The organism is Nocardia lasii, from assembly GCF_042658545.1.
Lineage (GTDB): Bacteria > Actinomycetota > Actinomycetes > Mycobacteriales > Mycobacteriaceae > Nocardia > Nocardia lasii.
Genome location: NZ_JBHSQN010000001.1, coordinates 112184 through 167619 on the forward strand (window position 1 = coordinate 112184; position 55436 = coordinate 167619).

A 55436-nucleotide genomic window follows, 5' to 3' on the forward strand; every position below is an offset into this window, starting at 1 on the left:
CGTTCCAGGCCCAGGTTCTCGGTGTTGGGGGTGGAGCCGACGGTCATCAACGCGTGCGAACCGGTGACGGTGCGGCCGTCGGACAGCTTCACCACGATGCCGTCGGCGGTGCGCTCCACGGCGTCGGCGCGGGCGTGCTTGACCAGCTCGACACCGCGTTCGGCCAGCGCTTCCTCTAGCACGAGGGCCGCGTCGGCGTCCTCGCCGGGCAGCACGCGGTCGCGGCTGGACACGAGCTTCACCGGCACACCCATCTCGGTGTAGGCGGAGACGAATTCGGCGCCGGTGACACCGGATCCGACCACGACCAGCGTCTCGGGCAGCTCCGGCAGGTCGTAGAGCTGCCGCCAGTTCAGGATGCGCTCGCCGTCGGGCTCGGCGCCGGGCAACACGCGCGGGCTCGCGCCGGTCGCGATCAGCACGACCTCGGCCTCGAACTCCTCGCTGCTGCCGTTGGGCAGATTCGCGCGCACACGATGCGCCAGACCCGGTGCGGGACCGACCAATTCGCCGTACCCGGGCAGCAGCTGTACGCCCGCGGCCTGCAACTTGGCGCGAATATCGGAGGACTGCGCCAGGGCGAGCGCCTTGACGCGCGCGTTCACCTCGGGCAGATGCACCTTGGCCTGGTCGGCGTCGAGGGTGATGCCCAGATCGCGCGCGCGGCGCAGATCGGTGCGCAGACCCGTCGAGGCGATGAAGGTCTTGGAGGGCACGCAATCCCACAGCACGCAGGCGCCACCGATGCCGTCGGCGTCGACCAGGGTCACCGAGGCCCCGTGCTGGGCGGCTACCAGTGCCGCCTCGTATCCGGCCGGTCCACCGCCGATGATCGCAATCCGTGCCACCAGTCACGCTCCTTGTGTTCGCCTGATCGGATCGGTCCCTCGTGAGGCCCGTCCCGTGCTTGTCGACCCATCCTTTCAGGTGTTGTGTGACGTGCCCGGGTCGGATCGGTGAACAACGATGCGCGTGTTTCGCGGGCCTCGCGAGTGTGACGGTGAGCCGATCTGGGTGGGAGAGGGGAATTCCGCCCCGGTTATTGGCTACAGTTCGATGGTGCCGATCTATGCCGCCTACGGGTCCAACATGGACTCGACGCAGATGCTGGAACGCTGCCCGCATTCGCCCATGTCCGGGACCGGGTGGCTGGAGGGTTGGCGCCTGACCTTCGCCGGTGACGACATCGGCTGGGAAGGGCCGTTGGCCACCGTCGTCGAGGATCCCGGCTCCCGGGTATTCGTCGTGCTCTACGACGTCTCCCCCGAGGACGAGGACAGCCTCGACCGCTGGGAGGGCTCCGACTTCGGAATCCACAAGAAGATCAGGATCCGGGTCACCGGAACCCAGGGCGAGTCCCGCCTGGCCTGGCTCTACGTCCTGGACGCCTACGAGGGCGGCCTCCCCTCGGCCCGCTACATCGGCGTCATCGCCGACGCGGCCGAAAAAGCGGGCGCCCCAGAGGACTACGTCCACGCCCTGCGCACGAGAAACAGCAAAAACGTAGGCCCCGGCGCTTGACCGCCTCCCCGCGATTTTTGGCCTGACCTAGGTGGGGGGTTGCGCTCCGGACGCGGCAAACTCTCCGGGGGTGGGCAGTTAGCCCGTCCCCGGCGAGTTACCCATGTTCTTCTGTGCTGCTACCCCTGCAACACGATGTTCGCCAGCGTCCGCACACCCACCGCCAACGCCCGCTCATCGATATCGAACGTCGGCTGATGCAGGTCCAACTGCTCCCCCACGCCCGACCACACACCCAGTCGCGCCATCGCCCCCGGTACCTCCTCGAGGTACCAGGAGAAGTCCTCGCCGCCGCCCGACTGCGGGGTATCGGCCAGAGCTTCCTCGCCCATCGACAGGACGGCGTTCTCGAACATCAGCGCCGAGGTGGGGTCGTTGACCACCGGCGGCACCCCGCGCTTGTAGTTGAGCTGGTAGCGCACCCCGGTCGGCGCGAGCAGCCCCTCGACGATCTCGCGGACCAGCGGTTCCAGCAGCAACCAGGTCGCGTGATCCCCGGTGCGGACCGTGCCGGTGAGCATCCCCGTCTGCGGAATCGCGTTGGGCGCCTTGCCCGCGCTCACCGCGCCCCAGACCATCACCGTGCTGGTACGCGGGTCGACCCGGCGGCTCAGCAGGCCGGGCAGGCCGGTGATGACGGTGCCGATCGCGTAGACGAGATCGCTGGTCAGGTGCGGTCGCGAGGTGTGTCCGCCCGGTGAGTCGAGCACCAGTTCGACCGTGTCGGCCGCGGAGGTGATGGCCCCGGTCCGCACGCCGACCTTGCCGACCTCGAGGCGCGGGTCGCAGTGCAGCGCGAAGATCCGATCGACCCCGACCATGCCGCCGGCCGCGACCACGTCGAGCGCCCCACCGGGCATCACTTCCTCGGCGGGCTGGAACACCAACCGCACGCCGACGGGCAGCTTGTCGGCGGCTTCGGCGAGCGCGAGGCCCGCGCCGAGCAGCACGGTGGTGTGCGCGTCGTGCCCGCAGGCGTGCGACACGCCCGGCACGCCGGAGGCGAAACTCAGGCCGGTGAACTCCTGCATCGGCAGCGCGTCCATATCGGCGCGCAGGGCGATGCGGGGGCGGTCGGTGGGCCCGAAATCGCAGATCAACCCGGTGCCGCCGGGCAGCACCTCCCAGCTCAGTCCGGCTTTGGTCAGCCAGCCCGAGACGAACTCGGTGGTGGCGAACTCCGCGCGCGACAGTTCCGGGTTGGCGTGGATGTGGCGACGCCACGCCACCAGGTCGCCGGTGTGTTCGGCCAGCCACGCGTCGACGATCTCGGTTCCCGACATGAGTGTGGTTTCGGTGTCCCGCACGGTCGGACACGCCGCGGTCTCGCGCGTCATCGCTCGGGCACCGATGCCCATCGATAGCGCGTCGGAGCCTGCGCGTGCGGTGCCCGGATGGCCGGAAATGCTCACCGAATGTCCTCCTGTCGTTCGATCAGCCGTTGCAACAACCTGTCTCTGTGTACTTCATCGCCCGCCACGGCGACAGCGGTACGGGCCAGCGCCAACGCGCCGTCGAGCACCGCCCGATCCGCCGAGGCGTTGACCGCGGCGGCGGCGAACGCGGGCTGGTGGGTCGCGGCGCCACCGGCATCGATGCCGATCACCGGGTGGATTCCGGGGATGACGTTGGTGACATTGCCCATGTCGGTGCTGCCGAGCGGCCGCAGCACCTCGAGCTCGGATGCGATCGGCACCCGTCCCAGTCCGGTGATCTGCGCGCGGTAGGCAGCGGAAAGAATCGGATCGGGGGTGAGCTCGGTATAGGTGGGCGCGAGCGTCCGTATGTCGTGGGTGCAGCCGGTTGCCAGGGCGCCCGCTTCGAAACAGGCCTTCGCTCGGCGCATCAGGTCGTCGAGGGAGCCGGAGTCGGCGGCGCGGAGGTAATAGAGCAGTTCCGCGCGGCCGGGCACGATGTTGGGGGCTACGCCACCGTCGGAGACTATACCGTGCAGCTGCTGGCCGGGGTGTAAATGCTGTCGCAGCAAGCCGAGGGCAACCTGGGAAACGGTCACCGCGTCGCCGGCGTTGCGGCCGAGTTCGGGGGCGGCGCTGGCGTGCGCCTCGCGGCCGTGGAAGGTGATGGCCAGATCGGCCAGCGCCAGCGACCGCGCGCCGACGATGTCGGCGGGGCCGGGATGCACCATCATCGCCATCGCGATGTCGTCGAACACGCCCGCTTCCAGCATGAGCACCTTGCCGCCGCCGCTCTCCTCGGCGGGCGTGCCGAGTACGACCACGGTCAGGCCGAGCGCGTCGGCGACCGCGGCAAGGCCGAGCGCGGCGCCGACGGCGGAGGCGGCGATGATGTTGTGCCCGCAGGCGTGCCCGATCTCGGGCAGCGCGTCGTATTCGGCGCAGATGCCGACGGTGAGCGGGCCGCTGCCGTAGACGGCGCGAAAGGCCGTCGACAGCCCGGCCACGCCGGTGGTGACCTCGAAACCGCGCTCGACCAGCGGCGCGAGCACCTTGGCGACGCTGCGCGTCTCGGCGAAGGCCAGTTCGGGCTCGGCGTGGATCGCGTGCGAGAGCGCGATCAGTTCAGCCGAGGCAGCACCGATCGCGGCGTCGGAGGCGGTGGCTGAGCGTTCGCCGGTGCGCGAGGGTGCCATACCTCCAGTCTTGCATCAGTGCCCGACAGCGGCGCACCGGCGAGCAGCTCAGTTGCCGAAGGGCAGGTTCTCCGGGGTGACCGGGACGGCCAGTGCGGCGAGGGATTCGGCGTGCAGCGCGGTCTTGATGATGGGGGTGATCGGCTTGCGCAGGCTGGTCAGCGCGGCGGCGCGGGCGATCGCGGTGGGCAGCACCTGCTCGGCGTCGGCCTTGGCGTCGGCGATGCCCGCGGCGATGGCCTCGTCGGCGCCGAAGCGGTAGCCGGTGGTCATGGCCTGCACGCACACCTGGTTGCTCAGGCGACCCTTCAGCAAACCGTTCATGCCGATGGTGAACGGCATGCCAAGGTGCACCTCGGGCAGCGACCAGAAGCCGCGGTCGCCGCGCATCACCCGGAAGTCGTGGGCGGTGGCCAGCATGGCGCCTGCGCCGAAGGCGTGGCCGTTGACCGCGGCGATGGTCGGCATCGGGAAGGTCAGCAGGCGGGTGTAGAGGGTGTGCACGCTGTCGAGGTAGCCGTGGATCTTGTCCAGGTTGCCGAAGACGTAGTCGGTGTCGAGGCCGTTGCTGTAGAACTTGCCGGTCGCGACGGTGACCAGCGCGGCGGCACCCTCGGACGCCTCGACCTCGTCGAGTGCGGTGTGGAAGGCGTTGATCCAGTCCGGCGAGAAACGGTTCTCGTTGTCGGTCTCGCCCTCGTTGCCGAGGTACAGGACGAAAACATCACCAGAGCGCTCCAAATACGGCATGCAGCGAGAATAAGGCAACCACGAGCCGGTGCTTACCCGTGGGTAGCGAGCGCGCGGGCGGCACGTGTCGGCGCCCGGCAATACACTCCTCACATGACTGCCGAACAGGCCGCGGCCGCGATCGCCGAACGTACGGGAGTGCCACGCCATCGCGTGGCCGTGGTGCTCGGATCGGGGTGGCAGGAGGCCGCCGCCGAGATCGGGGCGCCACACGCCTCCCTGCCCATGGTCGAGTTGCCCGGCTTCGGCAAGCCGAGCGCCCAGGGCCACGGCGGCATGGTCCATTCGCTCACCGTGAACGACAACGACGTGCTGTTGCTGATGGGCCGCCAGCACCTCTACGAGGGCTACACGCCCCAGCAGGTGGTGCACCCGGTGGCCGCCGCGATCGCGGCGGGCGCGGAGATCGTGCTGCTCACCAATGCCGCGGGCGGGCTGCGCGCCGGGCTGCGCGTGGGTGATCCGGTACTGATCGCCGACCATCTCAATCTCACCGCGCGCACCCCGCTCGAAGGCGCTCGGTTCGTCGATCTCGTCGATGCCTGGGACCCCGAATTGCGGGCGCTGACCAGGGAGATCGACCCCAGCCTCACCGAGGGCGTGTACGCCGGGCTCACCGGTCCGCAGTACGAGACGCCCGCCGAGATCCGCATGCTCGCCACCCTCGGCGCCGATCTGGTCGGCATGTCCACCGTGCTCGAGGCGATCGAGGCGCGCTCGCGGGGGGCGCGGGTGCTCGGGATCTCGCTGGTCACCAACATGGCCGCCGGCGTCACCGGTGAGCACCTGTCGCACGCGGAGGTGCTGGCCGAGGGACAGGCCGCCGCGCCGCGACTCGGCAAGCTGCTGCGCGGAATTCTGGAGCGCGTGTAGATGCTGCGCTTCGGGACCGCGGGCCTGCGTGGACCGTTGCGCGAGGGCCCCGACGGGATGAACGTGACCACGGTGTCGCGGGCCACGGCCGGGTTGGCCGCGTGGTTGCGGGATCGGTGCCTGGGCGGCGGGGTCGTGGTGGTCGGGCGCGACGCGCGGCACGGGTCGGCGGAGTTCGCCACGGCCACGGCCGAGATCTTCACGGCGGCCGGATTCCCGGTGACGGTGCTGCCCGATCCGGTGCCGACGCCGGTGGTGGCGTTCGCGGTGCGGGAGCTGGGCGCGGTGGCGGGCGTGCAGATCACCGCCTCGCACAATCCGCCCGCCGACAACGGGTACAAGGTGTATCTCGACGGCGGTTCGCAGTTGATCGCGCCCGCCGACAGCGAGATCGAGAAGTCGATCGAGGCTGTCGTGGAACCTGTTGCGCGGCAAGCTGTTCCGACATCCGGGGCGGATCTGGTCGATCGTTATCTCGCGCGGATCGCGCAACTGCCCGAGCTGCTCGGCGGTCCGGGTGAGCGCGCGCCGGTGCGGATCGCGTTGACCGCGCTGCACGGAGTGGGCGGTGAGCTCGCGGTGCGGGCGCTGGCCGCGGCGGGGTTCACCGATGTACACATGGTCGCCGAGCAATTCGCGCCCGATCCCGATTTCCCGACCGTCGCCTTCCCCAATCCGGAGGAGCCGGGGGCGGCCGATCTGGTGCTGGCGCTGGCCGAACGCATCGACGCGGACGTGGCGATCGCGCTCGATCCCGACGCCGATCGCTGTGCTGTCGGCGTGCCGGGCCCGAGTGGCTGGCACATGCTGCGCGGGGACGAGACGGGCGTGCTGCTGGCCGATTACGTGCTGCGCACCCGCCCGGCCGATCCGCTGGTGGCCACGACCATCGTGTCCTCGCGGCTGCTGTCGAAACTGGCCGCCGCGCGCTCGGCCCGCTACGCCGAGACCCTCACCGGCTTCAAATGGCTGGCCAGGGCCGGTGAGGGGCTCGTGTACGCCTACGAGGAGGCGATCGGGCACTGCGTCGATCCGAGCAAGGTCCGCGACAAGGACGGCATCTCCGCCGCCGTCGCCACCGCCGACCTCGTGGCCCTGCTGAAGGCGCGGGGGCGGACGTTGCAGGACGAACTCGACTCCTACGCGGTCGAATTCGGCCTGCACGCGGGTGACCAGGTGTCGTTGCGGCTGGCCGACCAGGCCGCCGCGAGCGCGCTGGTGGCGAAACTGCGCGCGGATCCACCGGCCGAGATCGCCGGTACCCCGGTGACTTTCACCGATCAGGCGCTGGTGCGCGGTCGCTTGCGCACCGACGCGCTGATCTTCGACGCCGCGGATTTCCGCATCGTCGTTCGGCCGTCGGGGACCGAACCCAAACTCAAGTGCTACCTGGAGGTGTTCGCGCCGGTCGCCGATCGGGCCGACCTGGACGACGCGCGAGCGCGCGCCGCCCACCGGCTTTCCCAGCTGGCCGCCTACTGCCGAGGCTTGGCGGACGACTAAGGGCCGTCACGCGCTGCTCGGGGCGGTGGCGACTATCCGGCGTTGTTCGTCCGGCGACGCCGCTGCCCGCGGCGTGGCACGTACGACCACCCCGACCTTGTTCGCCCGGCGGCGGACAGGTCAGCGGGGACCGAATTGGCGGTCGCCCGCGTCGCCGAGGCCGGGGACGATGTAGGCGTTCTCGTTGAGTTTCTCGTCGACGGCGGCGGTGACCAGGCGCACCGGCAGACCCGAATCGGCCAGGGCGGCAACGCCTTCGGGGGCCGACACGACGCAGACCGCGGTGATGTCGGTGGCGCCGCGGGCGACGAGCAGTTCGATGGTGTGTCGCATCGAGCCGCCGGTGGCCAGCATCGGGTCGAGCACGAAGACGGGCAGGCCGCTCAGGTCGGCGGGCAGCGATTCCAGGTAGGGCACCGGCTCGTGGGTCTGTTCGTCGCGGGCGATGCCGACGAAGCCGACGCGGGCCTCGGGAACGAGCTCGGCGGCGGCGTAGACCATGCCGAGTCCGGCCCGCAGCACCGGAACCAGCAGCGGCGGCGAGGCCAGCCGGACGCCGTCGGTGACTGCGACCGGCGTGTCGATCGGGGTTCGCACCACGGGCGCGTCGCGCAGCGCCTCGTACATCAGGATGCCGGTGAGGTCGGCCAGAGCATTGCGGAAGGTGGCGTTGTCGGTGCGCGCGTCGCGCATGGTGCTGAGCAGGGTCGCGGCGAGCGGATGGTCCACGGTGTCGGTGCGCATGAAAAGACGATAGGGTCGCCAGGCACTTCGCGCCTACGACCGCAGGGGAAAATTTCGCGGTGGGAGGGAACCGAATGCGGAGTCGGTGCGTCCAAGATAGTGAGTGACGTACTCTGCCCGGTGAACTGACGAGGATTGGGGGAAGTTCGATGCGGAAAATGTCGGCCGATGCCGAGGGCATCATGGCCTACAGCGGGGCTGCCGAGGTGATGGCCACGGACCTGGCGACGGCGGCGGCCGGTTCCATCGCCTCCGATCCGACGCTGCTCGGCCCGGTGATGGGCCTGATCGGCGGCGATTTCACCACCGCCTACGCGGCCGCGCACGCGGGCCACGTGGCCGCGATCGGCCAGCTCTCGGCGGTCATGGGCAGCATGGGCCTGGCCACCGCCAGCGCCGCGACCACCCTGGTCGAGACCGACCTGAACAACGCGGCCCCGCTCATCGCGGCCGCCGGCGACATCGGCACCGACGCATGATCGACCTCAGCGGCCTGGCTCAACCCCTGCTCGATCTGCTGTCGAGCTTCGGCTCCGGCGTGCTCGGCACCGGCGGCCCCTCCGACGGATTGCGTTCCACCGCAACCAATCTCGATCAGATCATCGCGCTGAGCAAGTCCAGCATCAACAACGTCAACACCGTGTGGGACGGTCAGGCCGTCGACGCTGTCACCGCCAAGGCCCTGCGCGTGCAGACCTCCTCGGCCACCCTGTCCGACACCGGCACCGAGATGGCGACCGTGGTCGACCAGGCCGCGGCCTACGTGCAGACCGGGCAGAAGGAGCTCGACGGGATCGTCAACTCGTTCCTGGCGCAGGTGTCGGCACTGGGCCCCGCGCTCGGCACGCCCGCGGGGCTGACCACCGTGGTGGCCTCGGCCATCGACCACATCGGCCAGGGCATGGGCGTGGTGGGTCGGGTGCAGGACGAACTCGGCACCCAGACCGCCGCCATCCAGGACCTCACCCCCGCGCCGTCGAGCACGTCACTGGCCAGCGTGGCCTCGGGCGCGTCGAATCTGCTGTCCTCGGTGTCGAGTTCGGGCCTGTCGACCGCGGCGAGCACCGGCAGTTCCCTGCTCGGCACCGTGGCCTCGGGACTGTCCTCGGCCCTGAGCAGCAGCAGTTCGGGCAGCAACGGGTCGAAGACGAGCACCGGCGGCAACGGCACCAACGGCACCGGCAACGGCGCGTCCGCCGGCTCCTCGGCGGGTTCGTCGACCGACGGCACCGGCGTGAAGATCACCCTGCCCGACGGCAGCGTGGTCGAGGCCCCCAACGAGAAGGCCGCCACGGCGGTGCGCTCGGCCATCGGCGCCGTCGGCACCCCGTACGTGTGGGGCGGCAACTCCCCCGGCTCCGGCATCGACTGCAGCGGGCTCACCAAGTACGCCTACGGCGAGGCCGGGGTCGAACTGCCCCGCCTGGCCCAGGAACAGCACATCGGCAACCCCCAGGTATCCCCCGGTGACCTGATGCCGGGCGATCTGGCCGTGTGGGACGGCCATGTCGCCATGGTGGTCGGCAACGGGCAGCTCGTCGAGGCAGGCGATCCGGTCTCGATCAGTTCCATTCGAACGGAGAACAGTGGCATGGAGTTCTACGGCTTCTACAGGCCCACCTCATGACCGGCACCCCGATCCCCGAGGTGCCCAATGTGGAGTCCGCGGTCAGCAGTAACCGCTCGGGCACCATCTCGGTCCGCGCCACCAGCATGGGTCTGCCGATCGCGATCAAGTTCGAACGTAGCGAATACCAGTACGGCGCCCAGGCACTCGCCGACGAGATCCTGCGCCTGACCCGGCGTTCGACCATCGCCGCCGCCGCGCGCCTGCGCGAGGTCTACGCCGAACAGGCGCAGATCCCCGACGAACTGCTCGACAAGATGAACCTGCCCACCCGGCGCCAGGCGGTCGACGAGCTCGACCGCATCGACGACGCCGACACCGGTCAGACGAGTTGGATGAGGCCACTGTGAGCGCGGAAATGGATGCCCTGGTCGCGGGCGTCACCGGAAAACTCGAGGCGCTCGAGGCGGCGCTGTACGGGTTGAAGCAGGTCAACGGGCGTTTCACCACCGAGGACGGACTGGTCACCGCCGAGGTGAACTCCGACGGCGCCCTGGTCGCGTTGCGACTGGACGAGGCCATCACCGCACTCGCCCCGCCCGAGGCCGCGCAGCTCATCCTGACCGCCTGCAAACAGGCCACCGAGACCGCCGGTGCGCAACGTTCCAACATCATTGCGACGCTGAACGAATCGCTCGCCGGACCCGGTGCACAGCCCTCCGGGCACTTCGCACCCGGGCCGGATAGTGCCCGGCGCTCGAGCTAGCTAGGCTTCGCGTCATGGCTTCTGGAGACATCGTCCCGATCGAGCTCGGTCTGACCGATGGCGATCTCGTCACCCTGTGGGCTCCGCGCTGGCGCGACGGCGACGACGAGTGGGAGGCGTTCCTCGGACACGAGGACGACCTCTACGGTTTCGAGTCCGTCGCGGAACTGGCGGCGTTCATTCGCACCAACTCCGACAACGACCTCGTCGACCACCCGTCGTGGGCGCTCATCGCCGGTCTGTCGGCCGCCGAGCTGGAGCCGGAGGAGAATTTCAGCTTCGATCTGGTCTCCGTGCCGGAGCTGGCCGCGGGCGAGCCCGACGGCGAGGTCGTCGGCGAGCTGGAGGACACCCTGGCGATGGTGCGCAATATCGCCGAGGTGTGCGAGCTCGACGTGGTGACCAAGTTCTTCGGCAACAACCCGGTGCTCGGCGCGCTGGCCAGCGGTGCTTCGACCTTCGTCGGCCGGGACGGCGAGGAGCTGTGGGATCAGGTCGGCGCCGCGATCGTCAAGGGCTGGGACGACGTGCTCGACGCGATCGACAGCGTCGTGTCCACCCCCGAGGTCGACGCGGCGGCGGTCGCGGTCGCCGAGGCCGAGCTGCTGGCGGCCGAGGAGAACGTGGTCGACGCCGACGATGTCGCCGAGGAGGAAGAGGAGTTCGAGAGCGTCGATCTCAGCGCCACCGACGACGAGGACGAGGACGAGTCGTTCTGGGACGGTGTCGGCATCGACCCCGTCAAGATCGTCACCTCCGACGGCGAGCACTTCACCCTGCGCTGCTACCTCGACGACGAGCCGATCTTCCTCGGCAACGGCCGCACCATCACCGTGTTCGGCTCCGAGCGCGCGCTGGCCCGCTACCTGGCCGACGATCACGAGCACGAGCTGGCCCGGGTCTCGACCTTCGCCGAGGTGCAGACCGCGGCCGTGGACGGTTCGCTCGAGGTCGCGGTGACCGACGAGAACGTCTACGTGCTCACCGGACTGGTCGAGGACCTGGCCGAAGGGCCCGAAGCGGTCGACATCGAACAGCTCGATCTGGCGGTGGAGCTGTTCAGCGACGCCGCCGACTACGCCGATGACGACAGCGTGGAAACCGCTCTCGCACCGTCGAATCCGCTGGGCTGGTACGTGTCGTACCTGCTCAACCCGGACCCCAACCGGATGGCGCCCAACCCGCCGTTCGCGCCGGAAGCCCAGCAGTTCCGCGAACTGCAGCGCGTGTTCGAGGCCCGGCTCGTCAGCGAATGAGTGGATCAGGGGTGGCACCGATCGCGGTGCCACCCCTGATCTCGCCCGCTACCCCAGCAGGACCGCGTAACCCGGCTTGATCACCTCGTCGATGATCTTCAGCCGGTCCGGGAACGGGATGAAGGCCGACTTCATGGCGTTGATGGTGAAACGCTCGAGGTCGCTCCACCCGTAGCCGAAGGTCTCGACCAGCTTGTACATCTCCTCGCTCATCGAGGTGTCGCTCATCAGGCGGTTGTCGGTGTTGACGGTGACCCGGAAGCGCAGCCGGGCGAGCAGGTCGAACGGGTGCTTGTCCAACGACGGGACCGCGCCGGTCTGCACATTCGACGACGGACACAACTCCAGCGGAACCCGCATATCGCGCACATAGTTCGCGACCAAGCCCAGCTGCGCGTCCTCGATGTCACCCGGCACGCTGATGTCGTCGGTGATCCGCACCCCGTGACCCAGCCGATCACACCCGCAGAACGCGAGCGCCTCGTGGATCGACGGCAACCCGAACGCCTCGCCGGCGTGAATCGTGAAGTGCGCGTGGTTGGCTCGCAAGTACTCGAACGCGTCCAGATGCCGGGTGGGAGGGAACCCCGCCTCCGCGCCCGCGATGTCGAACCCGCCGACCCCGGCGTCACGGAACCGCACGGTCAACTCCGCGATCTCGCGCGAACGGGCGGCGTGGCGCATGGCGGTGAGCAGACAGGTCACCCGGATGGTGTGGCCCTGCTCGGCCGCGATCGCCTCACCCTCCCGGAACCCCGCGAGCGTGTGCTCGACGACCTCGTCGAGCGTGAGGCCCTTCTCGAGGTGCTGCTCGGGCGCGAACCGCACCTCCGCGTACACGACACCGTCGGCGGCGAGGTCGATCGCGCACTCGCGCGCCACCCGCCGCAACCCCTCCGGGGTCTGCATCACGGCCACGGTGTGGGCGAAGGTCTCCAGATACCGCTCGAGCGAACCGCTGTCGGCGGCGTCACGGAACCACGCCCCCAAACTCTCGGCATCGCCGGCGGGTAACTCGTCATAGCCGCAGTCCGCGGCCAGTTCCAGCACCGTCGCAGGCCGCAGACCACCGTCGAGGTGATCGTGCAGCAGGGCTTTCGGTGCGCGTCGGATCGAAGCAAGGTCAAGAGGCGCCGGACCAGTCATCCCCAAACGTTAGCTCCCCCGCCTCTCCGCGTCTTCTGGCCAGACTTAAGTGCCGCGTTTGTCCCGTTGGCGGGCGGCGGTGGGTGGGGTGGTCGGGTTAGCTGTTGGTTGGGGAGTTACCCATGTGCTTGCGAGATACCGGGGTGGGATCGCGCTTTTCGGGGTCAGCTGATCCGGCCCAAGATCAGTTCGCCCGGCTTCCACTCCGAGGTGGTCTCGACGGTTATCGCGTCGGCCAGGGCGGCCAAGGCTCCCTCGAATGCCTCCGGGGTGTCGGTGTGCAGGGTCAGCAGGGGCTGGCCCGCGACTACCGTGTCGCCGGGCTTGGCGTGCATTTCGATGCCTGCGCCTGCCTGGACTTTCTCGCCCTGGCGGGCGCGGCCCGCGCCGAGGCGCCAGGCGGCGATGCCGACGCCCATGGCCTCGAGGCGGGTGAGTACGCCGCTGGATTCGGCGCGGACGACCTCGGTGTGGCGGGCCACGGGCAGGGGCGCGTCGGGGTCGCCGCCCTGGGCCTGGATCATCGCGCGCCACTGGTCCATCGCGCGGCCGTCGGCGAGGACCTCGGCGGGGTCGACGTGCAGGCCGGCCTGGGCGACCATTTCGCGAGCCAGGGTCAGGGTCAGTTCGACGACATCGGCGGGGCCGCCGCCGGCCAGGACCTCGACCGACTCGGCCACTTCCATCGCGTTGCCCGCGGTGCGGCCCAGCGGGGTGTCCATGGCGGTGAGCAGGGCGACGGTGTGCACGCCCGCGTCGCGGCCGAGTTCGACCATCGCGGTGGCGAGTTCGCGGGCGCCGTCGAGGGTCTTCATGAAGGCGCCGGAGCCGACCTTCACGTCCAGGACCAGCGCGGCGGTGCCCTCGGCGATCTTCTTGCTCATGATCGAGCTGGCGATCAGCGGGATCGACTCGACCGTGCCGGTCACATCGCGCAGGGCGTAGAGGCGCTTGTCGGCGGGGGCCAGATCGGCCCCGGCGGCGCAGATGACCGCGCCGATCGCGGGGTCGGCGAGGATCTCGCGCATACGCGGGACCGTCACGTCGGCCTGCCAGCCACGGATCGACTCGAGCTTGTCCAGGGTGCCGCCGGTGTGCCCGAGGCCGCGCCCGGACAGCTGCGGCACGGCCGCGCCGCACGCGGCCACCAGCGGGGCCAGCGGCAGGGTGATCTTGTCGCCGACGCCGCCGGTGGAATGCTTGTCGACGGTGGGGTGGGGCAGGTCGGTGAAGTCCATCCGGCTGCCGGAGGCGATCATCGCCGCGGTCCAGCGGGCGGTCTCGCGCCGGGTCATGCCGCGCAGCAGGATCGCCATCGCCAGCGCCGACATCTGCTCGTCGGCCACGGTCGCCCGGGTGAATCCGTCGATCACCCAGTCGATCTGCGCGTCGGAGAGTTCGCCACCGTCGCGTTTGCGGCTGATCACCGACACCGCGTCCAGGCCGGACGCACCGGGCGGACTGCCCTGCGACAGGTGGTTGGAACGTTCGTTGGACTCCGACGAGTTACCCATCAGCCAACTAAATCAGTGGTTACCCACCTTCGCCAGTCCGACCGGCCGCGAGATCGTCGGGGCCGAAGGCGTAGGGCAGCAGCTCGGCCAGTCGCTTGGGCCCCTCGGGGTGATCGATGAGCAACTCGGCGCCGCCGTGCTCGAACAGCAGCTGTCGACAGCGCCCGCACGGCATCAGAATCTCGCCCCGGGAATCGCTCACCGACAGCGCGATGAGACGCCCGCCACCACCGATGAATAAGTTACCGACGAGTACGCATTCGGCACACAGGGTAAGCCCATATGAGACATTTTCCACATTGCATCCGCTCACAATTCGGCCGTCGGCACTGAGAGCTGCCGCGCCGACCGGGAACCGCGAGTACGGGACATATGCCGCACCCATCGCGTGAATTGCCTTGTCACGCAACGTATTCCACTCGATTTCGGGCATCTTGAACCTCCAGCCGATCCCGTCGAACACCGGGAAAATGAGGCCGGAACACCAGTATCCGGCATCGAGAAAGGTAAACCTAACTCGCCTGTTTCGCACGCAACGCGCGGCACGCCGAATTAGTTCCGCGAAACAGAGGGGATTAGAGTTCACCGAAGATCGGTTCAGGTTCCCGGCGGCGGGCCAGCGCTCGAGAATACAGCGCAGCCACCTGGGCATTTGCCTCTCCACGCATGCCGGCGTCGGATCTGTGACCGGGTCCATCAACGACGTTGGAGGCACCGCACTCTATGACCACGATAGAAGCTCCGGCTCCGGCCCAGCCGAAGCGGAAGACGCTGTACCGCGGCGACCCCGGCATGTGGTCCTGGGCGCTGCACCGGATCACCGGTGTCACGCTGTTCTTCTTCCTCTTCGCCCACGTGCTGGACACGGCACTGGTCCGGGTCAACCCGGAAACCTACGACGCGGCGATCGAGCTCTACAAGAACCCCGTCGTGGCGTTGATGGAGATGGGTCTGGTTGTCGCAGTCCTGTTCCACGCACTCAACGGCGTCCGGGTCATTCTGGTCGACTTCTGGTCACAGGGTCCGCGTTACCAGAAGCAGATGCTGTGGATCGTTCTCGCCATCTGGGTTCTGGTCTCCGCCGCAGGCGTCGGCCGCCAGTTCTTCTACCTGCTGACGGAGCACTGATATGTCCGCACCCATCATCGGCAAGTCCTACGATCGCCCGGCCAGCCTCGACCTGCCCCGCTCGCCGCGCGGCAAGTCCAACGGCAACTTCGAGAAGTGGGCATGGCTGTTCATGCGCATCTCGGGCCTGTTCCTGATCGTGCTGGTCCTCGGTCACATGTTCATCATGTTGATGATCGACGGTGGCGTTAACCGCCTGAACTTCGCGTTCGTGGCCGGTCGCTGGTCCAGCCCGTTCTGGCAGTTCTGGGACCTGTCGATGCTGTGGCTGGCCCAGCTGCACGGCGGCAACGGCCTGCGCGTGATCATCGACGACTACTCCCGCAAGGACTCCACCCGGTTCTGGCTCAAGGTGATCCTCGTGCTGTCGATGATCCTCGTCGTCGCGGTCGGTACCTACGTCATCTTCACCTTCGACCCCAACATCACAGGTTAGGACAGGCCACCTCGCATGAGTGAGCGAAGCGAACTGATCAATGCCACGGGTGGACGATCCATCCAGGAGCATCGCTACGACGTGGTCATCGTCGGCGCCGGCGGCGCGGGCATGCGCGCGGCGATCGAGGCCGGGCCGCGCGCCCGGACCGCGGTCCTGACCAAGCTGTACCCCACCCGTAGCCACACCGGCGCGGCCCAGGGCGGCATGTGTGCCGCGCTGGCCAACGTCGAAGAGGACAACTGGGAGTGGCACACCTTCGACACCGTCAAGGGTGGTGACTACCTGGTCGACCAGGACGCCGCGGAGATCATGGCCAAAGAGGCCATCGACGCGGTCATGGACCTGGAGAAGATGGGCCTGCCGTTCAACCGCACGCCCGAGGGCAAGATCGACCAGCGTCGCTTCGGCGGCCACACCCGCGACCACGGCAAGGCGCCCGTCCGTCGCGCGTGTTACGCCGCCGACCGCACCGGTCACATGATCCTGCAGACGCTCTACCAGAACTGCGTCAAGCACGACGTCGAGTTCTACAACGAGTTCTACGTGCTCGACCTGGTGCTGACCGAGTCCGATCGCGGACCCGTCGCCACCGGCGTCGTCGCCTACGAGCTGTCCACCGGCCAGATCCACGTCTTCCACGCGAAGTCGATCGTGTTCGCCACCGGTGGCTCGGGCCGCATGTACAAGACCACCTCGAACGCGCACACGCTGACCGGCGACGGCATGGCGATCGTGTTCCGCAAGGGCCTGCCGCTCGAGGACATGGAGTTCCACCAGTTCCATCCGACAGGCCTCGCCGGCCTCGGCATCCTCATCTCCGAGGCTGTTCGCGGTGAGGGCGGCATCCTGCGCAACGTCTCCGGCGAGCGCTTCATGGAGCGCTACGCCCCCACCATCAAGGACCTCGCGCCGCGTGACATCGTCGCCCGCTCGATGGTGCTCGAGGTGGCCGAGGGCCGTGGCGCCGGGCCGAACAAGGACTACGTCTACATCGACGTGACCCACCTCGGCGAGGACGTGCTCGAGGAGAAGCTGCCCGACATCACCGAGTTCGCGCGCACCTACCTGGGCGTCGACCCGGTCAAGGAGCTCGTGCCGGTCATGCCGACCTGCCACTACGTGATGGGCGGCATCCCCACCCGCATCCGTGGCGAGGTGCTGCGCAACAACACCGACGTGGTCCCCGGCCTCTACGCCGCCGGTGAGTGCGCGTGCGTGTCGGTGCACGGCGCCAACCGCCTGGGCACCAACTCGCTGCTCGACATCAACGTGTTCGGCCGTCGCGCCGGCATCGCGGCCGCCGAGTACGCCAACCGCACCGAGTTCGTCGAGATGCCGGCCGATCCGGCGCAGATGGTGCTGGACTGGCTCACGCTGATCCTGTCCGACCACGGCAACGAGCGCGTGGCCGACATCCGCACCGAGCTGCAGGCCACCATGGATGCGAACGCGGGCGTGTTCCGCACCGAGGAAACCCTCAAGAAGGTCCTCACCGACATCCACACGCTCAAGGAGCGCTACACCCGGATCACGGTGCAGGACAAGGGCCGCCGCTACAACAGCGACCTGCTCGAGGCCGTCGAGCTGGGCTTCCTGCTCGAGCTGGCCGAGGTCACCGTGGTCGGCGCGCTCAACCGCAAGGAATCGCGTGGCGGTCACGCGCGCGAGGACTACCCGGATCGCGACGATGTGAACTTCATGCGGCACACGATGGCATACAAGGAGGGCCCGGAGCTCATCTCCGAGATCCGCCTCGACTTCAAGCCGGTGGTGCAGACCCGCTACGAGCCGATGGAGCGTAAGTACTGATGACTGCTGCAGTCGATACCGCCAAGCAGAAGCCGGCGCCGGTCCCCGAGGGCTCGGTCATGGTCACCGTCAAGGTGGCCCGGTTCAACCCCGAGAACGGTGAGGGCGCCTACTGGGACACGTTCCAGGTGCCGGTCCTGCCGACCGACCGTTTCCTCAACGTGCTCATCTACATCAAGTCCTACCTGGACGGCACCCTCACCTTCCGGCGCTCGTGCGCCCACGGTGTGTGTGGCTCCGACGCCATGCGGATCAACCAGGTGAACCGCCTGGCCTGCAAGGTGCTGATGAAGGACCTGCTGCCCAAGGGCGACAAGACCCTCACCATGACCGTCGAACCGATCCGCGGCCTGCCCGTGGAGAAGGACCTCGTGGTCGACATGGAGCCGTTCTTCGACGCGTTCCGCGCGGTGAAGCCCTACCTGATGACCTCGGGTAACGAGCCCACCCGCGAACAGATCCAGAGCCAGGCCGACCGGGCCCGCTTCGACGACACCACCAAGTGCATCCTGTGCGCGTGCTGCACCACCTCGTGCCCCGTGTACTGGACCGACGGCAGCTACTTCGGCCCCGCCGCGATCGTCAACGCGCACCGCTTCATCTTCGACAGCCGTGACGAGGGCGCCCGCGAGCGCCTCGACATCCTCAACGACGTCGAAGGCGTGTGGCGCTGCCGCACCACCTTCAACTGCACCGACGCGTGCCCCCGTGGCATCGAGGTCACCAAGGCGATCCAGGAAGTCAAGCGCGCCCTGCTCTTCGCCCGCTGATCGTTCTCGCTGAGGCCGTCCGCACCCTTCCGGTGCGGGCGGCCTTCGTCGTTCCGGTGCCGGCCCGTACGCGTGGCGAATTGTGAGCTCGGCCGCCGAGGAGTTACTATCTACTCAATAGTTCGGCCCGCCCTGTTCGTCAGGAGCGGGCCGGATTTGTATGGTCGACGGATGCCAACGGTCCGAACACCCAAGCCGTTCCTGTCCATCGCGGACCAGATCGCGCTACTGACCTCGCGAGGGATGACGATCGAGTCGCCTGAACTGGCCGATCGCTGGCTTCGCGCGGTGGGTTACTACCGACTCAGCGGCTACTCCTACCCATTCCGCGCGCCCGATCCGCAGGACACGTCGAAGCTCACCGACGATTTCATTCCCGGGACAACATTCGCCGAGGTCGTCGGCCTCTACGAGTTCGATCGACATCTGAAGAACCTCATCATGAGTGGTCTGGAGCGAATCGAGGTCGCCATGCGTAGTCAGATCGGCTACACCCTGGGCAGCCACGGCCCCCTTGCCTACGAGCAATCGCACATCTTTCGCCCACAGTTCTGTGGATCGATCAACCACACCAAATGGCTCTCGACGGCGCGGGGGCGAGTCGGTCGAGCCAAGGGGCACGATGCTGCAGTGGACCACCACATCGCCAACTACGGCGGCGACATACCGATCTGGGTTCTGACGGATGTTCTCGACTTCGGCGATCTGAGCAAGCTGTTCGCCGGGATGACCAGCGTCGACCAGCAGCGAATCATGCAGTGGTTCGCCATCACTCCTCCGCCACTGACACCGAACCTCAGCGAGAACCAGCGTCGGAAACAGCGTAAGCGCTGGAAACAGAACCCGCCCCTGGCGAACTGGCTCCTGCACCTGACGATCGTCCGTAACATCTGCGCTCACCACAGCCGCCTGTGGAACCGGCGCCTGACCCCGGTCGGCACGCCCGCTCTCACAGGACTTCCCGGATTCGAGGGCCTACCCCCTGACCAGTTCGAAAGCGTCTACGGAACGCTCTGTTTGATCGCGTTTCTGCTGGCTACAACCTCACCCGGCAACACCTGGACCTGCAAGGTCAGCCATCTGGTCGACAGCAGCTTCGCCGAGTTCAGCATCAGAACTGTTCAGGAGATGGGATTTCCTGTCGACTGGAAAGACCTGCCCCGGTGGGCCGACGCGTCCTGACAAAAGATGCGGGTGCTGATCGTTCTCGCTGAGGCCGTCCACACCTTCTCGGACTGGCAGGACCGCCTACGACTGGCCGCGAACCATCGGGACAACTGGGGTCTGGTGCAATTGGTGTGTCTGAGCACCGACGAGCAACTGCGGGAGTGGCTGGTCGGGGCCGACCGGTGAGCCACCCCGAACCGACGCGGGCTCGCCACGCCGAATTCTGCGAGATCGAGCGGTGGAAGCGGGTGCGCGATGCTCGAGGTCGCAGCGGAACCCATCACGTGACCTTCGAGCTGGAACTCACCGACGGACGCATCCTGCGCACCCGTATCTCCCACCCACCCGACCGGACCGGTTACGGCCCCTCGATCTGGGCGCACATCCTGCGCGACCACCTCGACGTCACCGCCGAGGTGTTCTGGGCCTGCGTCCTCGACAAGGCCCTCCCCCCGAGAAGTTCCCCGCTCCCTGACAGAGAGTCACTCCCGGCCGATCTCGTCCACATGCTGGTCCATCGGGTCGGGCTTGCCGATGCCGAGGTCGCCGTACTGACCAAAGCCGAAGCCATCGCTCGAGCCCAGCAATTCTGGACCACCGGGTCCTGATGCTCGCCTATCGATAGTGGGCGGCGGCGTCGAGGACGGCGGTTCGGTAGGAGCGGCCGAAGAGGACCGCGTGGGCCAGCCAGAGGTGGAGTTGGTGGAGGGGGACGCGGGTGTGCCAGTCGGGGGCGAGGGGGTGGATCTCGTTGTAGGCGGCGATGATTCGAGGGAGGTGGGGGGCGCCGCCGAAGAGGTGGAGGGAGGCCAGGTCGGTTTCGGGGTGGCCGCCGTGGGCGGCGGGGTCGATCAGGTAGGGGGTGTCGGCGGGGCCCCACAGGATGTTGCCGGGCCAGAGGTCGCCGTGGATGCGGGCCGGGGCCGAGGTGGGGGCTTCGATGCGAATGGATTCGATGAGGCCGGCGTCGGCGGGGTCGAGGGCGCCCGCGTCGACGGCGAGCCTCAGGTACGGCAGGATTCGGTGTTCGCGGTACCAGGTCGGCCAGTCGTCGCCGGGGGTGTTGTCCAGGGGTAGACCCGCGAGGAAGCCGTCGCTCGCGGCGCCGAAGGTGGGTGCGCCCGCACGGTGGGTGTGGGCGAGTCCCGCGCCGAATCGTTCGGCGGCGGTGGCGGTCGGCTCGGCGTGGTCGATCCACTCCATCAGCAGCAGATCGTCGGTCTGCGCGTACAACTCCGGCACGGCCACCCCACCCGCCGCCCGCAACCACGTGAGACCGTCGGCCTCGGCGGCGAACAACCCGGCCGGAGCGGCCACCAGCCCGACGGTCGGCGCGGCCGAGACTCCCCCCGGCCAGGTCTTGAGCAACACCTGCGTCCCGTCATCGAGCCCGATCCGCTCGACCACACTGATCGACCCACCCGAGACCGGAGTGGTCCGCAGTCGCTGATGAGCGAGAAAAGTCGACAGCAGGTGCGGGTTCGCACGCAGGAACGGCAGATCCACACCCCCATCATGCCCAGACCTACCCGACCACCGCGCGCGAACCCCTACTCGTCCGGATACGGCTCGCGCAGGAACTCGGTATTCACCTCGGCGACAACCTCTTCGGTGATCGACCGGAGATCAGGTCCACCGACGTAACGGCGAGTGCGGGCGTGACCAACCGGTTCGATCAGGGTGAGTCGTTGGAGCCACTGCAAGTCACGGACCGAGATGTCGCGCGAGATGGACTCGTCCTGGGCATAGGTGGATCGACGCAGGTGCCCTTGGGCGGCGGCGTAGAGCGCGGTGACGGTTCGCTCTGGCAGTCCGTGTCGGGTGCCGAGTTCTTCCAGCCTCGCCCACAGTCGCGCGGCGGCTTCGAATCGGCGCTGCACCCCCTGGGCTTGCAGGTGGTGGGCACGTAAACAGAAGCGGACCCACGGGTGTGCGTCGTTGGTCGGGTCGAATCCGCCACGTTGGGTTCTGCGCAGGGCCGCGTAGTACTCCAACGTATTGAGTTCGGACAGCCCGAGCCATTCCTCGATGCTGGAGAATTCCGGGGCGAGCACTTGCCCGCGTGCCAGCACCATGGTGTGCAGGCACCGCGACATTCGCCCGTTGCCGTCGCGCCATGGATGAATGGATACCAAGTCCAGGTGCGCCATCGCCGCGCGAACATCAGGGGACTCGTCGAGGTCCCCGTCATTGAGCCACTCCATCAGTTCACGCATCAGCACGGGAACCTCGTCGGCCGCCGGACCCTCGTAGACGGGCGGTCGACCCGCACCACCACTCACCCAGATGCCACCGGGCCGGTATCGGCCCGGCCACTGGTGGATATCGTGTTTGATCAGCATGAAATGCAGCGCCGAGAGCAGCATCTCCTCATAGCGGAAGGCGTCGAAATCCGCCGTCTGCTGGACGTAGGTGAGGGCGTCCTTGTACCCCTCGACGGCCGCCCTCGTGTCGTCGTCCGGGGCTGCCGACATCTGTTCACCGGACGCCAGTGCCATCGCGTCGTCCAGGCTGATCGTGTATCCCTCGATCGTGTTGGATCCCCGGATCGCCCCGGCGGACAGACTCCGCCGCAGTTGCCCCTGCCACCGGCGCGGCTCGGCCAGCCGATGCCGGAACTGGTCCCGGAACTCCTCGATTTCGGCCAGCACGCGACGGTCGTTCGCATCCAACGACGGCACCCGGAACAGCATGCTTCGATGCTACCAGCCTGATAGCATCCGCGACTCGAAGCGATCACCGGTCGAATTCCGGTGGCGCGGTGGACCAGGACTCCCCCGCGACGACGATGTGGTCGAGGTAGCGCAACCCCACGGTGCGGGCGGCCTGGTGGAGCAGGGTGCTGGCTCGGTGGTCGTCGGGGCTGGGGGTCGGGTCGCCGGAGGGGTGGTTGTGGGCGACGGCGAAGGCTCGGCCGTCGTGGCGCAGGACGGTGTTGAGGATTTCGCGGACGGGGACGGCGACGTGGTCGATGGCGCCCTGGGCGACGAAGGCGTGGTGGCGCAGGCGGTGCTGGGTGTCGCAGACCAGCACGAGCAACCGTTCCACGCGGGCGCCCGCGAACAGGGGGATCGCGGCGGCGGCGATGTCGTCGGGGGTGGTGAGTTGGGGTTGGGAGCGCGCGGGCAGGCGCGAGCGGGTGCCGAGGTGGAAGGCGGCGACGACGGTGGCGGCCTTGGCGGGGCCGATGCCCGCGCGGGCGGCCAGTTCCTCGGGGCGGGCGGCGGCGAGTTCGGCCAATCCGCCGTAGTCGCCGATCAATTGGGCCGCGAGCTCCACCGACGACTGGCCGCGGGTGCCCTGGCCGAGGAGCAGGGCGAGCAGTTCGCCGTCGCTGAGCGCGTGCGGGCCGAGCATGAGCAGACGCTCACGCGGGCGTTGGGCGAGTGGCATATTCGCGATCGGTACCGACATTGGTTTCCCCCTGCGATCGGTGACGGAATCCGATGATCGCAGGGGGCACCGACAAGTTCGGGCAACCCCTCGGCCACCACGTCGGCGGCGAAACCCGAACTCGCCTCAGCTCACTCGAGCGAAGGTTCTTTGCTGAATACCGAGTCGGCCATGAGCCGTTCGAGATTGCGTAGTTGGCGTTCGTGCACCACGATGCGGCGTAGCGCCTCGTTGACGGTCGCGTTACTGTCGGCGGTGCCCATGATGTCGGCGGCGGCGGCCAGCAGACGATGATCGAGATCTATTCGCAGGGTGCGCACACATCCTCCTCTGATACGAACGCAATCTTGCGTGATGGGCTTTACCGCCGTCGGTATATTCACCGCGTCGTTACCGAACCGGCTTTCGCACCTTCGCAGATTCGCTGGTGAAGCTCGGTCAGCAAGCGCACAGAAAACGCGGTGCGTCGCCGGAATCGCGCACGAACGAGCCCGGTGAACTGAACAGTTTGCGCAGTTGCGCGCGTCGTTGTTGTCGCCCGCCGCACCCGGTGCTTGCCTTGAACCATGTTCACAGAGGCCCAGCTCTACTCGCCGGTGACGCGTGAGCGTGACGGCGATGTGACGGTGCACCTGAGCGAGAACCACCCCGGCGTCGACGACGCGAACTACCGCGCGCGCCGCAACGCCATCGCCGCGCTCGCCCTCGACCACGCAGGCGGCCCCGTCCCCCACATCGACTACACCGACGACGAACAGCGGGTGTGGCGCATCGCCTCGGCGGAGCTGGCCCGCAAACACGAGCGCTACGCCTGCCGCGAGGTGCGCGAGGCGGCCCGCGAACTGGGCTTGCCGCGCGATCACATCCCCCAGCTCGACGAGGTCTCGCGTCTGCTGGCACCGCTGTCGGGCTTTACCTACGTCCCCGCCGCGGGCCTGGTCCCGCTGCGCGAGTTCTTCGGTTCCTTCGCCGAGCGCACCTTCCACTCCACCCAGTACATCCGCCACCACTCGGCCCCGCTCTACACCCCCGAACCCGATGCCATCCACGAGATCATCGGCCACGCCAACCAGATCGCGAGCCCGCGGTTCGCCGCGCTGTACGAGACGGTCGGCGCGGCCGTCGGCAGGCTGGAGACCGACGCGGCGCTGAAATTCCTGGCCGATGTGTTCTGGTTCTCACTCGAGTTCGGTGTGGTTCGTGAGGACGACGAGATCCGCTGCTACGGCGCGGGACTGCTGTCCTCGTTCGGCGAGATCGATGAATTCCGGCAGGCTCGGCTACGTCGGTTCGATGTCGCGGAAATGGGCACGATCGCCTACGACATCACGCACTACCAGCCGGTTCTGTTCTGCGCGGATTCGGTGGATCAGATCGTCGGGGTGCTCGGCGAATTCTTCGCGACCATGACCGACGACACCCCGGCGCGGCTCGCTCGGCAGGCCGCCACTTCGACTTAGCCGATCCTAATACTATGTCGCAGAACACAGTTCGCCATTTTGTGGTTCTCACCTGGTGAGACCTGAGACGCGAGATTCGGTGCGCGACTGTTACTTTCGACCCGTTCTTCAAGCTTGTGAAAGGGTCGGGTGGACCGAAAATGACTGTAGACGTGACGGATACGCAGGCCGAGCAGAATCCTGAGCCGGAAGCCCCGCTGTGGCTGCAGGGTCGCGAAGCCGTGATCGCCGCGGCGGCGCCGAGCGAATGGCGCGGCAACGTGCCCGACTACGAGTTGAGCCACGAGGTGATCCCGCGTGAGCGCAGCGTCGAGCACGCGCCCGGCTCGCTCGAGGCGATCGTCGAGGATCTGGTGAAGGTCTTCGAGATGGAGGTCTCGCACAAGGCCGATCCCGCGACGTGGCTGTCGGTGGTGGCCGATCAGTACCGCGGCCGGGTCAACGGCGGGGTGTGGCAGGACGCCGAGGAGTTCGCGCGGATCGGCAGCTACAACATCCTGATCGGCGACAACCCGTACTACGACGCCGAGAACGAGACCTTCGACTCCTCGCACCACATCTTCCACACCGCCTTCCCCGGCGGTTTCTTCTGGGAGGTCCTGGAAGTGCTGTCGGGCCCGCCGACGGTGAGCATCCGTTGGCGGCACTGGGGCAAGTTCGAGGGTGAGTACAAGGGCCACGCGCCCACCGGCGAGCAGATCGAGATGTTCGGTGTGACCATCGCCCGCGTGAGCGAGGACCTGCGCATCCTCGAGCTCGAGCACTTCTACGACAACAACAAGCTGCTCGGCCCGCTGGCCCACGGCTGCCCCGTGCAGCACGGCAAGTAGGTGGCGCTGCCGCCGTTCGATGCGTTCCGACGCGTCGAACGGCGGCGTCGCGGAAGAAGTTAAGCTGCCCGGCGATGAGGATTCGTGAAGTCGGCGTGCACGCCGCGTGCTTTCTCGGCGTCGCCGTCGCGGTGTTCGTGAGCACCCCCGCGGTGGCGCTACCCGCCCCCGACGAGCCGGGTAGTTCCACGACGAGCACCCCGTTCACCACCCCGAACACCGACGATTGCGCCCAGCGCACCCAGCCGCCCGCGCCGATCGACAGCTCGGAGGTCCCCGCGCCGGGCGAGCCGACGCCGAGCCCGCTGCCCGTCCCCGCCCCCGCGATCGGCGGCGAGCGGATGCGCGATTGCGGCGTGGTGCTGCCGCACGGCGCGCCCGCGCCCCCGGCGGAGATCTCGGCGACCGCGTGGATGGTGTCCGATCTCGACACCGGGCGCGTGCTCGCCGCCAAGGACCCGCACGGCCGCTACCGTCCCGCCAGCACCATCAAGGTCGCGTTGGCCATCGTCGCGCTGCGCACGCTGGATCTGGACACCGTGGTGATCGGCACGCAGGCCGACGCCGATGTGGACGGCACCAGGGTCGGGATCGGGCCGGGTGGTCGCTATACGAATCGTCAGCTCATGCAGGCCCTGATCATGTGCTCGGGCAACGACGCCGCCCACGCCATCGCCACCCAACTCGGCGGCGAGAAGGCCACGGTGGCGAAGATGAACGAGCTGGCGAAGTCGTTGCGCGCGTTGGACACTCGCGCCGCGACCCCGTCGGGCCTCGACGGCCCCGGCATGAGCACCTCGGCCTACGACCTGTCGGTGCTGTTCCGCGAGGCGATGAACATCCCGCTGTTCGCCGAGCTCATCCACACCGAACAGGTCGACTTCCCCGGCTTCCCGGCCGACCCGGCGATCCCCGGCGACACCGACCATCCCGGCTTCCCGATCGGCAACGACAACCAGCTGCTCTACAACTATCCCGGCGCGATCGGCGGCAAGACCGGTTTCACCGACGACGCCCGCCAGACCTTCGTCGCCGCCGCCGAGCGCGACGGTCACCGTCTGGTCGTCACCCTGCTCAAAGCCGATGTGCGCCCGATCCGCCCGTGGGAGCAGGCCGCGCGGCTGCTCGACTACGGCTTCGGCCTCGACGCCGACGCCCGCGTCGGCAAGTTGCCCGAATCAGGCAGTGAGGCAGTGCAACCCACGGTTCCGCTGGCCTCCCCGCCGCCGCGCGCGGACGGCAGCCCGGTCGAGATCGATCGCCCGACGCACGAGGCCGCGCGGGCCGTCACGGTGCTCGGCGGCATCGTCGTGGTGGTGGCGCTGTTGGTGGCGGCACGCCGGGCTTTCCGACGGAGGCCGTGAGGTCCTCGCCGAGCGACACCGGCGCGCACCGAACCCGCGACTCGACGTGGTCCCCGACGCCGAGGAGCCGCTACCATCGGCAGCCGTGCCCCCGTTCCGCCGATCACTGACCGCGCTCCTACAGGCCCGGTTCCCGCTGCTGTTCGTCGAGACCTTCGAGGAGCAGCGCGTGCACGCCGAGATCATCGCGGCGGCAACCGGTTTGGCGGTGCCGCGGGCGGTTTGGCACTGGTCGAGCACGCAGGGGCTGTGCCGCGAGGGCGGGCTGCCCGAGCGCAACACCACCGAGCCCGCCGCGATGCTGGGCGGGGTGACCCGGGTGCAGGAGCGGTCGGTGTTCGTCCTGGACGACCTGCACGCGTTCCTCGGTGACGGCAGCCGCCCGGCCGACCCGCAGGTGGTGCGCGCGCTGCGCGATCTGGTGCGCGAGTTCCGCGGCGGCGAGTCGGCGCGCACCGCGATCATCGTCGCGCCGGTCCTGCGGATTCCGCCGGAACTCGAAAAAGACGTCACCGTCCTGGATTTCGCGCTGCCCGACGAGCAGTCGATGCGCGAGTTGCTCGACTCGATGATCGCGCGCAATCACGACACCGTCAGCATCGCCCTCGGCGCCTCCGGCCACGACCGACTCACCAAGGCCGCGCTCGGCCTCACCCTCGCCGAGGCGGAGAACGCGTTCTCCCTGGCCATGGTCAACGGCAACACCCTCACCGAGGACGACGTGGAGGTGGTCCTGACCGAGAAGGCGCAGACGATCCGCAAGTCCGGGCTGCTCGAGCTGATCAGGACCGAGGTGCGGCTCGACGACGTGGGCGGGCTCGAGGTGCTCAAGACGTGGTTGGGCAAGCGTTCGGATTCCTGGTTGGCCGAGGCCGTCGCCTACGGGCTGCCCGCGCCGAAGGGCGTGCTCATCACCGGTGTTCCCGGGTGCGGAAAGTCGTTGACCGCCAAGGCCGTTGCCGCGTCCTGGGGGTTGCCGCTGATCCGGCTCGACATCGGACGGATGTTCGCCGGGCTGGTCGGGGCCAGCGAGCACAATATTCGCACCGCGTTGGCCACCGCCGAGGCGTGCGCGCCGTGCGTGCTGTGGGTCGACGAGATCGACAAGGGTTTCGCCGGGGCGGGTTCGGCGGGCGACACCGGTACCAGCGCACGGGTTTTCGGGACGTTCCTGACCTGGATGCAGGAGAAGGATCGCCCGGTTTTCGTTGTCGCGACGGCGAATTCGATCGAGAACCTGCCGCCGGAGTTCCTGCGCAAGGGTCGCTTCGACGAGATCTTCTTCGTCGACCTGCCCAGCGCGGCGGAGCGCGAGACGATCTGGCGGCTGCATCTGACCCAGCGGTTACGCGGACCGGCGGCCGGGATGACGTTGTCGCCGAAGCTGATTCAGGATCTGGCCGCGTCCTCGGACGGTTTCTCCGGTGCCGAGATCGAGCAGGCGGTGGTCACCGGACTGTTCGACGCCTACTCCGGGCGCCGCGCGCTGATCGCGGCCGACCTGTTCCACGCGGTGGAGAACACGGTGCCGCTGTCGTCGCTGCACGGCGCGCAGATCACCGCCCTGCGCGAGTGGGCGAAGTTGCGCGCGGTCTCGGCGTCCGGGTTGGAGATCCCCGCGCGGGATTGGTAAGCGGATTACAAGGCCGCTGCGCGATACTGCGGGAATGAGCATCTCCCTCATCCTGGTGCCGATCGCGATCGGCGCCGTCGCCAAGGCCGCGGCCGCGCACAGCTCCCCCGACGCCGCCACCTGCACGGTGTCCACCCGACTGCGCGACCGGCGCCTGCTCGCGCTGGCGCTGGCCGACACCGGCGGCCGGGTCACCGACACCGGACCCGACGCGATCGACGTCGAATGGGAGCGACTCGCGGCCCAGCTGCGCCGCGACACCGACGGCATCTGGCAGGCCCACTTCACCGGGACCACCGACGAGCAGGAGTGCGTGGCCTCGATCATGCGCGTCGACACGGCCTACGGTCGGCGCGTGCAGGCCGAGGTACTGAATCGGGTACGTGAGCGCGCGCCCGAAGCCGGCATGACCCTGGTCTCGGAAACGGCCAACACCGACGCCTCGGTGACCATGGTGCTCGAGGTGAACCGATGAGCGACAAGCCCGTTCGCCTCACCCTGACCATCGGCGCCGACGGTCGCGTCGCCGCCGAAACCCACGACGCGCTCGGCCAAGACTGCCTGCCGTACGTGCAGGCGCTCGAGGATCTGCTCGAGGCCACGACCGAGGACAGCGCCTACACCGCCGATTGGTGGCGCACCGAAACCGTCAGGACCGAGCCCAGCGTGGTCGAACCGCAGCGTGAGCAGTTGGACGGCCGCTGGTGACCAGCCCGATGCCCGGCACCCGGAACTGGCGGATCACCCACAGCCTGTGGGTGCTGCCGACCTTCGCGTGCGGGCTGCTCACGTGGACCAGTTTTCTCTACATCGGGCTGCGGACGAAGACCCGCGCGTGGACCCTCTGCGGCGTTATCTATCTCGTCGGCGCGGTCGCGTGCTTCGTGCTGATGACCTTGTCGGGCGCGAGCAAGTCCGAGGTGGCGGAGGGCGCGACCCCACCCACCTCGACCCAGCAGGCCTACGGCGACTGGGGCGCCGGATTGATGCTCGCCATCATGTTCGGCGGCGTCGTCCACGCCCTGCTCGCCCGCCCGCACTACCTGTACAAACTCGCCCAGACCGAACTCCGGCAGCAACCGTTCGTCCCCGTCTATCCGCAGGTGCCCGCCTACCAGCCCGCCCCGGACTGGGTGGGGGCCGACCCGCGCCAGTTCTGGGGTCCGCCGGCCGGTGCTCCGTACGGCCACACCGCCACCGGGTTCGGTCAACCGGTCGGCACTCCTCAAAGCCACGCGGTCGCCTCCGGGTTCGGACAACCGCTCGGCACCCCCGCCACCGACCCATACGGCCAACCAGTCGGCACTCCCCCAGGCCACACGGTTGCCTCCGGGTTCGGTCAACCGGTCGACACTCCCTCCGGTAACGCCGCCGCGCCGTGGGGTCACGCGAGTCCCGACCCCGTCGGCTCGCAACCTCCGTCCCTCGCGAAATCCCCGACCCGGATCGCGGTCAACACCGCCGGTGAGCGCGAACTCGCGACCCTCGGTCTGTCCGACGCGGCGACACGAGCGGTGCTGGCGGCGCGGGAGCGCAGTGGCGGATTCCGTGACGTGCACGAGTTCGGTTCGGTCGCCGGCCTCAAACCCCATGAGCTGTCCCGGATCTCGGACCGACTCGACTTCGCCGCACCGCCGCGCGCCGTCCAGAACCTGGGCCGAAGGTTGGATCTGTGATCCCGGCGGCGACCTCCCCGGCAACCCTGCGGGTGGCGCGGGTACTCACCGCCACCGAGGCCGAAGGGCCGGGGTTGCGGATGGCGATCTGGGTGCAGGGCTGCACGATTCGCTGTCCGGGCTGCTTCAATCCGCAGCTGTGGGCGAGCGCGGGCGGTTCCGATGTCTCGGTCGCCGACTGGTCACCGGCGATCCTGGCCGACGCGGTGGCGGCGGGCGTGGAAGGCATCACCCTGCTCGGCGGAGAGCCGTTCGAGCAGGCGGCGGCGCTGGCCATCGTCGCGGCCGGCGCACGAGCGCGGGGCCTGTCCGTGATGACCTTCACCGGCTACGACTACGCCGACCTGCGCGACTGGGCGCGGCACCGACCCGACATCGCCGACCTGCTCACCCACACCGACCTGCTCGCCGACGGCCCCTACCGCGCCGACCTCGTCGACCGCGAACGCCCCTGGATCGGTTCGACGAACCAGGGCCTGCGCGCCCTCACCGACCGCTACCGCGACCTCGAGTTCACCACGGTTCCCGACCGGGTCGAGGTGCGGGTCGGCGCGGACGGCACGATCGCCGTCAACGGCTGGGGCGATGTCGACGCCCTCGATGCCCTCCTCCACGACCTCGGCCGCCGCGCCGACCAGCCGCGCAGCACCTACTTGCGCTTACCGAACAGCACCAGCGCCAGCGCCGCGAGCACGCCCGCGCCGAAGTAGGCCGCACCCGCCCCGGCGGAGGGTCCGTGTTCGACCACCCGCGGTTGGATGATCACCGGATTCGGCGGCGCGACCGTCGCGGCCGCCTCGTTGTCGCGCGAGGTCGCCGCCCACGCCGTGGCGAACAGCAGGATCCGGTAGGTCATGTAGCTGAACACCATCAGGCCGATGATCGAGCCGAACGTGGCGCCCGCCGGGCTCGACAGCACCGTGCGCAGGTAGATCGCGCCGATGAGTTTAAAGATCTCGAACGCGACCGCCGCCAGCATCGCCGCCCGCGCCGCGCTGCGCAGCGAAACCGGTTCGCGGGGCAGGCGCGCGATCATCCACGCGAACACCGCCCACGAGGCGAGCACGCCGAGCGCGATCGACAACAACCGCAATGCCACCCCGGCCCCGGGCAGGTGTTCGAGGCCGACCAGTTCGAGCACCCGCTTGGCCAACCCGCTCGCCGCCAACGCCGAGAGTCCCAGCGACACCACGAAGGCCAGCCCGAGCCCGATCAGCGCGCCGAGATCGGACAGTTTCGCCTGCCACCAAGGCTTTTCGGGGCTCTGGCTCTCCCACTGTTCGGTGAGCGCGGCGCGCAGGTTCGCGATCCAGCCCAGCCCGGTGTAGAGACCGACCAGCAGGCCGAGGATGCCGACCGTGCCGCGTGAGTCCAGGGCCTGGTCGATGAGGTCGTTGATCTGGTCGCCGAAGGAGCCCGGGATGTTCTCGATGACCTTGGCCTGGAGTTCGGTGAGCAGGTCGGGGTGTCCGGCCAGGATGAAACCGGCCACCGAGAACGCGACCATCAGCAGCGGAAACAGCGACAGCACAGTGAAATACGTGATGCCTGCGGCGAAGAAGTCACCGCGCTGGCGCTGGAATCGACCACCGGCCCTGACCAGATGATCCAGCCAGGGCCTGCTCCCGATCTGCTTCTCGACCGTGGCCGAGATGTTGTCGATCAACTGCATGACACGCGCCCCTTCAGCGAAAGCCCCAGGCGCGCAACGGGTCAGCGGGCGAGGAAGCCAACCCGGTCGTACACCTGAGCAAGTGTGTTGCCTGCGATCTCGCGCGCTCGCTCGGCACCCACGGCCAGAATCCGGTCCAGCTCTGCCTGATCGGACAGGTAGTCCTGCACCTTCTTCTGCACCGGCGTGACGAACTCGACCAACGCGTCGGCCACCTCGGCCTTGAGATCACCGTAACCCTTACCGGCGAAATTCACCTCGAGGTCAGCGACCGGGGTCTCGGTCAGCGAACTCAAGATCACCAACAGATTGCTCACCCCGGCCTTGTGCTCGGGGTCGTAGCGGATCTCCCGCTCGGTGTCGGTGACCGCCGAGCGCACCTTCTTCGCGGTGATCTTCGGGTCGTCGAGCAGGTTGATCAGGCCCGAGTCGCTGGCCGCGGACTTGCTCATCTTCGCGGTGGGATCCTGCAGGTCGAAGATCTTGGCGGTGCCCTTGACGATGTGCGGTTCGGGCACGACGAAGGTCTTCTTGTAGCGAGTGTTGAAGCGCTGGGCCAGGTTTCGGGTCAGCTCGAGGTGCTGGCGCTGGTCCTCGCCGACCGGGACCTGGTGCGGGCGGTAGAGCAGGATGTCGGCGGCCATCAGCACCGGGTAGGTGAACAGGCCGACGGTGGCGTTGTCGGCGCCCTGCTTGAGCGACTTGTCCTTGAACTGGGTCATCCGACCGGCCTCGCCGAAACCGGTGATGCAGCTCAGCACCCACGAAAGTTCGGCGTGCTCGGGGACCTGGCTCTGCACGAACAGCGTGGACTTGGCGGGGTCGATGCCGAGCGCGAGCAGCTGGGCGGCGGCAGCCTTGGTGCGCGCGCGCAGCGCCTTGGGATCCTGGTTGACGGTGATCGCGTGCATGTCGGGGATGAAGTACAGCGCGTCGTACTCGTCCTGCATCGTCACCCAGTACTGCAGCGCACCCAGGTAGTTGCCGAGGTGGAAGGAGTCGCTGGTGGGCTGGATGCCCGACAGCACCCGCTGCTTGCGTTCGGCCGTCGCGGCCGGGGCAGGACTGGACATACCCCGAATCTTTCCATGCCGGTGTCAGGCGCCGTGTCGCTGGATCCAGTTGCGCGGGTCGACGCCGGGCATACTCGCCCGACCCGCCCGGACCATGTGTTGTTCGCGGCGGGCCAGCAGCTGATAGGACGGGGTGCTGGGTCCGGCGAGGGCGCCCGCCAGGACCCGAGGGGCCAGCGGCGGGGCGAGGTGGGCGGTGCGGATGCTGCGACACAGCGCGCGGTGGGCCAGTTCGTCGGCCAGGCCCCATTCGATGCCGTACAGGTGCCGGATCCGGGGCGGCAGACTGCCCTGGACCAGCAGGTACAGCGCCGAACCGACCTGTTCGGCGGGTGCGGGCAGGCGATACGCCTTGCGGTGGCCTGCCAGGTAGGAGCCGACCAGGGCCGCTTCCTCGGTCAGGAACAACTCGTCCGAGTGCAGGTAGGTGTCGAAGCCGCGCCGGAAACTCGGGTAGTCGGCGGGGGCGGCCGAGCGTGGCATGCCGAACAGTTCGGCCCAGCGCACGTAGTCCTGGTAGAGGTCCTCGCGTTCGGTGGAGGTGAGGTCGCGCACGAGCCGGTCGTACATCGCCTCGGCCGAATCGAGGGTGAAGGCCATGGTCATGTACATCAGGTGCGGGTCGAGGGCGGCGTAGCTGGTGCCGGCCGGGTGGTGGGCGCCCGCGTCTTCGGGCAGGGCGCCCACCACCGTGGCGTGCTTGCGGCGGGTGAAGGCCAGGGCCCGGTCGGCCTCGGTTTTGGTGCCGAGGAACACCGCCTCGAACAACGCCCCGGTGACGGCCAGGCGCGTATACGGGGTCGTGCGATGCGCGGTGTGCTCACTGGTCCCGACGAACAGCAGCGGATGCACCGCCCCGATCACCAACGCCCGCACCCCGTACGTGAGCCCGACCGCCCGTTTGCTCATCACCCGCCGAATCATCGAATCATCGGCGAAATACCCGGGTTCCCGCTGCCGTACGGCCATCGCGCGCCTCCTCGTCGAGTGCGTGTAGGCCCGAGAATCCTCCGAATTCACCCTGTTGGCAAGGGGTGCGCGTTTCGCCCTACGGGGTCGGCGTCGGGAGGCAGACGTCGGTTTGAATGCCGTCGCACGGCTGCGACGACCCGCTGGCGAGCTGGGTGAACAGGTGGTACAGCTGACCGGTCAGGAGGTCCCCGGAACCGGTGGACGGTTCGGCAACCTGCTGAACACCGTGGGCGGGCACCTCGGCGACTGCCACCCCGGCACCGGCCGTCATGATCGCGGCGACGACACCGACACCGGCAAACACTCGTTTCATCGTGTACTCCATCTCAGCACAGCCCCGCAGGGGCTGTACACGGCGCCGACGAACCGTTGCCCAGCCACACGAGAGCCTCCATCAGGCCGTACCACAGCGCCGATCCGCTGTCGGCGATCGGCTGGGGCGCGGCGGGTTGGGCGGTTGCCAGGCCCGTGGTGGAGGTCAGGAGGGCGGCGGTGATCGCCGCGCCGACCAGTACTCGTTTCATCGTGTCTCCTCGTCGGTGCGGGTGGGAGTGATGCGCACCGGTGAGAACGATAGGGAGGCAGACTGTTTCGGGGTAGCCGTCAGTTTCGTTGGCAGCGGAACTACGGAGACGGCCGGTCGACCAACTCGACGGCGCCGAACGCCTCCGGCTCGCCTTGCAGGACCACCCGGAAGACCACGTCGCGGCGGGCCCAGTAGGCGGCGGCGTCGCGCATGGCGCTGTCGAACCAGGCGCGTTCGGTGGGCTGGTCGGCGAGCAGGTCGGCGGCGGTGCGGACCGCGACGACGTAGCCGGCCGTGTCACCGATGAAGTCGTCCAGGTCGCGCAGGCATTCGTCGAAGGCGTCCTTGTTGGCGCCGAAGTAGTACGGGAACTGGAAGGCGGCGGCGAACTCGTCGAACAGTTCGGCAACGGTGCGCATCTTCGCGCCGCGCAGTTCGCGCACCCGGTAGTCGGCGGGCGCGTCGTAGCGCACGCCGCTGAACTGGTTGGCGTCGACCGGCAGCGCGCCGATCACCGGACGCGGCGCGGGGCCGGTGCGAGCGAGGAACTGCGACAGCGTGGTCATCAGCGCATCCTGGTGAAGGTGTCGTAGTGGTCGCCGGTGTACCAGGCGCTGCCGTCGCTGCCGGTGACGATGCGCTCGGCGTCGCGACCCCGGTTGCGCTGCTTGGGATTCACATCCCACTCCTGGTATTTCACCGGGTTGCCCGCCGAGTCCTTGGCGGGCAGTTTGGTGCCCCGATTCATGAACTGCTCGCCGCCCTTGGTGCCCGGCGCGTTCGCCGAATCCGGCCAGCGACCGGCGTCGATCTCGACGAGCGTGGTGTAGGCGCGATCGGGCACACCGGCGACCTTGCTGACCGATGACGAATTGCCCTGCGGAGCAGCGGGTTTCGGAGCCGTGGAGTTACCGGGCTTCGGTGCGACGGTCGTGCTGTCGACCACCGCCCGCGTGGACGTCGGCGCGGTGGTGTGGTCGCCGCCGCCCCCGCCGAACAGCGAGAGCCCGAGTGCCGCGAGCACCAGAACGAGTCCACCGAGCAGGCCGAGAGTCTTGCGTGAGAGTGTCATCGGAACTGAACAGTAACGGGCGCGTGGTCGGACCACCGCTGGTCGTAGGCGGCGGCCCGCTCGACCACGGCCTGCTTGGCGCGACCGGCCAACTCACCGAGGGCAAGGTGGTAATCGATGCGCCACCGGATCGACTCGGGTTTACAACTAGAATCGACCCTGAGCAGGGAAGGACCCGAGATGGACCCCGTACAACGCGCGTTGCTGGTAGCGCGGTTGTCTGTCATGACAGACGAATCTACGTCACCGGGCAGACAGCTAGAGCACGGCCGGAACACCGTGCAGGCCCGTGGCTGGACAGTGGCCGGTGAGGCCACCGACCTTGACGTATCCGCCACCAAGTACTCACCCTTCGATCGGCCCGAACTCGGCAACTGGCTCAAGAACCGGTGCCATGAGTTCGACGTGATCGTCGTATGGCGGCTGGACCGGTTGGTCCGGTCATCCAAGGATCTCGCCGACCTAATCCAGTGGTGCGAGGACAACGGTAAGAGCCTCGTGTCTGCTACCGAGGGCTTCGACCTCGGTACGCCATTCGGTAAGGCGATGGTGGCAATCATCGCGGCACTCGCCGAACTCGAAGCGGGTACGTTGTCAACCCGCGTCAAGGATTCGCATACCGCACTCAGGAAAATGGACCGGTGGCCCGGCGGTCAACCGCCCTACGGATACCGGATCATTGATCATCCCCGCGCCGGTAAGACGCTAGAGATTGATCCGGTGACCTCCGAAGCGGTCCGCCTCATGGGGGAAATGACAATCGCTGACAAATCCCAATGGGAGATAGCTACCCGACTCACCACCGACGGTTTTCCTACACCCGCACGGTTCCACCTCAAAGAGGGCAGTAACCGAAAGACCGAGGTTTCCGACACCTGGAATCAGTCGAGTGTCGGAAAGATTCTCAAATCCCCGGCTACTCAGGGTTTCAAACTCATTGGCCGTTCGGTAAAGGAACGGCACCTTGCCCGTGGAGCGGACGGTATGCCGATCCGGTACACACCCACCGGGATATTCACCGATGAGGAATGGACCCGGATTCAGCAACACCTAGCCAAGCGATCTCGCACACGCGAGCGCTCAAACGGTGCCGCGCCCCTGCTCGGAATCGTCTATTGCGACCAGTGCGAAGACCGGTTGTATCGAGTCGTGAACTCACACGCGAACGGCAAAAAATACTCGTACTACCGGTGCGTTCCCAAGACTGGCAAACCGCGATGCACCGGTGCGACGTTCCTGGAATCTTGGGTCCAAGAACTCTTGGACGAAACCGTGTTCGAAGAACTGGCATCGCTCCCGGTGACGGAAACCAGGTTCATCCCCGGCGAAGATCACACCGACGAATTGCAGGCGGTAGAGCGGGCAATGGTCGGAGTCCGAGACGAAAAGGACATCGGCCTGTACGACTACGTAGGCGGCCAGGAGGAATACCTAGAGCGTATGACCGCTCTTGTCGAGAAGCGAAAGCAACTCGAAGCGTTGCCGCACCGTGAAGCGGAGTACGTGAAGGAACCAACCGGCGAAACCTACGCCGAAGCGTACGGACGGATGGATTCAGAGGAACGCCGAGCCCTGCTACTAAAAGCGGGAATCAAGCTGTATATCCGTTCCATGAAACCGATCGCACAGTTTCGGATTTACGCACCGACCGATCAGATTCACGATGCCCTGGACCTCCCCGAGTCTGATCGGACTCGGATTCTCACAGACCTCGACAACCGTTTCGGAGGAAACCGCTAATGATCCTTATAGCCAACTCCCCCGGTTCCATGATCGCAGAATCCGACGCCGATTCGGTTCGTGTGTACCGGTCCCCGGTTGTGCAGGACACCGACCCGCTGTTCCAACCGGTACGGGATCGGGTTCGGGACCTCGGTCTGGTACTCGCCATCTCCGAGGAGTTCGAAGACTCGGAGTGGATGTTCGGAAAAGTGATTGTGGAGGTCTACGCGCTCCCCGGTGAGCGCGGTTCGATCCTGTCGGCTGAACCTCGGTCCGAGGTGTTCGACCCGTGCGGTTTCTGTCAGCACTTCCACGACGTGGATACACCCCACCAAGTGACCGAACCGGATACGTGCTCGGAGTGCTTCGGACTCCACCGAACCTAGACCGTCCCCATACAGAAAAACCCCCTGAGTGGCCCTCTAAGGCCGTTCGGGGGGTTTCTGGTATCCGAGGGTGGTTCGTACTCCGACACGCTCGGAGTACCTTTCCCGCGCGCATAGAGCGAGTGAACGTACGCGCGTAGTAAGAACCCCTTTAGGGGTTCTACGGTGAGAACCCTTACGGGTTCTCTACCGGGGGCCCTGGAGGGCCCCTAGGTAGTTACCGCGATCCCTTGGGGGATCGCTGAATCTCGGGGCGGCCTGGAGGCCGCCTACGTAGAGAACGGCTATAGGGCTCTGTGAGCCATCGGAACCACCGAACCTAGACAACTCCCCACCGCGACGGCGTTAGGCCGTCTACGTGTCCAGGAGGGCCCAATACGCGCCCCTCGGTGTAGAGTTCTTGGCTTATACCCGATGGATAACCCGGAGTCAAGACTCAATCCGTCTGAGCGAGTACCCATTCTCGATAGCCGTCGTGGGATTCAACGATCGGGACCGCGATCACCTGCGGGGTGTCGTACGGGTGGTCAGCGTCGGCCCTGGCGATGATCGCGGGCACCGAGGAGGCTCGGGTATGAATCAACACCAGCGACTCGGCGTCGTCCTGCACCGCCCCATCCCATGCGTAGATGGACCGCACCGCCGGAACGATGTTCCCGCAAGCGGCTAGCCGGTCTGAGACCAGACCTCGGGTGAACGTAGCGAGCCATTCGGCGGACTCGGCGGTAATGGTCACGGTTACAAGCTGTTCGGCCATGCGGCCAAGTTTCCCTGAGTCGACCGGAGTAGGTCGACCAAGGGCTCGGAAAGTTCGGGGCGGCGGGTGATGGCACCCCACCCACGGATCACCAGACCAGCGGCCGACTGACCCACCCAGGAACCGGCCATCGCCAACCCTTGTGGGTGCAGTGCGAAGTACAGCGATCCTTTGGACCTCACCGCGCCCTCGGTAGCGACGTACCACCCGATCAACGACTCATTATCGAAGAGTCTCAGTTCGCCGGTCCAGGCGTAGGAACCATCCTCCACGGGACGGGCCCTAGCCCCGTCCAACCCGAGGAACAATCCGTCCTGAGTGATGCTCAGGCCGTGGGTATCGACCCGTTCGCCGGTGTCGCCCCACGTCTGCCAGGACGCCGTCCAATCGCCCGCGAGATCCAGTGTGCGAGTGGATCTCCCGGCTAGTTCGTAGACCGAAATCCCAAGTGCGTCAGCGAGTTTGGTTCCGGTGACGATGTCGGGTACCGACTCGCCGGACTCGTAGCGACTGATCATTTTCTGGTCTACACCGACTAGCCGCCCTAGAGCGGCCTGCGATAAACCGAGCTGGGTCCGGCGTCGCCGGATTACATCCGAGGTGCCCACAAGGGCCTCCTACCACATAGGGGGTATATCCCACCCAGTTTAGACGAATACGACTGCGGTAGACGACATGGACTCAGCCGGATCAGAATCATGGACAACGCCCTCGGCGGGTGAAATCAGAGTCCCCGCCGAGGGCGGAATCCACCACCGGAGGAGGGGATCGTGAGCGCGATTCGTCAACAGTTGGAACCACTGGTCGACCGGGCCGCGTTGCGGTCCTTGACAATCAAGCCATGCCCGGAGGGCTGGCAACTCGCGAACCCGTGGCGAGTGGTCTGCACCGGCACCCTCGACAACATAGACGCTTGGCCCACCGCCGCCGAGGGCTACAAGTGATCGCGCTGTGGGCAGTAGTGATAGGGCTACCGCTGACCGTATTCGCTGCGGCGGTATGGTGGCCCGCCGATTAGGTAGGATTTCCAGCGTCAACCATTCAAACAGTCTGGCTTGCCGCTCGAATACCCCAGAACGAACCCCGCCCATAAAGCGGGGTTTTCTCTGTTTATGAATCGGATCACAATAACCGTACTTTTCGACGGATTCGCATGTACTACAGGATGTGGACACTCGGACGGCGGCCTACAGGCCGCATTAGAGCCCTCTGAACGCCCTGCTGAGCGATGTTTTCCCGATTGGCGGGAGGTTGGTACCCGGATCGACATATCACGCGAGATTCCAGTAGTCTATGTGAACTACGTCACACATCTGGGCTATGCGAGTATTTTCCGGGGGGGGTACGTGCCTATATATGTATGTAAGGGGAAAGAGGGAACCATACGGAGGGTGATTGGGGTGAGCCTCGGTTCACCTCGGCCCTGTTAAGACCGGGCCTTGAAGCCCGGTCGTTGACGGTTCGCTTCGCTCACTGAGACCGGCCCCGAAGGCCGGTCATCAGGTCGGCCTACGCCGACTATCGCGGCATTCTCAATGCCGCTCTACATAGACACACCCATTGGAGAAGACCATGGCGTGGTCTTCTTCGAGACGGTCTGACGACCTCCCAAGGAATTGGGAGGCTCTGCGAAGCCAGGTGCTTCGCCGAGACGATTGGATCTGTCAGATCCAAGGTCGAAGCTGCCAAGGGGCAGCCAACGAGGTGGATCACATCCACCGGGGTAATGACCACTCCATTGGAAATCTCAGGTAGTCTATGTGAACTACGTCACATTATAGGGTTCACTGGAAATCGTCCCGTATATACACGGTGAACGGGTCGAGCTGGAAAGCTCCCCGCTCCCGATTCTTCCGATGGCCCTGTCAGTCACCATCGGATAATGCTGGTTCTCAGGGGGCCAGCATTCCACCACTCGCAACTCCCGAGTGGTCCCGAGACCTGGAGTCCGGGATAGCCCCTTGTTGGTTTAGAAACAGCCACGACAAGGGTTCAAGCTTCCGCCGCAATCGTGCGGCGATCTTTTATTTCCACAAACACACAAGAGTCCCACGGAAAGGGGAACGATGACCGCCACAGAGTGCCCCCGAGGACACCCAACACCAACCGCCGCATACCGAGACGCGAATTACCTGTGTAAGGAGTGCAGGCGAGAACGTGACCGGGACCGAGCCGCTACCGATCGGCTCATTCTCAGGGCGGCTAAGGATGCCGTAGAAATATTCGCAGCAGCCGGTTATGACTTTGAGGGTCGGAACCTAGCCGACGTAGCCCGTGAACTAGTCGAGAAGCACCCGCCGCCGTTCTCTGATCGACACTAGGTCGATTCGCGGTAATCGTCTGAACAACCCGTAAAAACCCGCCAGCGGCCCTTACAGGCCGCTTTTTTAGTGCCTGGAGCATGAATGAATATTGATTCTCTCACCGAACCCAACTACGAACCGCGAGTGTGGACGGTACCGACCAAGACAACCAACATCGTGGACGATGACACGATTGTTCTTGCGTGGTTCCCGGATCGGGATTACGCCGCCGATCGGATCGGCTACTAATGAGCTGGTATCAGGGAAACCATTACCGCGCTCGGACCACCGAGGACCGAGAAGCGGCCTACGCCGCATTCACCGAATCGAATCATAGTTACCAGGAGGAGATCCTGGCAGCGGGTAACCGCCCGTGGTTCTCCTCGGACGATGAACGTAAGGCGCTGTTCATGCGCCGATACACCCGACCGAAACCGCCTGTCGGCATCCCGGATAAGACACTCGCCGGAATCCAGGGACCATGAACGAATTCACACCACTAAGCGAACTCCCCCGGTATTGGCAGGACCGTATAGCGAAGATGCGACGGAACACTGCCAAGTACCGAACCAAACTACGCGATGCGGAATCCCGAATCGCCGAACTAGAGGAATCCCTGAATGACTGACCAGAACACGGGCAACGGAAACGTTGCCACGCCGGGGGCTGCCGCACCCCGAACCGAGGTTGTCCAGACGGGCAGCAAGGAGGCCCGTTACCGTGTCGAGCGTAATAATGCTCGGGCCGAGGTCGAAGCGCTTACAGCCCGTATCGAGGGTTACCAGCGCGCCGAAGTGGAGCGTATCGCCGCTAAGAACCTTGCCGCTCCCGGTGACGTATTTACCATCGGTGACAAGACTCTAGCCGATTTCCTCACCGCCGAGGGCGGTGTCGATACCGCCGCCGTTGAATCAGTGGCCCAAGCGATTATCGGGGAGCGTCCCGGACTCGGTACCCGCCAGCGAGCTACCGATTTCACTCAGGGTTCCGGTAATCCCGGTACCCCGGTGAAGGCTTCCCCGTCGTGGGGCGAGTTCCTCGCTCTCTGAGTTTCGGATGAGAGAACATAGCCTCTTGATTCCTTCCGGATACCTCCAGCGGTCTGCGGCCGCTTGTATCCAACGCTGCGGTTGATCCGCATTCACCAGACCGATTGATCGGTCCTGGTTCTTCCATTCTCCGAGCCCCCGAGCCGCTCAAGGCTTATCGGGGGCTTTCTCATGTCCCGGAAAGGACAAACACAATGGCAATGATCCATTCCACAACCGCCGATGCCTTTACCCCTACCGATATCGGCGATCTTGTCGACCTTGCGGTTAAGGCTAAGGCTGTTGCGGCTCGTACCGGCACCGTGTTTTCCACCGATAAGGTCAAGGTGGTTTTCCCTAAGTGGGTTTCCGATCCTGCGGTCGGTTGGTACAACGAACTCGATACCATCGCTACCACCGACGGAACCACCGGTGAGGTTCCGTGCATCCCGACTAAGACTGCGGGTATCACCCGGATTTCCAACGAACTCGCGGAGGATTCCACCCCCGCCGCTGCTGATCTGATCGGCGCGGGTCTGGCTAACAAGATCGCGCTTGCGATCGACGCCGCTTACCTCGGTAACACCACGGCCAAGGGCCCGGACGGTCTGCTGTCGATTGATTACTCGACAATCGACACGGGTGCGGCCCTTGCCAATCTTGACCCGTTCGTAGCGGCTCGGTACGCCGCTATCGCTGCGGGTTCTGAGCTGACATCGTGGATCGTTTCCCCGGCCACCGCCGAAGCGATTTCTAAGCTCAAGGTCGCCACCGGATCGAATCAGTCGCTCCTCCAGTTCGTAGAGGATGGAATCGTGGTCGCGGGTCTCCCGGTGATTGTGTCGAATCAGATCGACGCCGCTACTAAGTTCTGGGGTATCCCGGAGGAGCACACGATGCTGGTTATGAGGAAGGGCACCGAGGTTCGCCGGTTCGATGCTGTGCATAACGACGGTATCGACGTTCGTGCGGTTGCCCGTCTGGGTCTGGCGTTCCTGAACGAATCGGGAATCGTGCGCGGCTACGACGCTTCGTAATCCCACTGGATAAATAACCTCGGGGGCGGCTGCAATGGCCGCCCCTTGGGTTATCCGGGAATACCCGTCGGGCCCGGTTGATTCGGGCCCGATAAGGATCGAAGCCGGCGACCAAACTACCCCCTAATCGCCACGCTGAGCGAGTTTCAGCGTGTGCCCCTACACTTACCTACCCCCCGAGGAACCGTGTCCCAGAAGACAACTACCGCCCTCCCGGCGATCCCACCGTGCGGCGGAACCAACCGTCACGGTGGACAGTGGCCTACCCACGTATTCAAGCGGCGTAACCGTAGGCGGGTGATTCCGAGTGTCGAGTCGTCGTAAATGCGCTCGTGAGGGCTGCACCAAACGCCGCACGCCCGGCCGCGAGTATTGCTCGATGATGTGCCGGTCTGTCGTCGATGCATTCGAACGTACCGAGCGGGTGTGCCGTGCGATCACCGGCACCGAGTCCGATGAACTGTGGGTTTCGCTGGTAGCCCTCAATGACGCGGTATCCGAATACCGGGAGCGATTTACAGCCGCATGGATTCATGCGAAGGAACTAGGGATCACTGCCGCCGAGTGGCACGCGATCCAAGATGGGGCACTGGAGGCTACCGAATGACCACACCCTATGTAAGTCGGTCCATTGGTCGGACCGGTGAAACAATCTATCGAGTCGGCCTACCGACCTCCACCAAGAAGATCACACTTACGACCGAGGAGCTTATAGCCCTCGGTGACACAATAAATCGAGTCTTAGGGACTACTAATGACAACACCTACAAGTAAGCGTTATCCGATCGAACACCACGGCCGTCTAGGTGCCGGTGGTGACCGAGGGAACCTGTACACCTCACTGCCTTATACACTCGCCCGCGATGGCGAGTTATCGGCTATGGCCCGATCGGTAGCGCTATACGTGTGGTCGCATTCCGAGGGATTCCAGACCTCGGCGGAGGAAGTGGCTACCGCCCTCGGTACAACCCGCAAGACAGTGGGTGCCGCACTGGCGAACCTGCAAGCGTGCGGATGGTTGGTGCGCCAGCGATACGCCCGACCGGGTAAGCGGGCGGCGTGGGAACGCTGGCATATTCAACTGTCGAATACTCGATTTACCCCCGAGGAAATCGAGCGGCTATCCCGTACGGCGATCCTGGAAGATGACGCACCCTGTGTAAAAACTACCCAGGGTCTAGGGGACCATGAGTCAAAATTACCCACCCCCATGGGTAATAATTACCCACCCCCCTGTGTAAAAACTACCCACCAAAGTAGTGAACCCCTAGTAGTGAATTCACCAGAAGTGAATTCAACTAGCAGTGGAGGTAGTGATAAATACCCCGAGGGAACAGAGTTCCCCGAGGGGATAGCGGATCACTCCGGTGATCCCTCCCCCGCCGAGGTACTAGGGACCTCGGCGGGTGATGGACAACCCACTGCCGAGAATCCTGTGAGGGATTCTCGCCCCGAGGTTCACGAGGGGGAACCATGTTCCGCCGAAGATACCGGGGGCCCACTAGGCACCCCCGGTACCGAGGTGGATACTCCACCGGCTACTTACCCCACCGGAGATACAGATGCACCCGAGGTATTAGAGACCTCGGGGGGTGCGGTATCCGAGTGGTGGGGGTCCCTACTACCTCCCGACCTCGGTATCGGTACCGAGTCGTATATCGAGAGTGTGAGGCGTAAGCCTGAGCATGAATGGAATCCGTCTGAGTTATCGGTGCCCGCTCGTGTTGTTGCCGATGATGCTTATGACCCGTTCGTTGGGATATGGGATTGAATCCGTTTGTTTGATTCGGTGCCGTATTCCTCGGTGCTTATTCGCACGGTGAGCGAATAACCGAGTGGAGTGCAGGGGAATGGACTATTCGGCGGTAGTCATCTGTCTCTGTGGCGTACAGCCACCGGTACGGCTGTTCGCCGAGGTGTCAGCCACCCACGGGGGTTACCCCCGCCTCCGTGCTCGGGATCGCCCCGTAATACGGATGCCCTATCTTGCGAGGGATTCAGAACCTCAATTTTTCAATTCGCATAATTCCAGGTCAGTGGATCAACTATTTCCGTTTCCCCTGGTCGTCACCAACCCCGAAGGAGGGTTTATGCCTGGTTTGAGGCCCCCGAGGGGCCTAGAAACCGAGGGAAAGTCTCTGTGGAGGTCGATTACTTCCACCTACGACCTCACCGAGGAGCCGCACAAACGGCGAATCCTGTTCGATGCTTGCAAGGTGGCCGATGTCGTCGCCCGACTCGACTCAGCGGCGGAATCAGCGCCGCTCACCGTCCGAGGTTCTATGGGTCAGGAGGTAATCAACCCGTTGATTGCTCAGGCTCAATCCGCCCGGTCGCTTATTTCCCAGCTACTCGCACGGCTCAATTTCGCCGGTATGGAAGACGAATAGATGAATCCCGAAGCGTCGACCACCCGAAAGGCGGTCTAGCGATGCCGATGCCTAAGACTCGCCGGATCAACTCTAAGCGTCGTAGTACCGATTCCAGAGCCCTAGCTGCCCGCCTCCCGAACGAATACCGCTCAGTCGAGGGTTTATCCCTCCGAGGTTGGTTCGATGCCGTAGAAGCCTGGGCCACCTCCGAGGGTGCACCTCGGACCAAGACCCTAGAAATTGTTGAACTGTCCGAGGTTGATCCCCGGACCATAATTACCGATTGGCTTAACCGATGAATGAACATGGATTCACGAGTCCCCGGACACCTCGGGGCGTCCTGTGACATACGCCGAACCCACCGATGTACAGACCCTACTCGGTAGGGAACTAACCCCAGCGGAAACCGAACTGGTAACCGTCCGCCTGGCCGATGCCGAACGAATGATCGTTCGTCGGATTCCTGATCTCGCCGATCGGATCACCTCGGGGGCGATCCTGGAAGATGACGTGATCCAAGTGGAGGCCGACGCCGTTACTCGGGTGGTTCGTAATCCCGAGGGGATCATGTCGGAGACAGACGGTAATTACACCTATATGAGGTCTGCGGCTAGTTCCACCGGTCGACTAGAGATCACCCGCGACGAATGGCAGACCCTCGGGGTGCGGTTTGGTATGTCGGTGGTAGTCCCGAATCTACCGAGGGCGGTCTAGCTATGTCGCTACTCAATCGAGGAAACCAACTGATCACCGTGTTCCCAGAGGAGACGCGAATCGACGCCGATGGAAATACGATTACCCGACCCTCATCGGTCGGGGTAGTCGTCCGTGGGGTGATTCAGCCGAACTCAATGATGATTTCCAACGACACCGGTAAGGAAACCGACGTAATCGGTTTCCAGACAGAAGCGGCGTACCGTATGCGGTTGGTCGGTGGGGCCCCAATACTGGGGGCCCAAGCACAAGTGGAGTGGAACGGGGACCGGTACGTGGTTCACGGTGAGCCGAAGGTCTACACCGGTTCGGCTCGGACCTCCCACGTTGACTACTCAATCAAGCGGTACTGACCCCTACCAGCGCCGATCCGACCTCGGTTACAGGGTATCCCGGTAGTTCGCTGAACGTGACCGTGACCGGTGCATGATCCGACCAGCGCTGGTCGTAGGTCGCTGCCCGCTCTACCCGCGCGTCTGTGGCGAACTGTGCGATATGCTCAGTTGTGTAAACCGCGTCGATGCGCCAGCCCGAGTCGTTGTCGAACGCGCGGCCGCGATAGGACCACCAGCTGTACGGGCCCGCGACATCGGGGTGCAGGGCGCGCACCACGTCGACGTAGCCCGCGGCGAGCAGTTCGGCGATCCAGGCGCGTTCCTCGGGCAGGAAGCCCGCCGACTTCTGATTGCCCTTCCAGTTCTTCAGGTCGACCTCGGCGGGGGCGATGTTCCAGTCGCCACTGACCACGAAATCGCCGGTGCGCGCCTTCAGATAGGCGCCGAACTCGGCCATGAAGCGGTACTTCTCGTCCTGCTTCGGGGTGTTCTCCTCGCCCGAGTGCACGTACACACTCGCTACCGTGACCTCGTCGAAGTCGGCCTCGATATAGCGGCCCGACGCCGCGAACTCGGTGCTGCCGAACCCGACGCGCACCGCTTTCGGCGCCCGTCGCGACAGGATCCCCACCCCGGCGCGCCCCTTGGACTCCGGCTCGGCGTGCGAGAGCACCCACCCGGCGTCGAGCGCGGGAGCCAACGCGGCCGCGGTCTGCGCGTCGGTCGCCCTGGTCTCCTGGAGGCAGACGATGTCGGCCTCGGTCGCCGCCAACCAGGCCAGCATGCCCTTGGTGGCGGCGGCGCGAACGCCATTGACATTCACGGTGGAAAGGATCGTAGACACGCTACGACCGTACAATGCAGGAAGGAATGCTCCCCCGGACACCGTCGTCCAGGAAGGGGTGAATGACCATGGCGTCACGCACCACCAAGCCCACCGCCCGTCCCGCGCCCGTCGCGGCACTGCATCTCGGGTCCGGCGACCCGGTGCTGCTCCTGCACGGGTTCCTGCTCTCGCCACACTGCTGGGAACAGGTGGCGCACCGCATGTCGGCCCATTGCGAGGTGTACGCGCCCGCGTTCGCCGGGCACTGGGGCGGGCCGAAGGTGGAGGGTTGGACGCTCGACGTCTACGCCCTCGCCGATCAGATCGAAGACCAACTCGACGCGCTCGGCTGGCGCACCTGCCACATCGCGGGCAATTCGCTCGGCGGCTGGGTCGGGCTGGAACTGGCCCGGCGGGGTCGGGCGCGCACGCTCACCACGATCGCGGCCGCCGGTGGGTGGGCGTCGCCGTCGCTGAGTCAGGTGCGGGTCGGCATCAAATTCGCCTCGATGATCCCGTTCATCGAGATCGGCAAGCGACTCGGCGGGGTAGCGGTCAACAACCCGCTCGTGCAGCAGATCGCCGGTTTCCTGATCGCCAAGAACCTCGGCGCCGTCTCCCGGCACGACCTGGCGACCATGCTCACCGCCGCCGTGCACTGCGAGGCCATGATCCCGCTGCTGCTGGGCAGCCTGCGCGCCCCCGGCATGGACGACCTCGGCGAACTCGCCACCCCCGTGCGCATGCTGCTCGCCGAATACGACCGCATCATCCCCAACCGCGTCTACGCCACCCGCTACCTGCGCGAACTCCCCGAATCCGCCGACCGCATCCTGGTCCACAACGTCGGCCACGTCCCCATGCTCGAGGCCCCCGACCGCATCGCCACCCTCATCGCCGAACACATCTACGCCAGCCGAGGCCACCTGCGCGCGGTCTGACACGACCGGACGGCCTGTTTCCAGGCCGTCCGGACCGGGTCAGGACTTGTTGTAGGTGCGGAAGTCGCCGCGCCAGATCAGGTCGTCGGAGGTGATGACGGCCGGGTTCAGCTTGTCGACGGGGACCTTGTAGGCGATCTTGATGGTCTGCTTGGAGCCGGGGGGCAGCTTGCCTTCCAGGCCGTACTTGTAGTCCTTGTTGAACGCCATCGCCCGATCAGCGGCGGTGCCGTCCTCGCCGTAGACCACGCTGGGGGCGGACCAGTGTTCCAGGGCGACCGACGAGGTGTTGTTGAGCTGGAAGGTGAACACCGACACGGCGCCCTCACGCTCGACCTCGTCGGATTCGACCTTCAGGATCGACAATTCGACGCCCGACTTCAGCTTGCCGACATCACCGGGCTTCAGCACGCCGTCGGCGCTCGGCGTGGCCGGCGCCTGCGCGGTCGACGTCGCGACCGGGGTGGAGGTCGCGGGCTTGCTACTGGGCAGGTCTTCCTGGCACGCGGTGAGCAGCAGGCCCATCGCGACAACGGTGGCCGACAACGCAATACGGTGTTTCACAGATTTCCCCTCCTCGAGAATGACGCGCGGGGAACGGAATCCGAGAAACCTGCCCCCGAGCACAGCGAGAAGATCATATACACCGATCAGCGCACGGCGAGCAGGCGTGCGGTGTTGGCGGCTTCGTCGTTCGCGGCGTCGTTGGCGGCCAGTTCGGCGTGGACACGGTCGTAGTAGCGGTTGATCTCGGCGTCGGCGGTCTCGGTGTCCCACCCGAGCAGCGGGCCGACCAGGTGCGCGATCTCGGGGGCGGCGGTCAGGCCGCGGTCGGGGACCTCGATGGAGATGCGGGTGCGGCGGGTGAGGATGTCGTCGAGGTGCAGGGCGCCCTCGTGGGTGACGGCGTAGACGATCTCGGCGGCGATGTAGTCCGACGCGCCCGGAATCGGGTGGCGCAGTGCGGGATCGGCGGCGATGAGGGCGAAGATGTCGGTGCTGCGTGAGCCGTAGCGGCCGAGCAGGTGCTCGACGACGTCGACGGGCAGGCGGTGTTCCACGGCCAGCGCCGAGACCTCGGCGAGCATGTCGAAGTAGCCCTGCGCACCGATGATCGGCACCTGCGCGGTCGAGGACGCGGGGATGTATCCGCCCAGGCGCGCGGCGGCGGCGTCGACCACATCGGCGGCCATCACCCGGTAGGTGGTGTATTTGCCGCCCGCGATCACGAACAGGCCCGGCGCGGGTTCGGCGACGGCGTGCTCGCGCGAAAGCTTGGCGGTCTCCTTGGTGGCCCCGGTCATCAGCGGGCGCAGTCCGGCATAGGTGCCGACGATATCGGCCCTGGTCAGCGGCGTGCGCAGCAGCGCGTTCACGTGGTCGAGGATGTACTGCACGTCGGCGGCCGAGGCGGTGGGGTGGTCCTTGTCCAGTGCCCATTCGGTGTCGGTGGTGCCGATGATCCAGTGCTCGGCCCATGGGATCACGAACAGCACCGACTTCTCGGTGCGCATGATCATGCCGGTGTTCATGTTCAGGCGGTCGCGCGGCACGAGAATGTGCACGCCCTTCGACATCTGCACGTGGAAGGGGAAGTCGACGCCGGTCATCTTGATCATGTCGTCGGTCCACACCCCGGTCGCGCTGATCACCGTGCGGGCCCGAATCGTGTGTGTCCGACCGGTTTCCAGGTCTTGCATGCGCGCGCCGACGACCTTCTCGCCGTCACGTTCCAGCCCGATCACCTTCGTGCGGGTGAGCACGGTGGCGCCGCGTTCGGCGGCGGTCCTGGCGATCATCATGGTGTGGCGGGCGTCGTCGACCTGGGCGTCGTAGTAGCGGATGGCGCCGGTGAGCGCGTCGTCGCGCAACGCGGGCGCGAGTTCCAGTGCGCCGCTTCGGGTCAGATGCTTGTGCATGGGCACGGTGCGCGCGCCGCCGAGGGTGTCGTAGAGGGCGATGCCGGCGCCGATGTAGGCACGTTCCCACACTCGGTGCTGCAACGGGAACAGGAACGGGACCGGGTGCACCAGGTGCGGGGCCAGCGAATTCAACAGCAGCCCACGCTCTTTGAGCGCCTCACGCACCAGCGAGAAGTCCAACTGCTCGAGGTAGCGCAGACCGCCATGGATGAGTTTCGAGGATCGACTCGAGGTACCGGCCGCGAAATCCCTTGCCTCGACCAGGGTTACGGACAGGCCGCGGCAGGCGGCGTCGAGCGCGGCGCCCGCTCCGGTCACGCCCCCGCCGATGACCAGGACATCGACTTCGGTGCTGTCGAGCGCGTCGACAGCGTTGGCACGGTAGGTGGGGTCCAGTTGCACAGACACGGTGATCTCCTTCTCGAAAGTGTGTGGGGTGACTCAGATTTCGGCCCAGTCGAGGGTTCGCTCGACGGCCTTGAGCCAGCGGCCGTAGCCGTGTTCGCGTTGCTCCGGCGACCAGGTGGGGTACCAGCGGACATCCTCGGACCAGTTGGCGAGCAGTTCGTCGGTGCTGCCCCAGAAGCCGACCGCCAGCCCGGCGGCGTAGGCGGCGCCCAGCGCGGTGGTCTCGGCCACGACCGGGCGTGAGACCGGCACGCCGAGCAGGTCGGCCTGGATCTGCATGGCGAGTTGGTTCACGGTGACGCCGCCGTCCACCCGCAGCGTCGCCAGTCGCACGCCGGCGTCGCGCTGCATGGCCTCGACCACGTCGCGGGTCTGGTAGGCGATGGATTCCAGTGTGGCCCTGGCCAAGTGGGCGTTGTTGCTGTAGCGCGACAGGCCGACGACCGCGCCGCGCGCGTCGGGTCGCCAGTACGGGGCGAACAGCCCGGAGAAGGCCGGCACGAAGTACACGCCGCCGGAGTCCTCGACCTGCCCCGCGAGATCCTCGATCTGGCCCGCGCCGGTGATGATGCCCATCTGGTCGCGCAGCCACTGCACCGCCGACCCGGTGACCGCGATCGAGCCCTCCAGCGCGTAGACGGGCTTGTCGTCGCCGAACCGGTAGGCGACGGTGGTGATCAGGCCGTGGGTCGAGCGCACGATGTCGGTGCCGGTGTTGAGCATCAGGAAATTGCCTGTGCCATAGGTGTTCTTGGCTTCGCCGGGCTGGAAACACACCTGCCCGACCCCGGCCGCCTGCTGGTCACCGAGCACACCCGCGATCGGCACCGAGCCCTCGAGCGGACCGGCGGGGTCGGTGGTGCCGAACAGGCCGGGGTTCGACGAGGGCGCGATGGTGGGCAGCATGGCGCGCGGGATGCCGAAGATCGCGAGGAGTTCGTCGTCCCAGTCCAGGGTCTCGAGATCCATCAGCATGGTGCGCGAGGCGTTGGTGGGGTCGGTGACGTGCACGCCGCCGGTCAGGTTCCAGATCAGCCAGGTGTCGAGGGTGCCGAAGATCGCGTCGCCGCGTTCGGCGTCGGCGCGCACGCCCGCGACATTGTCGAGGATCCACTTCAGCTTGCCGCCGGAGAAGTACGGGGCGGGCGGCAGGCCGGTCTTCTCGCGGATGCGCGCGCTGTGTCCGGCGGCGTCGAGGTCGGCGATGATCCGGTCGGTGCGGGTGTCCTGCCAGACGATGGCGTTGCCGTAGGGGCGGCCGGTGTGGCGGTTCCACACGACGGTGGTCTCGCGCTGGTTGGTGACGCCGATGGCGGCCAGGTCGTCGGCGGTCAGATCCGCAAGGGACAGGGCGGTTTTGACGACGGTGCGGGTGCGTTCCCAGATCTCGTCCGGATTGTGTTCCACCCAGCCCGGCCGCGGCATGATCTGCGAATGCTCGAGCTGGTGACGGGCGACTACCGCGCCGTCGTGGTCGAAAACCATGAATCGCGTCGAGGTGGTGCCCTGGTCGATCGCGCCCACGTACCGGTTCATCTTCGTCCTTCCCGGACCTCACCGTTGAGTCCGTCCCGCGCCCACCCGGGGCCCGCCACCCACGCTAGGAACCGCGCCCACCGGCCGCCATGCCTGCCGTTCGACAATGCTGAACGGTGGTAGGTTCGGGGTCGTGCCTGGCCCGATCCAGTCGATCGAACGCGCCGCCGCGGTGCTGCGGCTGCTCGCGCGCGGGTCGGGGCCGCTGGGCGTCGGCGAGATCGCGACCGCGCTCGACCTGGCCAAACCCACCGCCCACGGGATCCTGCGGACGTTGCTCGGGGTCGGGTTCGTCGATCAGGACGCGCTGACCGGCAAGTACCTGCTCGGGCCCGCCATCGGCGAGCTGGGGACCGACCGGCTCGACGTGAACGAGTTGCGTTCGCGGGCGATTCACCGGGCCGACGCGCTCGCTTCGCGGTCCGGGGAATCGGTGCGGATCGCGGTGGCGCGGGAGGACGGAATCACCGTGATCCACCACGTTTTTCGGCCCGACAACAGTGTGCAGGCGCTGGCCGTGGGCGAGGTACTTCCCGCGCACGCGACCGCCCTCGGGAAGGTGTTGCTCGCCTACGACGCCGCTGCGGAAGTCGTCGCGCTGCAAGGGTTTACCCGGCGCACCATCACCGATCGTGGCGAGCTCGACCGGGCTGTCGCCGAGGTTCGGCGGCGGGGATGGGCCGAGGAGGTCGAGGAGCATCGCTCGGGTGAGGCGGGGATCGCGGCGCCGATTCGGGCCAGGGGTGGGCTGGTCGTCGCGGCCATCGGGATCACCGGGCCGGTAGATCGACTGTGTGACAATCGCTTACAGGTGCGGTCGGCCGCTGTCGAGCAGGTGCGCGCGGCCGCTGCGGCCGTGCATCGCGATCTGACGGCAGCGCGATGAAGTCGGCGGTCGATCCCTTCGACAACCTCGTGGCGTTGCCCCGCATCGTGCTGATCACTGACGCCCCGCACACGATTCGCGGCGCCTCCCCTAGCGCGACTTCACGCCAGAATCACAGCCACACAGTGACTTTCACCGCCACCATCGCGACGAGAATCGCCGACGGGAGCAGATGCCGATGACTCAACGTTTCGTGCTCGCGATCGACCAGGGCACCACGTCGACCCGCTGCATCGTCTTCGATCAGCACGCCCGGCTGGCAGGGATGGCGCAGCGGGCCCATCGCCAGCATTACCCCAGGTCGGGGTGGGTGGAGCAGGATGCGGTCGAGATCTGGCGGACGGTCGAGCGGATCGTGCCCGCCGCGCTGCGCGATGCCGGGATCACCGTCGAGCAGGTGGCCGCGATCGGCATCGCCAATCAGCGTGAGACGACCGTGGTGTGGGATCGCGAGACCGGGGTGCCGGTGCGGTTGGCGATCGTCTGGCAGGACGTGCGCACCGAAGAGCTCGTCGATCGGATGAAGAAACTGCCTGGTGCGCAACGCATCACCGAGTTGAGCGGGCTCCCGCTGGCCACCTACTTCGCCGCGCCACGGCTGCGCTGGCTGCTCGACGACGTCGACGGACTGCGGGCCAGGGCCGAACGCGGCGAGGTCCTGTTCGGCACCATGGAATCCTGGCTCATCTGGAACCTGACCGGCGAGCACGTCACCGATGTGACCAACGCGGGCCGCACCCTGCTGATGAACCTGGCTACGCGGCAGTGGGACGAAGAACTGTTGCAGTTCTTCGACATTCCCCGCGCCATGCTCCCCCGCATCGAACCCTCGACCGGCGACTTCGGCACCGCGCGCGCGGTCGTGCCCGGCGTGCGGATCGGCGCCGCGCTCGGCGACCAGCACGCGGCCCTGTTCGGCCAAACCTGCTTCGCCCCAGGCGAAACCGAGTGCACCTACGGCACCGGCGGCTTCCTCATGATGAACACCGGCACCGAACTGATCCGCTCCGAACACGGGTTGCTCACCACCATCGGCTACCAGATCGGCCCCGAACCGGTCTACGCGCTGGAAGGCCCGATCGCGGTCACCGGTTCCCTGGTGCAGTGGCTGCGCGACATCGTCGGCCTGATCGCCACCGCCCCCGAAATCGAAACTCTCGCAAGCACAGTCGACGACAACGGCGGCTGCTACCTCGTCCCCGCCTTCTCCGGCCTCTACGCCCCCCACTGGCGCAGCGACGCCCGCGGCCTCCTCATCGGCCTGACCTCCTACGTCACCAAGGGCCACCTGGCCCGCGCCGTCCTGGAAGCCACCGCCTGGCAGACCCGAGACGTGGTCGAAGCGATGAACGCCGACGCGGGCCTGCAAGCCCAATCCCTGCGCGTAGCAGGCGGAATGGCATCGAACAACCTGCTCATGCAGATCATCGCCGACGTCCTCGACACCCCCGTCCTACGCCCCCTGGTCACCGAAACCGTCTCCCTCGGCGCCGCCTACGCCGCCGGCCTGGCCGTCGGCTACTGGCCCGACCTCCAAGGTCTGCGCCGCAATTGGAAAGTCGCCGCCCAGTGGAACCCCTCCCCCGACCGCCTCCTCCGCGAAGAAGAATACGAACGCTGGCAACGCGCCGTCCAACTCAGCGTCGGCTGGGCCCGACCGGCCACGAGTCGACACCGCAACCCGTCGACCACCACTGACCAGCAACCCGCTACGCCGCCGACGTAGCTCGCACCGAGATCGCCGACGACCTCACCCCTATCGTGCCGCTCACGGGCTGAACTGGTCATCGCTCCTCGTTTACGCGGAGCAGTGTCGCAGGAAGACCGTCAGGGTGGGTAATCACGTCCTCGAGTTCAGGAGAACATTCTCACCCGTTCGGGTGTCCCGATTGTGTGTCGCCGACGAGGTCAGCCACGATCGCTCCTCGGCTCGATCGTGGCGGTGAGTTCCATGCCGGTCTCCCGCATCATGGCGAACAGCCGGTCGGTGTAGATCGACGGTTTACCCGATTCGATTTCCCAGATGTAGCGCTGGGTCGTGCCGAGTCGCTCGGCGAGCTCGCGCTGACTGAGCCCACTCAGCATGCGTGCCTGTTGGAGGATTCGGCCGAGAGATTCCGCACCGGTCACTTTTCCCGTGTACGCCACCGCACCCTCCTTGACTACGATTTAGTAGTCAAGATACATGACTACCTTTTCGTAGTCACCCTCAATGACTACGAAAAGGTAGTCATCGCGAGACCCTAGCTCGATGCGGGACGGCGTTGTAGGAAGACGGTCAGGGTGAACAGGAGGACGCCTGCTACCGCTAAGAGGGCACCGACCATGGCGGGGGCGGTGTAGCCGAGGCCCGCGGCGATGACCAGGCCGCCCAGCCAGGCGCCTGCGGCGTTGGCGATGTTGAGGGCGGCGTGGTTGAGGGCGGCGGCGAGGGTTTGGGCGTCGGCGGCCACGTCCATGAGGCGGGTTTGCAGGCCGGGAGCCAGGGCGGCGCCGGAGGCTCCGACGAGGAAGGCGCCGATGGCGGCGGTGACGGGATTGTGGGCGGCGAGGACGAAACCGGCCAGGATGACCACCATCGCGATCATGGCGACGAAGATCGAGCGGTCGACGCCGCGGTCGGCGAGGATGCCGCCGCCGATATTGCCCACGATCATGCCGAGGCCGAACAGGGCCAGCACGATCGGGACGGCGCCGATGGACATGCCCGCGACATCGGTCATGGTGGTGGCGATGTAGGTGTAGACGGCGAACATGCCGCCGAAGCCGATCGCGCCCACGGCCAGGGTGAGCAGCACCTGCGGGCGGCGCAGCGCACCGAGCTCGGTCATCGGGTTGGTGATCTTCATGCTGGTCAGGGCCGGGACATAGCGCCACAGGGCGGCCACGGTCGCCAGCCCGATCACGGCGACGACCACGTAGGCGTCCCGCCAACCGAAGTGCTGGCCGAGCCAGGTCGCGCCCGGCACCCCGATCACGTTCGCCACGCTGAGCCCCAGCATCACCGCCGCGACCGCCTTGGCCCGCT

Annotated in this window: 60 protein-coding genes and 1 pseudogene (2 of these 61 running past the window's edge); 33 read left to right on the forward strand and 28 right to left on the reverse strand. The window is 66.6% G+C overall.

Features of this window, described 5'->3' with window-relative positions:
• Nucleotides 1-848, reverse strand: the 5' portion of a protein-coding gene (locus ACFP3H_RS00555) for an NAD(P)H-quinone dehydrogenase (RefSeq protein WP_378598024.1). The gene continues 553 nt to the left of window position 1, outside the view; the window shows 848 of its 1401 coding nt (coding positions 1-848); the start codon lies at nucleotides 846-848; the stop codon falls past the left edge of the window.
• Between the two features lie 211 nt (nucleotides 849-1059).
• Between ACFP3H_RS00555 and ACFP3H_RS00560 the strand changes: the two genes are divergently transcribed.
• Nucleotides 1060-1521, forward strand: a complete 462-nt coding sequence (locus ACFP3H_RS00560) for a gamma-glutamylcyclotransferase family protein (RefSeq protein ID WP_056819179.1) — start codon at nucleotides 1060-1062, stop codon at nucleotides 1519-1521.
• Between the two features lie 119 nt (nucleotides 1522-1640).
• Here ACFP3H_RS00560 and ACFP3H_RS00565 read toward each other — a convergent pair whose 3' ends face one another.
• From ACFP3H_RS00565 to ACFP3H_RS00575, 3 genes are all read right to left on the reverse strand, one after another.
• Nucleotides 1641-2804, reverse strand: a complete 1164-nt coding sequence (locus ACFP3H_RS00565; protein ID WP_378599568.1) for a M20 family metallopeptidase — start codon at nucleotides 2802-2804, stop codon at nucleotides 1641-1643.
• A gap of 125 nt (nucleotides 2805-2929) precedes the next feature.
• Nucleotides 2930-4132 (reverse strand): M20 family metallopeptidase, encoded by a 1203-nt coding sequence (locus tag ACFP3H_RS00570; protein ID WP_378598027.1) that lies wholly within the window; start codon nucleotides 4130-4132, stop codon nucleotides 2930-2932.
• A gap of 48 nt (nucleotides 4133-4180) precedes the next feature.
• On the reverse strand, nucleotides 4181-4882 hold the full coding sequence (locus ACFP3H_RS00575; RefSeq protein WP_378598029.1) for an enoyl-CoA hydratase-related protein: 702 nt from the start codon (nucleotides 4880-4882) through the stop codon (nucleotides 4181-4183).
• Between the two features lie 93 nt (nucleotides 4883-4975).
• Here ACFP3H_RS00575 and ACFP3H_RS00580 point away from each other — a divergent pair, with 93 nt between their 5' ends.
• Together ACFP3H_RS00580 and ACFP3H_RS00585 are read left to right on the forward strand one after the other, a co-directional pair.
• On the forward strand, nucleotides 4976-5755 hold the full coding sequence (locus tag ACFP3H_RS00580) for a purine-nucleoside phosphorylase (RefSeq protein WP_378598031.1): 780 nt from the start codon (nucleotides 4976-4978) through the stop codon (nucleotides 5753-5755).
• On the forward strand, nucleotides 5756-7258 hold the full coding sequence (locus tag ACFP3H_RS00585) for a phospho-sugar mutase (RefSeq protein ID WP_378598033.1): 1503 nt from the start codon (nucleotides 5756-5758) through the stop codon (nucleotides 7256-7258).
• Nucleotides 7259-7378: 120 nt separating this feature from the next.
• On the opposite strand, the gene upp is transcribed toward ACFP3H_RS00585, so the two are convergent.
• Nucleotides 7379-8002 (reverse strand): uracil phosphoribosyltransferase, encoded by a 624-nt coding sequence (upp, locus tag ACFP3H_RS00590; protein ID WP_378598035.1) that lies wholly within the window; start codon nucleotides 8000-8002, stop codon nucleotides 7379-7381.
• Nucleotides 8003-8151: 149 nt separating this feature from the next.
• Between upp and ACFP3H_RS00595 the strand changes: the two genes are divergently transcribed.
• From ACFP3H_RS00595 to ACFP3H_RS00615, 5 genes are read left to right on the forward strand one after another with little or no spacing between them, the layout of a single operon-like run.
• Nucleotides 8152-8481, forward strand: coding sequence for a type VII secretion target (locus tag ACFP3H_RS00595; protein WP_378598037.1), 330 nt, complete (start codon nucleotides 8152-8154; stop codon nucleotides 8479-8481).
• Complete coding sequence (locus ACFP3H_RS00600; RefSeq protein WP_378598039.1) at nucleotides 8478-9629, forward strand: C40 family peptidase; 1152 nt, start codon at nucleotides 8478-8480, stop codon at nucleotides 9627-9629. The genes ACFP3H_RS00595 and ACFP3H_RS00600 overlap by 4 nt, the downstream gene beginning before the upstream one ends.
• The gene (locus ACFP3H_RS00605) at nucleotides 9626-9979 is read left to right on the forward strand and encodes a hypothetical protein (protein WP_378598041.1); all 354 of its coding nucleotides are present in this window, start codon (nucleotides 9626-9628) and stop codon (nucleotides 9977-9979) included. Before ACFP3H_RS00600 ends, ACFP3H_RS00605 begins: the two co-directional genes overlap by 4 nt.
• Entirely contained in the window at nucleotides 9976-10335 is a 360-nt protein-coding gene (locus tag ACFP3H_RS00610; RefSeq protein WP_378598043.1) for a YbaB/EbfC family nucleoid-associated protein, read from the forward strand. Before ACFP3H_RS00605 ends, ACFP3H_RS00610 begins: the two co-directional genes overlap by 4 nt.
• A gap of 14 nt (nucleotides 10336-10349) precedes the next feature.
• The gene (locus tag ACFP3H_RS00615; RefSeq protein ID WP_378598045.1) at nucleotides 10350-11591 is read left to right on the forward strand and encodes a primosomal protein; all 1242 of its coding nucleotides are present in this window, start codon (nucleotides 10350-10352) and stop codon (nucleotides 11589-11591) included.
• A gap of 48 nt (nucleotides 11592-11639) precedes the next feature.
• Here ACFP3H_RS00615 and ACFP3H_RS00620 read toward each other — a convergent pair whose 3' ends face one another.
• The 3 genes from ACFP3H_RS00620 to ACFP3H_RS00630 all read right to left on the reverse strand — a co-directional run bounded on the left by ACFP3H_RS00620 (nucleotide 11640) and on the right by ACFP3H_RS00630 (nucleotide 14684).
• A complete protein-coding gene (locus ACFP3H_RS00620; protein WP_378598047.1) occupies nucleotides 11640-12737 on the reverse strand; it encodes an adenosine deaminase in 1098 nt (365 codons plus the stop codon).
• 164 nt (nucleotides 12738-12901) lie between these two features.
• The gene (locus tag ACFP3H_RS00625; protein ID WP_378598049.1) at nucleotides 12902-14251 is read right to left on the reverse strand and encodes a thymidine phosphorylase; all 1350 of its coding nucleotides are present in this window, start codon (nucleotides 14249-14251) and stop codon (nucleotides 12902-12904) included.
• Nucleotides 14252-14270: 19 nt separating this feature from the next.
• Nucleotides 14271-14684 (reverse strand): cytidine deaminase, encoded by a 414-nt coding sequence (locus tag ACFP3H_RS00630; protein WP_378599571.1) that lies wholly within the window; start codon nucleotides 14682-14684, stop codon nucleotides 14271-14273.
• Between the two features lie 290 nt (nucleotides 14685-14974).
• Here ACFP3H_RS00630 and sdhC point away from each other — a divergent pair, with 290 nt between their 5' ends.
• The 7 genes from sdhC (at nucleotide 14975) to ACFP3H_RS00665 (ending at nucleotide 20172) form a co-directional block, all read left to right on the forward strand.
• A complete protein-coding gene (sdhC, locus tag ACFP3H_RS00635) occupies nucleotides 14975-15379 on the forward strand; it encodes a succinate dehydrogenase, cytochrome b556 subunit (protein ID WP_378598051.1) in 405 nt (134 codons plus the stop codon).
• Nucleotide 15380: 1 nt separating this feature from the next.
• Complete coding sequence (locus tag ACFP3H_RS00640) at nucleotides 15381-15815, forward strand: succinate dehydrogenase hydrophobic membrane anchor subunit (protein ID WP_378598053.1); 435 nt, start codon at nucleotides 15381-15383, stop codon at nucleotides 15813-15815.
• A 60-nt stretch (nucleotides 15816-15875) separates the two neighbouring features.
• Nucleotides 15876-17627, forward strand: a complete 1752-nt coding sequence (gene sdhA, locus ACFP3H_RS00645; protein WP_378599574.1) for a succinate dehydrogenase flavoprotein subunit — start codon at nucleotides 15876-15878, stop codon at nucleotides 17625-17627.
• Nucleotides 17627-18397 carry a succinate dehydrogenase iron-sulfur subunit gene (locus ACFP3H_RS00650; protein WP_378598055.1) on the forward strand — a complete coding sequence of 257 codons (771 nt, stop codon included), beginning with the start codon at nucleotides 17627-17629 and terminating at the stop codon, nucleotides 18395-18397. Before sdhA ends, ACFP3H_RS00650 begins: the two co-directional genes overlap by 1 nt.
• Nucleotides 18398-18568: 171 nt before the next feature.
• Nucleotides 18569-19579: an Abi family protein gene (locus tag ACFP3H_RS00655; protein WP_378598057.1), complete on the forward strand. Its 1011-nt coding sequence runs from the start codon at nucleotides 18569-18571 to the stop codon at nucleotides 19577-19579.
• Nucleotides 19580-19591: 12 nt separating this feature from the next.
• Nucleotides 19592-19750, forward strand: a complete 159-nt coding sequence (locus ACFP3H_RS00660; protein WP_378598059.1) for a hypothetical protein — start codon at nucleotides 19592-19594, stop codon at nucleotides 19748-19750.
• The gene (locus tag ACFP3H_RS00665; protein WP_378598061.1) at nucleotides 19747-20172 is read left to right on the forward strand and encodes a cytotoxic translational repressor of toxin-antitoxin stability system; all 426 of its coding nucleotides are present in this window, start codon (nucleotides 19747-19749) and stop codon (nucleotides 20170-20172) included. Before ACFP3H_RS00660 ends, ACFP3H_RS00665 begins: the two co-directional genes overlap by 4 nt.
• Before the next feature lie 7 nt (nucleotides 20173-20179).
• On the opposite strand, the gene ACFP3H_RS00670 is transcribed toward ACFP3H_RS00665, so the two are convergent.
• The 4 genes from ACFP3H_RS00670 to ACFP3H_RS00685 form a co-directional block, all read right to left on the reverse strand.
• Nucleotides 20180-21070 carry a fructosamine kinase family protein gene (locus ACFP3H_RS00670; protein ID WP_378598063.1) on the reverse strand — a complete coding sequence of 297 codons (891 nt, stop codon included), beginning with the start codon at nucleotides 21068-21070 and terminating at the stop codon, nucleotides 20180-20182.
• Nucleotides 21071-21114: 44 nt separating this feature from the next.
• Nucleotides 21115-22257 (reverse strand): Fic family protein, encoded by a 1143-nt coding sequence (locus ACFP3H_RS00675; RefSeq protein ID WP_378598065.1) that lies wholly within the window; start codon nucleotides 22255-22257, stop codon nucleotides 21115-21117.
• 43 nt (nucleotides 22258-22300) lie between these two features.
• On the reverse strand, nucleotides 22301-22978 hold the full coding sequence (locus ACFP3H_RS00680; RefSeq protein WP_378598067.1) for a JAB domain-containing protein: 678 nt from the start codon (nucleotides 22976-22978) through the stop codon (nucleotides 22301-22303).
• A gap of 110 nt (nucleotides 22979-23088) precedes the next feature.
• Nucleotides 23089-23277, reverse strand: a complete 189-nt coding sequence (locus tag ACFP3H_RS00685) for a type II toxin-antitoxin system VapB family antitoxin (RefSeq protein WP_378598069.1) — start codon at nucleotides 23275-23277, stop codon at nucleotides 23089-23091.
• 246 nt (nucleotides 23278-23523) lie between these two features.
• Between ACFP3H_RS00685 and ACFP3H_RS00690 the strand changes: the two genes are divergently transcribed.
• From ACFP3H_RS00690 to ACFP3H_RS00725, 8 genes are all read left to right on the forward strand, one after another.
• Nucleotides 23524-24417, forward strand: coding sequence for a phenylalanine 4-monooxygenase (locus ACFP3H_RS00690; protein WP_378598071.1), 894 nt, complete (start codon nucleotides 23524-23526; stop codon nucleotides 24415-24417).
• 140 nt (nucleotides 24418-24557) lie between these two features.
• The gene (locus tag ACFP3H_RS00695) at nucleotides 24558-25247 is read left to right on the forward strand and encodes a SnoaL-like polyketide cyclase (RefSeq protein WP_378598073.1); all 690 of its coding nucleotides are present in this window, start codon (nucleotides 24558-24560) and stop codon (nucleotides 25245-25247) included.
• Between the two features lie 74 nt (nucleotides 25248-25321).
• Nucleotides 25322-26611: a D-alanyl-D-alanine carboxypeptidase family protein gene (locus ACFP3H_RS00700; protein ID WP_378598075.1), complete on the forward strand. Its 1290-nt coding sequence runs from the start codon at nucleotides 25322-25324 to the stop codon at nucleotides 26609-26611.
• Between the two features lie 85 nt (nucleotides 26612-26696).
• Nucleotides 26697-28244 (forward strand): AAA family ATPase, encoded by a 1548-nt coding sequence (locus ACFP3H_RS00705; protein ID WP_378598077.1) that lies wholly within the window; start codon nucleotides 26697-26699, stop codon nucleotides 28242-28244.
• A gap of 34 nt (nucleotides 28245-28278) precedes the next feature.
• Entirely contained in the window at nucleotides 28279-28719 is a 441-nt protein-coding gene (locus tag ACFP3H_RS00710) for a hypothetical protein (RefSeq protein WP_378598079.1), read from the forward strand.
• Nucleotides 28716-28952 (forward strand): DUF2997 domain-containing protein, encoded by a 237-nt coding sequence (locus ACFP3H_RS00715; RefSeq protein ID WP_378598081.1) that lies wholly within the window; start codon nucleotides 28716-28718, stop codon nucleotides 28950-28952. Before ACFP3H_RS00710 ends, ACFP3H_RS00715 begins: the two co-directional genes overlap by 4 nt.
• Nucleotides 28953-28960: 8 nt before the next feature.
• Entirely contained in the window at nucleotides 28961-29920 is a 960-nt protein-coding gene (locus tag ACFP3H_RS00720; protein WP_378598083.1) for a ComEA family DNA-binding protein, read from the forward strand.
• A complete protein-coding gene (locus ACFP3H_RS00725) occupies nucleotides 29917-30630 on the forward strand; it encodes a 4Fe-4S single cluster domain-containing protein (RefSeq protein WP_378598085.1) in 714 nt (237 codons plus the stop codon). The genes ACFP3H_RS00720 and ACFP3H_RS00725 overlap by 4 nt, the downstream gene beginning before the upstream one ends.
• Here the strand turns inward: ACFP3H_RS00725 and yhjD are convergent.
• From yhjD to ACFP3H_RS00765, 8 genes and pseudogenes are all read right to left on the reverse strand, one after another.
• A complete protein-coding gene (yhjD, locus tag ACFP3H_RS00730; RefSeq protein WP_378598087.1) occupies nucleotides 30570-31592 on the reverse strand; it encodes an inner membrane protein YhjD in 1023 nt (340 codons plus the stop codon). The two genes, ACFP3H_RS00725 and yhjD, sit on opposite strands and share 61 nt — an antisense overlap.
• 41 nt (nucleotides 31593-31633) lie before the next feature.
• Nucleotides 31634-32665, reverse strand: coding sequence for a tryptophan--tRNA ligase (trpS, locus tag ACFP3H_RS00735; RefSeq protein WP_378598089.1), 1032 nt, complete (start codon nucleotides 32663-32665; stop codon nucleotides 31634-31636).
• 24 nt (nucleotides 32666-32689) lie between these two features.
• Nucleotides 32690-33634 (reverse strand): oxygenase MpaB family protein, encoded by a 945-nt coding sequence (locus tag ACFP3H_RS00740; protein WP_378598091.1) that lies wholly within the window; start codon nucleotides 33632-33634, stop codon nucleotides 32690-32692.
• Nucleotides 33635-33713: 79 nt separating this feature from the next.
• Complete coding sequence (locus ACFP3H_RS00745) at nucleotides 33714-33950, reverse strand: hypothetical protein (RefSeq protein WP_378598093.1); 237 nt, start codon at nucleotides 33948-33950, stop codon at nucleotides 33714-33716.
• A gap of 13 nt (nucleotides 33951-33963) precedes the next feature.
• Nucleotides 33964-34161, reverse strand: coding sequence for a hypothetical protein (locus ACFP3H_RS00750; RefSeq protein WP_378598095.1), 198 nt, complete (start codon nucleotides 34159-34161; stop codon nucleotides 33964-33966).
• A 100-nt stretch (nucleotides 34162-34261) separates the two neighbouring features.
• On the reverse strand, nucleotides 34262-34729 hold the full coding sequence (locus ACFP3H_RS00755) for a barstar family protein (protein ID WP_378598097.1): 468 nt from the start codon (nucleotides 34727-34729) through the stop codon (nucleotides 34262-34264).
• Complete coding sequence (locus tag ACFP3H_RS00760) at nucleotides 34729-35235, reverse strand: guanyl-specific ribonuclease (RefSeq protein WP_378598099.1); 507 nt, start codon at nucleotides 35233-35235, stop codon at nucleotides 34729-34731. The genes ACFP3H_RS00755 and ACFP3H_RS00760 overlap by 1 nt, the downstream gene beginning before the upstream one ends.
• Nucleotides 35232-35360: pseudogene (locus ACFP3H_RS00765) on the reverse strand (exodeoxyribonuclease III); the annotation flags it as partial. The pseudogene ACFP3H_RS00765 and the gene ACFP3H_RS00760, both read right to left, overlap by 4 nt.
• Before the next feature lie 55 nt (nucleotides 35361-35415).
• On the opposite strand from ACFP3H_RS00765, the gene ACFP3H_RS00770 reads away from it, so the two are divergent.
• Entirely contained in the window at nucleotides 35416-36975 is a 1560-nt protein-coding gene (locus ACFP3H_RS00770) for a recombinase family protein (protein WP_378598102.1), read from the forward strand.
• A 29-nt stretch (nucleotides 36976-37004) separates the two neighbouring features.
• Entirely contained in the window at nucleotides 37005-37343 is a 339-nt protein-coding gene (locus tag ACFP3H_RS00775) for a hypothetical protein (protein WP_378598104.1), read from the forward strand.
• Between the two features lie 436 nt (nucleotides 37344-37779).
• Here ACFP3H_RS00775 and cutA read toward each other — a convergent pair whose 3' ends face one another.
• Together cutA and ACFP3H_RS00785 are read right to left on the reverse strand one after the other, a co-directional pair.
• The gene (gene cutA, locus ACFP3H_RS00780; RefSeq protein WP_378598106.1) at nucleotides 37780-38100 is read right to left on the reverse strand and encodes a divalent-cation tolerance protein CutA; all 321 of its coding nucleotides are present in this window, start codon (nucleotides 38098-38100) and stop codon (nucleotides 37780-37782) included.
• Nucleotides 38082-38708, reverse strand: coding sequence for a helix-turn-helix transcriptional regulator (locus ACFP3H_RS00785; RefSeq protein WP_378598108.1), 627 nt, complete (start codon nucleotides 38706-38708; stop codon nucleotides 38082-38084). The genes cutA and ACFP3H_RS00785 overlap by 19 nt, the downstream gene beginning before the upstream one ends.
• A 162-nt stretch (nucleotides 38709-38870) precedes the next feature.
• Here ACFP3H_RS00785 and ACFP3H_RS00790 point away from each other — a divergent pair, with 162 nt between their 5' ends.
• The 5 genes from ACFP3H_RS00790 to ACFP3H_RS00810 all read left to right on the forward strand — a co-directional run bounded on the left by ACFP3H_RS00790 (nucleotide 38871) and on the right by ACFP3H_RS00810 (nucleotide 45554).
• Nucleotides 38871-39044: a hypothetical protein gene (locus tag ACFP3H_RS00790; RefSeq protein WP_378598110.1), complete on the forward strand. Its 174-nt coding sequence runs from the start codon at nucleotides 38871-38873 to the stop codon at nucleotides 39042-39044.
• A 1979-nt stretch (nucleotides 39045-41023) separates the two neighbouring features.
• Nucleotides 41024-41452, forward strand: a complete 429-nt coding sequence (locus tag ACFP3H_RS00795) for a hypothetical protein (protein ID WP_378598112.1) — start codon at nucleotides 41024-41026, stop codon at nucleotides 41450-41452.
• Nucleotides 41453-41646: 194 nt separating this feature from the next.
• Nucleotides 41647-42468 carry a phage major capsid protein gene (locus ACFP3H_RS00800; protein WP_378598114.1) on the forward strand — a complete coding sequence of 274 codons (822 nt, stop codon included), beginning with the start codon at nucleotides 41647-41649 and terminating at the stop codon, nucleotides 42466-42468.
• 307 nt (nucleotides 42469-42775) lie between these two features.
• On the forward strand, nucleotides 42776-43075 hold the full coding sequence (locus tag ACFP3H_RS00805) for a hypothetical protein (RefSeq protein ID WP_378598116.1): 300 nt from the start codon (nucleotides 42776-42778) through the stop codon (nucleotides 43073-43075).
• Between the two features lie 2107 nt (nucleotides 43076-45182).
• Entirely contained in the window at nucleotides 45183-45554 is a 372-nt protein-coding gene (locus ACFP3H_RS00810; protein WP_378598118.1) for a Gp19/Gp15/Gp42 family protein, read from the forward strand.
• Between the two features lie 339 nt (nucleotides 45555-45893).
• Here ACFP3H_RS00810 and ACFP3H_RS00815 read toward each other — a convergent pair whose 3' ends face one another.
• Nucleotides 45894-46733 (reverse strand): exodeoxyribonuclease III, encoded by an 840-nt coding sequence (locus ACFP3H_RS00815; RefSeq protein WP_378598120.1) that lies wholly within the window; start codon nucleotides 46731-46733, stop codon nucleotides 45894-45896.
• Nucleotides 46734-46801: 68 nt separating this feature from the next.
• On the opposite strand from ACFP3H_RS00815, the gene ACFP3H_RS00820 reads away from it, so the two are divergent.
• Complete coding sequence (locus ACFP3H_RS00820) at nucleotides 46802-47656, forward strand: alpha/beta fold hydrolase (protein ID WP_378599577.1); 855 nt, start codon at nucleotides 46802-46804, stop codon at nucleotides 47654-47656.
• 39 nt (nucleotides 47657-47695) lie between these two features.
• Here the strand turns inward: ACFP3H_RS00820 and ACFP3H_RS00825 are convergent, their stop codons facing one another.
• From ACFP3H_RS00825 to glpK (ACFP3H_RS00835), 3 genes are all read right to left on the reverse strand, one after another.
• Nucleotides 47696-48220, reverse strand: a complete 525-nt coding sequence (locus tag ACFP3H_RS00825) for a hypothetical protein (protein WP_378598122.1) — start codon at nucleotides 48218-48220, stop codon at nucleotides 47696-47698.
• An 86-nt stretch (nucleotides 48221-48306) separates the two neighbouring features.
• Nucleotides 48307-49986 carry a glycerol-3-phosphate dehydrogenase gene (gene glpD, locus ACFP3H_RS00830; protein ID WP_378598124.1) on the reverse strand — a complete coding sequence of 560 codons (1680 nt, stop codon included), beginning with the start codon at nucleotides 49984-49986 and terminating at the stop codon, nucleotides 48307-48309.
• Between the two features lie 33 nt (nucleotides 49987-50019).
• Nucleotides 50020-51522, reverse strand: a complete 1503-nt coding sequence (gene glpK, locus ACFP3H_RS00835; protein ID WP_378598126.1) for a glycerol kinase GlpK — start codon at nucleotides 51520-51522, stop codon at nucleotides 50020-50022.
• A gap of 133 nt (nucleotides 51523-51655) precedes the next feature.
• Between glpK (ACFP3H_RS00835) and ACFP3H_RS00840 the strand changes: the two genes are divergently transcribed.
• A complete protein-coding gene (locus ACFP3H_RS00840) occupies nucleotides 51656-52408 on the forward strand; it encodes an IclR family transcriptional regulator (protein ID WP_378598129.1) in 753 nt (250 codons plus the stop codon).
• Nucleotides 52409-52586: 178 nt separating this feature from the next.
• Nucleotides 52587-54134 (forward strand): glycerol kinase GlpK, encoded by a 1548-nt coding sequence (gene glpK, locus ACFP3H_RS00845; protein ID WP_378598131.1) that lies wholly within the window; start codon nucleotides 52587-52589, stop codon nucleotides 54132-54134.
• Nucleotides 54135-54316: 182 nt separating this feature from the next.
• On the opposite strand, the gene ACFP3H_RS00850 is transcribed toward glpK (ACFP3H_RS00845), so the two are convergent.
• Nucleotides 54317-54556, reverse strand: coding sequence for a helix-turn-helix domain-containing protein (locus tag ACFP3H_RS00850; protein WP_378598133.1), 240 nt, complete (start codon nucleotides 54554-54556; stop codon nucleotides 54317-54319).
• A 95-nt stretch (nucleotides 54557-54651) separates the two neighbouring features.
• Nucleotides 54652-55436, reverse strand: partial view of an MFS transporter gene (locus ACFP3H_RS00855; RefSeq protein WP_378599580.1) — the 3' portion only. It continues 358 nt past the right edge of the window; only the last 785 of its 1143 coding nucleotides appear in the window; its start codon lies off the right edge, out of view; its stop codon occupies nucleotides 54652-54654.

Bases quoted from the DNA above. Each gene is read 5' to 3' on its own strand.
- ACFP3H_RS00565 (WP_378599568.1), bottom strand. From the start codon at position 2,804: ATGTCGGGAACCGAGATCGTCGACGCGTGGCTGGCCGAACACACCGGC.
- ACFP3H_RS00615 (WP_378598045.1), top strand. From the start codon at position 10,350: ATGGCTTCTGGAGACATCGTCCCGATCGAGCTCGGTCTGACCGATGGC.
- ACFP3H_RS00820 (WP_378599577.1), top strand. From the start codon at position 46,802: ATGGCGTCACGCACCACCAAGCCCACCGCCCGTCCCGCGCCCGTCGCG.
- ACFP3H_RS00700 (WP_378598075.1), top strand. From the start codon at position 25,322: ATGAGGATTCGTGAAGTCGGCGTGCACGCCGCGTGCTTTCTCGGCGTC.
- ACFP3H_RS00605 (WP_378598041.1), top strand. From the start codon at position 9,626: ATGACCGGCACCCCGATCCCCGAGGTGCCCAATGTGGAGTCCGCGGTC.
- ACFP3H_RS00630 (WP_378599571.1), bottom strand. From the start codon at position 14,684: ATGCCCGAAATCGAGTGGAATACGTTGCGTGACAAGGCAATTCACGCG.
- ACFP3H_RS00720 (WP_378598083.1), top strand. From the start codon at position 28,961: ATGCCCGGCACCCGGAACTGGCGGATCACCCACAGCCTGTGGGTGCTG.
- ACFP3H_RS00770 (WP_378598102.1), top strand. From the start codon at position 35,416: ATGGACCCCGTACAACGCGCGTTGCTGGTAGCGCGGTTGTCTGTCATG.
- ACFP3H_RS00740 (WP_378598091.1), bottom strand. From the start codon at position 33,634: ATGGCCGTACGGCAGCGGGAACCCGGGTATTTCGCCGATGATTCGATG.
- ACFP3H_RS00760 (WP_378598099.1), bottom strand. From the start codon at position 35,235: ATGACACTCTCACGCAAGACTCTCGGCCTGCTCGGTGGACTCGTTCTG.
- trpS (WP_378598089.1), bottom strand. From the start codon at position 32,665: ATGTCCAGTCCTGCCCCGGCCGCGACGGCCGAACGCAAGCAGCGGGTG.
- yhjD (WP_378598087.1), bottom strand. From the start codon at position 31,592: ATGCAGTTGATCGACAACATCTCGGCCACGGTCGAGAAGCAGATCGGG.
- ACFP3H_RS00620 (WP_378598047.1), bottom strand. From the start codon at position 12,737: ATGACTGGTCCGGCGCCTCTTGACCTTGCTTCGATCCGACGCGCACCG.
- ACFP3H_RS00800 (WP_378598114.1), top strand. From the start codon at position 41,647: ATGGCAATGATCCATTCCACAACCGCCGATGCCTTTACCCCTACCGAT.
- ACFP3H_RS00750 (WP_378598095.1), bottom strand. From the start codon at position 34,161: ATGAAACGAGTACTGGTCGGCGCGGCGATCACCGCCGCCCTCCTGACC.
- ACFP3H_RS00755 (WP_378598097.1), bottom strand. From the start codon at position 34,729: ATGACCACGCTGTCGCAGTTCCTCGCTCGCACCGGCCCCGCGCCGCGT.
- ACFP3H_RS00575 (WP_378598029.1), bottom strand. From the start codon at position 4,882: ATGCCGTATTTGGAGCGCTCTGGTGATGTTTTCGTCCTGTACCTCGGC.
- upp (WP_378598035.1), bottom strand. From the start codon at position 8,002: ATGCGCACCGACACCGTGGACCATCCGCTCGCCGCGACCCTGCTCAGC.
- ACFP3H_RS00595 (WP_378598037.1), top strand. From the start codon at position 8,152: ATGCGGAAAATGTCGGCCGATGCCGAGGGCATCATGGCCTACAGCGGG.
- ACFP3H_RS00715 (WP_378598081.1), top strand. From the start codon at position 28,716: ATGAGCGACAAGCCCGTTCGCCTCACCCTGACCATCGGCGCCGACGGT.
- ACFP3H_RS00675 (WP_378598065.1), bottom strand. From the start codon at position 22,257: ATGCTGTTCCGGGTGCCGTCGTTGGATGCGAACGACCGTCGCGTGCTG.
- ACFP3H_RS00680 (WP_378598067.1), bottom strand. From the start codon at position 22,978: ATGTCGGTACCGATCGCGAATATGCCACTCGCCCAACGCCCGCGTGAG.
- ACFP3H_RS00640 (WP_378598053.1), top strand. From the start codon at position 15,381: ATGTCCGCACCCATCATCGGCAAGTCCTACGATCGCCCGGCCAGCCTC.
- ACFP3H_RS00570 (WP_378598027.1), bottom strand. From the start codon at position 4,132: ATGGCACCCTCGCGCACCGGCGAACGCTCAGCCACCGCCTCCGACGCC.
- sdhC (WP_378598051.1), top strand. From the start codon at position 14,975: ATGACCACGATAGAAGCTCCGGCTCCGGCCCAGCCGAAGCGGAAGACG.
- glpK (WP_378598131.1), top strand. From the start codon at position 52,587: ATGACTCAACGTTTCGTGCTCGCGATCGACCAGGGCACCACGTCGACC.
- ACFP3H_RS00580 (WP_378598031.1), top strand. From the start codon at position 4,976: ATGACTGCCGAACAGGCCGCGGCCGCGATCGCCGAACGTACGGGAGTG.
- ACFP3H_RS00625 (WP_378598049.1), bottom strand. From the start codon at position 14,251: ATGGGTAACTCGTCGGAGTCCAACGAACGTTCCAACCACCTGTCGCAG.
- glpK (WP_378598126.1), bottom strand. From the start codon at position 51,522: ATGAACCGGTACGTGGGCGCGATCGACCAGGGCACCACCTCGACGCGA.
- ACFP3H_RS00600 (WP_378598039.1), top strand. From the start codon at position 8,478: ATGATCGACCTCAGCGGCCTGGCTCAACCCCTGCTCGATCTGCTGTCG.
- ACFP3H_RS00695 (WP_378598073.1), top strand. From the start codon at position 24,558: ATGACTGTAGACGTGACGGATACGCAGGCCGAGCAGAATCCTGAGCCG.
- ACFP3H_RS00710 (WP_378598079.1), top strand. From the start codon at position 28,279: ATGAGCATCTCCCTCATCCTGGTGCCGATCGCGATCGGCGCCGTCGCC.
- ACFP3H_RS00650 (WP_378598055.1), top strand. From the start codon at position 17,627: ATGACTGCTGCAGTCGATACCGCCAAGCAGAAGCCGGCGCCGGTCCCC.
- ACFP3H_RS00655 (WP_378598057.1), top strand. From the start codon at position 18,569: ATGCCAACGGTCCGAACACCCAAGCCGTTCCTGTCCATCGCGGACCAG.
- ACFP3H_RS00775 (WP_378598104.1), top strand. From the start codon at position 37,005: ATGATCGCAGAATCCGACGCCGATTCGGTTCGTGTGTACCGGTCCCCG.
- cutA (WP_378598106.1), bottom strand. From the start codon at position 38,100: ATGGCCGAACAGCTTGTAACCGTGACCATTACCGCCGAGTCCGCCGAA.
- ACFP3H_RS00690 (WP_378598071.1), top strand. From the start codon at position 23,524: ATGTTCACAGAGGCCCAGCTCTACTCGCCGGTGACGCGTGAGCGTGAC.
- ACFP3H_RS00745 (WP_378598093.1), bottom strand. From the start codon at position 33,950: ATGAAACGAGTGTTTGCCGGTGTCGGTGTCGTCGCCGCGATCATGACG.
- ACFP3H_RS00585 (WP_378598033.1), top strand. From the start codon at position 5,756: ATGCTGCGCTTCGGGACCGCGGGCCTGCGTGGACCGTTGCGCGAGGGC.
- ACFP3H_RS00795 (WP_378598112.1), top strand. From the start codon at position 41,024: ATGACTGACCAGAACACGGGCAACGGAAACGTTGCCACGCCGGGGGCT.